51 protein-coding genes, 1 tRNA gene and 3 rRNA genes (1 of these 55 running past the window's edge) are annotated in these 57,671 nt (G+C 64.5%); 16 read left to right on the top strand and 39 right to left on the bottom strand.

Annotation, left to right across the window (positions count from 1 at the left end; all coding sequences use genetic code 11):
- Positions 1-111 precede the first annotated feature (111 nt).
- The 4 genes from HWX32_RS05350 to HWX32_RS05365 all read left to right on the top strand — a co-directional run bounded on the left by HWX32_RS05350 (position 112) and on the right by HWX32_RS05365 (position 6,251).
- On the top strand, positions 112-1,467 hold the full coding sequence (locus tag HWX32_RS05350) for an NAD(P)/FAD-dependent oxidoreductase (protein WP_175935058.1): 1,356 nt from the start codon (positions 112-114) through the stop codon (positions 1,465-1,467).
- A gap of 222 nt (positions 1,468-1,689) precedes the next feature.
- A complete protein-coding gene (gene grcA2, locus HWX32_RS05355; protein WP_254868348.1) occupies positions 1,690-4,095 on the top strand; it encodes an autonomous glycyl radical cofactor GrcA2 in 2,406 nt (801 codons plus the stop codon).
- A gap of 4 nt (positions 4,096-4,099) precedes the next feature.
- Positions 4,100-4,996 carry a pyruvate formate-lyase-activating protein gene (gene pflA / locus HWX32_RS05360; RefSeq protein WP_175935060.1) on the top strand — a complete coding sequence of 299 codons (897 nt, stop codon included), beginning with the start codon at positions 4,100-4,102 and terminating at the stop codon, positions 4,994-4,996.
- Between the two features lie 181 nt (positions 4,997-5,177).
- Complete coding sequence (locus tag HWX32_RS05365; protein WP_175935061.1) at positions 5,178-6,251, top strand: magnesium and cobalt transport protein CorA; 1,074 nt, start codon at positions 5,178-5,180, stop codon at positions 6,249-6,251.
- Between the two features lie 4 nt (positions 6,252-6,255).
- On the opposite strand, the gene HWX32_RS05370 is transcribed toward HWX32_RS05365, so the two are convergent.
- A complete protein-coding gene (locus HWX32_RS05370) occupies positions 6,256-6,693 on the bottom strand; it encodes a PaaI family thioesterase (RefSeq protein WP_175935062.1) in 438 nt (145 codons plus the stop codon).
- A 66-nt stretch (positions 6,694-6,759) separates the two neighbouring features.
- Between HWX32_RS05370 and gndA the strand changes: the two genes are divergently transcribed.
- The 6 genes from gndA to HWX32_RS05400 all read left to right on the top strand — a co-directional run bounded on the left by gndA (position 6,760) and on the right by HWX32_RS05400 (position 14,495).
- A complete protein-coding gene (gene gndA, locus HWX32_RS05375) occupies positions 6,760-8,241 on the top strand; it encodes an NADP-dependent phosphogluconate dehydrogenase (protein ID WP_175935063.1) in 1,482 nt (493 codons plus the stop codon).
- A 72-nt stretch (positions 8,242-8,313) separates the two neighbouring features.
- Positions 8,314-9,621, top strand: coding sequence for a DEAD/DEAH box helicase (locus HWX32_RS05380; protein ID WP_175935064.1), 1,308 nt, complete (start codon positions 8,314-8,316; stop codon positions 9,619-9,621).
- 19 nt (positions 9,622-9,640) lie between these two features.
- Positions 9,641-11,059: a hemolysin family protein gene (locus tag HWX32_RS05385; protein ID WP_175935065.1), complete on the top strand. Its 1,419-nt coding sequence runs from the start codon at positions 9,641-9,643 to the stop codon at positions 11,057-11,059.
- Positions 11,060-12,112, top strand: coding sequence for a hemolysin family protein (locus tag HWX32_RS05390; protein WP_175935066.1), 1,053 nt, complete (start codon positions 11,060-11,062; stop codon positions 12,110-12,112).
- Between the two features lie 11 nt (positions 12,113-12,123).
- Positions 12,124-12,987: a 3-methyladenine DNA glycosylase gene (locus HWX32_RS05395; RefSeq protein WP_175935067.1), complete on the top strand. Its 864-nt coding sequence runs from the start codon at positions 12,124-12,126 to the stop codon at positions 12,985-12,987.
- Positions 12,988-13,034: 47 nt separating this feature from the next.
- Positions 13,035-14,495, top strand: coding sequence for a vWA domain-containing protein (locus HWX32_RS05400; protein ID WP_175935068.1), 1,461 nt, complete (start codon positions 13,035-13,037; stop codon positions 14,493-14,495).
- A gap of 81 nt (positions 14,496-14,576) precedes the next feature.
- On the opposite strand, the gene HWX32_RS05405 is transcribed toward HWX32_RS05400, so the two are convergent.
- The 5 genes from HWX32_RS05405 to secA2 form a co-directional block, all read right to left on the bottom strand.
- Positions 14,577-15,146, bottom strand: coding sequence for a MerR family transcriptional regulator (locus HWX32_RS05405; protein ID WP_175935475.1), 570 nt, complete (start codon positions 15,144-15,146; stop codon positions 14,577-14,579).
- Between the two features lie 127 nt (positions 15,147-15,273).
- The gene (locus HWX32_RS05410; RefSeq protein ID WP_175935069.1) at positions 15,274-15,897 is read right to left on the bottom strand and encodes a bifunctional nuclease domain-containing protein; all 624 of its coding nucleotides are present in this window, start codon (positions 15,895-15,897) and stop codon (positions 15,274-15,276) included.
- 3 nt (positions 15,898-15,900) lie between these two features.
- Positions 15,901-16,644 carry a MerR family transcriptional regulator gene (locus HWX32_RS05415; RefSeq protein ID WP_254868350.1) on the bottom strand — a complete coding sequence of 248 codons (744 nt, stop codon included), beginning with the start codon at positions 16,642-16,644 and terminating at the stop codon, positions 15,901-15,903.
- Between the two features lie 126 nt (positions 16,645-16,770).
- Positions 16,771-17,196, bottom strand: a complete 426-nt coding sequence (gene odhI, locus HWX32_RS05420) for an oxoglutarate dehydrogenase inhibitor Odhl (protein ID WP_075468772.1) — start codon at positions 17,194-17,196, stop codon at positions 16,771-16,773.
- Positions 17,197-17,311: 115 nt separating this feature from the next.
- A complete protein-coding gene (secA2, locus tag HWX32_RS05425; RefSeq protein ID WP_175935070.1) occupies positions 17,312-19,603 on the bottom strand; it encodes an accessory Sec system translocase SecA2 in 2,292 nt (763 codons plus the stop codon).
- Between the two features lie 38 nt (positions 19,604-19,641).
- Here secA2 and HWX32_RS05430 point away from each other — a divergent pair, with 38 nt between their 5' ends.
- The 4 genes from HWX32_RS05430 (at position 19,642) to HWX32_RS05445 (ending at position 22,033) form a co-directional block, all read left to right on the top strand.
- Positions 19,642-20,868, top strand: a complete 1,227-nt coding sequence (locus HWX32_RS05430; protein WP_175935071.1) for an alpha/beta fold hydrolase — start codon at positions 19,642-19,644, stop codon at positions 20,866-20,868.
- A 12-nt stretch (positions 20,869-20,880) separates the two neighbouring features.
- On the top strand, positions 20,881-21,273 hold the full coding sequence (locus tag HWX32_RS05435; RefSeq protein WP_175935072.1) for a YchJ family protein: 393 nt from the start codon (positions 20,881-20,883) through the stop codon (positions 21,271-21,273).
- An 82-nt stretch (positions 21,274-21,355) separates the two neighbouring features.
- A tRNA-Pro gene (locus tag HWX32_RS05440) sits at positions 21,356-21,429 on the top strand.
- A gap of 388 nt (positions 21,430-21,817) precedes the next feature.
- Positions 21,818-22,033, top strand: a complete 216-nt coding sequence (locus tag HWX32_RS05445; protein ID WP_175935073.1) for a hypothetical protein — start codon at positions 21,818-21,820, stop codon at positions 22,031-22,033.
- A 94-nt stretch (positions 22,034-22,127) separates the two neighbouring features.
- Here HWX32_RS05445 and HWX32_RS05450 read toward each other — a convergent pair whose 3' ends face one another.
- From HWX32_RS05450 to HWX32_RS05460, 3 genes are read right to left on the bottom strand one after another with little or no spacing between them, the layout of a single operon-like run.
- A complete protein-coding gene (locus HWX32_RS05450; protein WP_175935074.1) occupies positions 22,128-22,670 on the bottom strand; it encodes a gamma carbonic anhydrase family protein in 543 nt (180 codons plus the stop codon).
- Positions 22,671-22,724: 54 nt separating this feature from the next.
- Positions 22,725-23,657: a diacylglycerol kinase family protein gene (locus tag HWX32_RS05455; RefSeq protein WP_175935075.1), complete on the bottom strand. Its 933-nt coding sequence runs from the start codon at positions 23,655-23,657 to the stop codon at positions 22,725-22,727.
- Between the two features lie 30 nt (positions 23,658-23,687).
- Entirely contained in the window at positions 23,688-24,617 is a 930-nt protein-coding gene (locus HWX32_RS05460) for a PHB depolymerase family esterase (protein ID WP_175935076.1), read from the bottom strand.
- A gap of 43 nt (positions 24,618-24,660) precedes the next feature.
- On the opposite strand from HWX32_RS05460, the gene HWX32_RS05465 reads away from it, so the two are divergent.
- Entirely contained in the window at positions 24,661-25,452 is a 792-nt protein-coding gene (locus tag HWX32_RS05465) for a class I SAM-dependent methyltransferase (protein WP_175935077.1), read from the top strand.
- 19 nt (positions 25,453-25,471) lie between these two features.
- Here the strand turns inward: HWX32_RS05465 and HWX32_RS05470 are convergent, their stop codons facing one another.
- The 20 genes from HWX32_RS05470 to HWX32_RS05565 all read right to left on the bottom strand — a co-directional run bounded on the left by HWX32_RS05470 (position 25,472) and on the right by HWX32_RS05565 (position 47,252).
- A complete protein-coding gene (locus HWX32_RS05470) occupies positions 25,472-26,170 on the bottom strand; it encodes a PHB depolymerase family esterase (protein WP_175935078.1) in 699 nt (232 codons plus the stop codon).
- Between the two features lie 37 nt (positions 26,171-26,207).
- Positions 26,208-27,869 (bottom strand): ribosome biogenesis GTPase Der, encoded by a 1,662-nt coding sequence (gene der / locus HWX32_RS05475; RefSeq protein WP_175935079.1) that lies wholly within the window; start codon positions 27,867-27,869, stop codon positions 26,208-26,210.
- On the bottom strand, positions 27,866-28,573 hold the full coding sequence (gene cmk / locus HWX32_RS05480; protein ID WP_254868302.1) for a (d)CMP kinase: 708 nt from the start codon (positions 28,571-28,573) through the stop codon (positions 27,866-27,868). The genes der and cmk overlap by 4 nt, the downstream gene beginning before the upstream one ends.
- Positions 28,573-29,481 carry a pseudouridine synthase gene (locus HWX32_RS05485; RefSeq protein ID WP_175935080.1) on the bottom strand — a complete coding sequence of 303 codons (909 nt, stop codon included), beginning with the start codon at positions 29,479-29,481 and terminating at the stop codon, positions 28,573-28,575. Before HWX32_RS05485 ends, cmk begins: the two co-directional genes overlap by 1 nt.
- A 53-nt stretch (positions 29,482-29,534) precedes the next feature.
- Entirely contained in the window at positions 29,535-30,089 is a 555-nt protein-coding gene (scpB, locus tag HWX32_RS05490) for an SMC-Scp complex subunit ScpB (protein WP_075468761.1), read from the bottom strand.
- Between the two features lie 18 nt (positions 30,090-30,107).
- A complete protein-coding gene (locus tag HWX32_RS05495; RefSeq protein WP_175935081.1) occupies positions 30,108-30,926 on the bottom strand; it encodes a ScpA family protein in 819 nt (272 codons plus the stop codon).
- Positions 30,923-31,795 (bottom strand): ParA family protein, encoded by an 873-nt coding sequence (locus HWX32_RS05500; RefSeq protein ID WP_075468759.1) that lies wholly within the window; start codon positions 31,793-31,795, stop codon positions 30,923-30,925. Before HWX32_RS05500 ends, HWX32_RS05495 begins: the two co-directional genes overlap by 4 nt.
- Positions 31,796-31,932: 137 nt before the next feature.
- Positions 31,933-32,874, bottom strand: a complete 942-nt coding sequence (gene xerD / locus HWX32_RS05505; protein WP_175935082.1) for a site-specific tyrosine recombinase XerD — start codon at positions 32,872-32,874, stop codon at positions 31,933-31,935.
- A 5-nt stretch (positions 32,875-32,879) separates the two neighbouring features.
- Positions 32,880-33,533, bottom strand: coding sequence for an NUDIX hydrolase (locus HWX32_RS05510; RefSeq protein ID WP_175935083.1), 654 nt, complete (start codon positions 33,531-33,533; stop codon positions 32,880-32,882).
- Positions 33,534-33,543: 10 nt separating this feature from the next.
- On the bottom strand, positions 33,544-34,359 hold the full coding sequence (locus HWX32_RS05515) for a copper transporter (protein WP_175935084.1): 816 nt from the start codon (positions 34,357-34,359) through the stop codon (positions 33,544-33,546).
- An 18-nt stretch (positions 34,360-34,377) separates the two neighbouring features.
- The gene (gene steA / locus HWX32_RS05520; protein WP_254868303.1) at positions 34,378-35,577 is read right to left on the bottom strand and encodes a putative cytokinetic ring protein SteA; all 1,200 of its coding nucleotides are present in this window, start codon (positions 35,575-35,577) and stop codon (positions 34,378-34,380) included.
- A 117-nt stretch (positions 35,578-35,694) separates the two neighbouring features.
- Entirely contained in the window at positions 35,695-37,425 is a 1,731-nt protein-coding gene (gene recN / locus HWX32_RS05525) for a DNA repair protein RecN (protein ID WP_175935086.1), read from the bottom strand.
- Positions 37,426-37,488: 63 nt separating this feature from the next.
- Positions 37,489-38,409 (bottom strand): NAD kinase, encoded by a 921-nt coding sequence (locus HWX32_RS05530; protein ID WP_175935087.1) that lies wholly within the window; start codon positions 38,407-38,409, stop codon positions 37,489-37,491.
- Between the two features lie 3 nt (positions 38,410-38,412).
- A complete protein-coding gene (locus tag HWX32_RS05535; RefSeq protein ID WP_175935088.1) occupies positions 38,413-39,237 on the bottom strand; it encodes a TlyA family RNA methyltransferase in 825 nt (274 codons plus the stop codon).
- 64 nt (positions 39,238-39,301) lie between these two features.
- Positions 39,302-39,472, bottom strand: coding sequence for a hypothetical protein (locus HWX32_RS05540; protein ID WP_175935089.1), 171 nt, complete (start codon positions 39,470-39,472; stop codon positions 39,302-39,304).
- A gap of 5 nt (positions 39,473-39,477) precedes the next feature.
- Positions 39,478-40,461, bottom strand: coding sequence for an HAD-IIA family hydrolase (locus HWX32_RS05545; protein WP_175935090.1), 984 nt, complete (start codon positions 40,459-40,461; stop codon positions 39,478-39,480).
- Positions 40,462-40,470: 9 nt separating this feature from the next.
- Positions 40,471-41,505, bottom strand: coding sequence for a hypothetical protein (locus HWX32_RS05550; protein ID WP_175935091.1), 1,035 nt, complete (start codon positions 41,503-41,505; stop codon positions 40,471-40,473).
- Between the two features lie 450 nt (positions 41,506-41,955).
- Positions 41,956-42,073, bottom strand: a 5S ribosomal RNA gene (gene rrf, locus HWX32_RS05555).
- A gap of 176 nt (positions 42,074-42,249) precedes the next feature.
- Positions 42,250-45,341: ribosomal RNA gene (locus tag HWX32_RS05560) — 23S ribosomal RNA — on the bottom strand.
- Positions 45,342-45,738: 397 nt separating this feature from the next.
- A 16S ribosomal RNA gene (locus HWX32_RS05565) occupies positions 45,739-47,252 on the bottom strand.
- Together the 16S, 23S and 5S rRNA genes form the textbook arrangement of a ribosomal RNA operon.
- A 7-nt stretch (positions 47,253-47,259) precedes the next feature.
- On the opposite strand from HWX32_RS05565, the gene HWX32_RS05570 reads away from it, so the two are divergent.
- Positions 47,260-47,622, top strand: coding sequence for a hypothetical protein (locus tag HWX32_RS05570; protein ID WP_175935092.1), 363 nt, complete (start codon positions 47,260-47,262; stop codon positions 47,620-47,622).
- Between the two features lie 258 nt (positions 47,623-47,880).
- On the opposite strand, the gene tyrS is transcribed toward HWX32_RS05570, so the two are convergent.
- From tyrS to argC, 10 genes are all read right to left on the bottom strand, one after another.
- Complete coding sequence (gene tyrS / locus HWX32_RS05575; RefSeq protein ID WP_175935093.1) at positions 47,881-49,146, bottom strand: tyrosine--tRNA ligase; 1,266 nt, start codon at positions 49,144-49,146, stop codon at positions 47,881-47,883.
- A gap of 79 nt (positions 49,147-49,225) precedes the next feature.
- Positions 49,226-49,402, bottom strand: a complete 177-nt coding sequence (locus tag HWX32_RS05580) for a Trm112 family protein (protein ID WP_175935094.1) — start codon at positions 49,400-49,402, stop codon at positions 49,226-49,228.
- Positions 49,403-49,662: 260 nt separating this feature from the next.
- Positions 49,663-51,099 (bottom strand): argininosuccinate lyase, encoded by a 1,437-nt coding sequence (gene argH / locus HWX32_RS05585; protein WP_175935095.1) that lies wholly within the window; start codon positions 51,097-51,099, stop codon positions 49,663-49,665.
- Between the two features lie 12 nt (positions 51,100-51,111).
- Positions 51,112-52,326 carry an argininosuccinate synthase gene (locus HWX32_RS05590; RefSeq protein ID WP_175935096.1) on the bottom strand — a complete coding sequence of 405 codons (1,215 nt, stop codon included), beginning with the start codon at positions 52,324-52,326 and terminating at the stop codon, positions 51,112-51,114.
- 86 nt (positions 52,327-52,412) lie between these two features.
- Complete coding sequence (locus tag HWX32_RS05595) at positions 52,413-52,910, bottom strand: arginine repressor (RefSeq protein WP_075466130.1); 498 nt, start codon at positions 52,908-52,910, stop codon at positions 52,413-52,415.
- Positions 52,911-53,849: an ornithine carbamoyltransferase gene (argF, locus tag HWX32_RS05600; RefSeq protein ID WP_175935097.1), complete on the bottom strand. Its 939-nt coding sequence runs from the start codon at positions 53,847-53,849 to the stop codon at positions 52,911-52,913.
- Between the two features lie 5 nt (positions 53,850-53,854).
- Positions 53,855-55,051 carry an acetylornithine transaminase gene (locus tag HWX32_RS05605; RefSeq protein ID WP_175935098.1) on the bottom strand — a complete coding sequence of 399 codons (1,197 nt, stop codon included), beginning with the start codon at positions 55,049-55,051 and terminating at the stop codon, positions 53,855-53,857.
- Positions 55,048-55,992 carry an acetylglutamate kinase gene (gene argB / locus HWX32_RS05610; RefSeq protein ID WP_121508999.1) on the bottom strand — a complete coding sequence of 315 codons (945 nt, stop codon included), beginning with the start codon at positions 55,990-55,992 and terminating at the stop codon, positions 55,048-55,050. Before argB ends, HWX32_RS05605 begins: the two co-directional genes overlap by 4 nt.
- A 20-nt stretch (positions 55,993-56,012) precedes the next feature.
- Positions 56,013-57,182, bottom strand: coding sequence for a bifunctional glutamate N-acetyltransferase/amino-acid acetyltransferase ArgJ (gene argJ / locus HWX32_RS05615; protein WP_175935099.1), 1,170 nt, complete (start codon positions 57,180-57,182; stop codon positions 56,013-56,015).
- Between the two features lie 46 nt (positions 57,183-57,228).
- Positions 57,229-57,671 carry the 3' end of an N-acetyl-gamma-glutamyl-phosphate reductase gene (gene argC / locus HWX32_RS05620; protein WP_175935100.1) on the bottom strand. 601 nt of this gene lie beyond the right edge of the window, so 443 of the gene's 1,044 nt are visible here — the last part of the coding sequence; its start codon lies off the right edge, out of view — the gene reads right to left on this strand; the stop codon is at positions 57,229-57,231.

The following is a 57,671-nucleotide window of genomic DNA, read 5'->3' on the forward strand; positions in this document are numbered from 1 at the left end:
GCAGCAAGGACCCCCATATCTTGTGCCACACCCCAGGGGCCTAGAAACAACCTACGCACTCCCAATCACGAAGAGCCGATTAACCGCGATACCACCGAGGAGTTTTCTCAAATGGCTGAACAGGCTATCCGCCCCGCCGGCAACCGCCACCACGTTGTGATCGTGGGTGCTGGCTTCGGCGGCGTGAATGCTGCGCAGGAGCTCGCCGACGCAGACGTCGACATCACCCTGATCAACGACACGAACCACCACCTCTTCCCGCCGCTGCTGTACCAGGTGGCGACCGGCCTGATGTCGTCTGGCGAGGTCACCGGCGACATCCGCCAGATGTTCCGCAAACAAGACAACATCCGTATCGTGCGCGGCCGCGTGGAAACCGTGGACGTGGAAGGCAAGACCGTGACCTCGGTGGAGGGCGGCAAGGAATCCACCTTCGCCTACGACTCCCTCATTGTCGCCGCAGGTGCTGGCCAGTCCTACTTCGGCAACGACCACTTCGCCGAGTTCGCGCCGGGTCTGAAGACCCTGGACCACGCCTTTGAGATCCGTGCTCGCCTGCTCGGCGCCTTTGAGCGCGCAGAGCTCGCTGAGACCCCGGAGGAGCGCGAGCGCGAGCTGACCTTCGTCATCGTTGGTGCAGGCCCGACCGGTGTGGAGCTGGCTGGCCAGGTCGCCGAAATGGCGCACCGCGCGTTTACCGGCGGCCGCTACTCCTTCTCCCCGGAGCAGGCGAAGATTTACCTCATCGACGGCATGCCGCAGGTCCTGCCGCCGTTCGGCAAGCGCCTGGGCAAGAAGGCGCAGCGCGAGCTGGAGAAGGCAGGCGTGACCGTCATCCTCAACGCGATGGTGACCAACGTGGACGAGGATTCGGTGACCTACAAGGACACCAAGACCGAGACGGAAACCACCATCGAGACCAAGACGAAGATTTGGTCCGCAGGTGTGGCCGCTTCCCCGCTGGGCAAGCAGGTCGCCGATCAGCTCGGCGTCGAGGCGGAGCGCTCCGGCAAGGTGCCGGTGAACGCGGACCTTTCCGTGGGCGACGACCCGAACGTGTTCATCATCGGCGACATGATGAGCCGCGACAAGCTGCCGGGTGTAGCACAGGTGGCGATCCAGTCCGGTTCCTACGTGGGCAAGATCATCAAGGAGCAGGTCGATCACGACGTGGCTCCGGAGGACCGCGACAAGTTCAGCTACTTCGACAAGGGCTCCATGGCCATCATCAACCGCTTCCACGGCGTGGTGAAGATGGGCAAGGTTGAGATCACCGGCTTCATCGGCTGGCTGATGTGGCTGGGCGTGCACGCCTCCTTCCTCACCGGCAACCGCAACCGCGCGGTCGCGCTGTTCGAGTGGACCATCAACGCCTGGACCCCGAAGCGCCACAACCTCGCGGTGACCGCGGGCCAGTTCTACGGCAACCAGGCCGCCTCCGAGGCTGGCGACGAAGCCGACCAGTAATCGCGCCTGATTTTTCAACCCCCGTTTCCCCTGCTTGCAGCGAATGGGAACGGGGGTTTCGTGGTGTTCGCCACAAGTACTACCAATATGTTGAAACTGCTCCGCAAGTGCTTACAATGAAACGCGTAAGGCCACGCCTTTTAAAACGGTATGGGCAGATGGGCAGGCGCGGCCGCAGACTTAATTTTCTATCGAAGAGAAGGACGGTGCGCGGTAGTGACCGTGACGCAAGAACCCACCACGAAGGAAGTAGCTTGGGAAGGCTTTGCAGCTGGCCCGTGGCAGAGCGAGATTAACGTCCGCGATTTCATCCAGCGCAACTACACGCCGTACGACGGCGACGCTGCGTTCCTCGCGGGCCCGACGGACAAGACCCTGCGTCTTTGGGACCACCTGGATAAGAACTACCTCGCCGTCGAGCGCGAGCGCCGCGTCTACGACGTGGACACCGAAACCCCGGCGGACATCGACGCGTTCGCTCCAGGGTTTATCTCCGAGGACGACGACGTGGTTGTCGGCTTGCAGACGGACGTGCCTACCAAGCGCGCCATGATGCCGAACGGCGGTTGGCGCATGGTGGAACAGGCAATCCACGAGGCCGGCAAGGACGTCAACGAGGACGTAAAGAAGGTCTTTACTCAGTACCGCAAGACGCACAATGACGCGGTGTTCGACATCTACACTCCGCGCATCCGTGCGGCACGTTCGAGCCACATCATTACCGGCCTGCCGGACGCGTACGGCCGCGGTCGCATCATCGGCGACTACCGCCGGGTGGCGCTCTACGGTGTTGATGCGTTGATTGAGGAGAAGCTGGCGGCCAAGGATGCGTCGCTAAGCAATGGCTTCTCCGAGCACTGGGCACGCTACCGCGAGGAGCACTCCGAGCAGATCAAGGCGCTGAAGAAGCTAAAGAAGATGGCGGCCGACTACGGCTTCGACATCTCCGGGCCCGCTCGCGATGCCCGCGAGGCAGTGCAGTGGACTTACTTCGGCTACCTCGCATCGGTGAAGAGCCAGGACGGCGCGGCTATGTCGATTGGCCGTCTCTCCCCCTTCTTCGACATCTACTTCGAGCGCGACCTGGCAAACGGCTCGCTCACTGAGGTCGAGGCGCAGGAGATTATCGACGCGCTGGTGATCAAGCTGCGCATCGTGCGCTTCCTGCGCACCGAGGATTACGACCAGATCTTCTCCGGCGACCCGTACTGGGCCACCTGGTCAGATGCTGGCTTCTCCGAGGACGGCCGCCACCAGGTGACCAAGACGTCGTTCCGCCTGCTGCAGACGCTGCGCAACCTGGGCCCCGCCCCGGAGCCGAACATCACGATCTTCTGGGACCCGGAACTACCGGAGGGCTACAAGGAGTTCTGCGCCGCGATCTCGATTGAGACGTCCTCGCTGCAGTACGAGTCGGACAAGCAGATCCGCGGCCAGTGGGGCGACGACGCCGCGATCGCCTGCTGCGTGTCCCCCATGAAGGTGGGCAAGCAGATGCAGTTCTTCGGCGCCCGCGTGAACGCCGCCAAGGCGCTGCTGTACGCCATCAACGGCGGCCGCGACGAGGTCAGTGGTAAGCAGGTCACCGACGGCAACCACACCCCGATTGAAGGCGATGGCCCGCTCGACTTCGACGAGGTCTGGGCAAAGTACGAGGAGATGCTCGACTGGGTCGTCGGCACATACGTCGAGGCCCTGAACATCATCCACTACTGCCACGACAAGTACGCCTACGAGTCGATCGAGATGGCGCTGCACGACTCCGACATCATCCGCACCATGGGCTGCGGCATCGCGGGCCTTTCGATCGTGGCGGACTCGCTGTCCGCGATCAAGTACGCCACCGTCACCCCAGTGCGCGATGAAACCGGGCTGATCGTCGACTACATCACCGAGGGCGACTTCCCGTTCTACGGCAACGACGACGACCGCGCGGACGAGATCGCCGCCACCGTGGTCCACACCGTGATGCAGAAGATCAAGGCGATCCCGATGTACCGCGACGCCATCCCGACGCAGTCGGTGCTCACTATCACCTCGAACGTGGTTTACGGCAAGGCCACCGGCTCGTTCCCGTCCGGCCACAAGGCTGGCACCCCGTTCGCGCCGGGCGCCAACCCGGAAAACGGTATGGATTCGCACGGCATGGTCGCCTCGATGCTGTCTGTGGGCAAGCTCGACTACAACGACGCCCTCGACGGTATCTCCCTGACCAACACCGTCACTCCCTCCGGCTTGGGCCGCAACAAGGATGAGCAGGTGTCGAACCTGGTCGGTGTGCTCGATGCCGGCTTCATCATGGAAAACGCCGACACCGCGATCCACCCCGCCTACCCCCAGCTACTTCCCCACCCCAACACGAAAGGAAACCCCAAAATGGCTACCCACACCTTCGAAGAGCGTCTCAACGACATGAAGGCCTCCCGCGCCGCGAACAACATGGAGTCCGGCCTGTACCACGCGAACATCAACGTGCTGGACGAGTCGACCCTTGAGGACGCGATGGAGCACCCGGAGAGCTACCCGAACCTCACCGTTCGCGTCTCCGGCTACGCGGTGAACTTCGTGAAGCTGACCAAGGAGCAGCAGCGCGACGTCATCTCCCGCACTTTCCACCAGGGCGCGTAGCTGTATGCCAGCTGTACGCCCCACTTCAGCTGGCGACGGCACCAGCGGCGTAGTCACCCTCGAACCGCAGCAGGGTGAACGCGTCCGCGGTGTCGCCGCTGGCCTTTCCGGTGTGTCTGACGACGGGTTGGAGATCACCCGCCACGAGCTTTTGGAGGCCCGCCACACCGGCGATATCGGCCTGATCCACTCGTGGGAGCTTGTCACCGCAGTTGACGGCCCCGGAACCCGCATGACCATGTTCCTGTCGGGCTGCCCGTTGCGCTGCAAATACTGCCACAACCCGGACACGATGGAGATGCGTGAAGGCACCCTTACCCGTGTCGAGGACGCGGCGAAGAAGGTCCTGCGCTACAAGCCAGTGTTTAGCGCCTCCGGAGGTGGGCTGACGTTGTCTGGCGGCGAGCCGCTGTTCCAGATCGAGTTCACCCGCCGGTTGCTCAGGACAGTCCACGACGCCGGAATTCATACCGCAGTGGACACCTCGGGCTTCCTCGGCTCGCGTCTCACGGACGAGGACCTGGACAATATCGACCTGTTCCTGCTCGACGTGAAATCCGGCGACCCCGACACGTACGAAGATGTCACCGCGCGCCAGCTGCAGCCCACGATTGACTTCGGCAACCGTTTGCACGCTCGCGGCAAGAAGGTCTGGGTGCGCTTCGTCGTCGTGCCGGGCCTTACGGATGCGGATGACAACGTGCGCCGTGTCGCCGAGATCGTCTCCCAGTGGGCGAGCACTGTCGAGCGCGTGGAGGTGCTCCCCTTCCACAACATGGGGGCCGATAAATGGAAAAAGATCGGCCTGGATTACGAGCTGGCGGACACAAAGCCCCCATCGGATGAAACGATGAAGCGCGTCCGCGACACGTTCCGCGCCCACGGCCTGACGGTCTTCTAGCCCGGGGTTTTAGCGCGGGCTTACCCCCGTTGAGCACCCCGTTCGCCATCGTGCGCTTTGCGCGTAATATCACCTAGGTTGCCGAGCGCGGGATTACCCCGCGCTCCTTTCCAAGCATTGGGAACGCCGCGCCCTCCGCACGTCGAATCCCCTCGCATTTCACGAAAGGGGGCTTTGCATAATGCCACCACGTATCCCCATTCCGGGCCAGAAACAGAAGAAACCGGAACCGGTCGAACGCAAAAAGCTCCCTATCCCGGTTGAGCGCTCAATCGATTTTTGCCGCATTTTCGTCGACGGCAAGTGTCAGCCGGGCAACGTACGCCTCAACCACGCGCTTGAAGTGGCGCAGCGAGAAGAGGATTCGTTTGTGTGGCTGTCTTTGCGCTCCCCGACCACGGAGCAGATGGAGAAGATCGCGGAGATCTTCGACATCGAGGACCTGGTGGTCGACGATGTCGTGGACGCCCACCAGCGCCCGAAGATTGAGCGCCACGACGAGCAGCTGTTTATCGTTGTGCGCTCAGTCAACTACCGCGACGACGAGGAGGTTGACGACGCCCGCGAGATCATTTCCACCGGCGAGGTGCAGATGATCATCGGCGAGCAGTTCGCCATCACCATCCGCCACCACACGCGCCTGCCTGATCTCACTGCGAAGATCGAGGAGGAAGAGGAGCTCGCGGTGCTCGGGCCCACGGCGGTAGCGTGGGCGGTGTCTGACTACCTGGTGGATAATTACCTGCGCGTCACGCAGCTGCTTGAGCAGGATGTGGACGAGCTGGAAAACGAGGTGTTCACACCTCGGCGCACCATCAACATCGACAAGATTTACAGCTACAAGCGTGAGATTTTGGAGATGCGCCACGCGATCGACCCGCTTGCTCCTGCGCTGCGCAACGGCTTGACTAACAACAAGGACCTTTTGCGCAAAGCCTTGCGTTCCTATTTCCGAGACGTGCAGGACAACGCCACTATCGTCTCCGATAAGTTGTCCGGTTTCGACGAGCGGCTGAGCTCGCTTCTCGACGCTTCCGTGGCCAAGGTGACCTTGCAGCAGAACTCCGACATGCGCACGATTTCCGCCGTGGTGGGTATGGCTGCTGCCCCCACCATGATCGCGGGTATTTACGGCATGAACTTCGAGTACATGCCGGAGCTGGGCTACAAGTGGGCCTACCCTGTGGTGCTGCTGCTCATGTTCGCCACGATGGCGCTGATGTTCTGGTGGTTCCGCCGCAACCACTGGTTGTAGCGGCCTACATCTCCATGATCATGAGCTTGAGGTTGGTCACGGCGACCAACTTGCCGCGCGAGGTCATGTCCACTCGCCACAGGTGTGTGCGGGTGCCGACGTGCACCGGCAGAGCCACCGCCTCAATGCGCTCGCCTTCGCGCACGCTGGCAATCAGGTCGGTGTAGTTGCTCATGCCCACCGCCGGCTGGCCCGCGGCCGCGATCGCCGCGGCGGAGCCGAGCGACTCCCCGATCGCGGCGTAGGTGCCGCCGTTAACTATCCCGGCAACCTGAAGGTGCTCTGGGCCTACGTCGACGTAGGCCTCCAGGCGATCTTTCGCGCAGTAGGTGACCTTCATGCCGATGGTTTGGGCGAGCCCGGTGTTGTACTCGTTGAGCACCGCCAGCTCTTCGTCGTCCATCGGGGGATCGATGGGTTCGCGGAACAATCTGGATTCCATAGCCGCAGATCTTATGCGTCGTTGACGCGCAACGTCGCCGCGTCGGATAGCTAGCCGGCGCGTAGGATGGTGCGCATGACTACACCCGAAGCTCAAGCTGGAGATCTCGCGCAGATTGGCGTTGTCGGCATGGCCGTGATGGGCTCCAACCTCGCCCGCAACTTCGCCTCGAAGGGCCACACTGTGGCTATCTACAACCGCTCCCCGGAAAAGACGCGGGCGGTGGCGGAGGAGTTCGGCTCCGAGGGCAACTTCATTCCCTCCGAGACGATCGAGGATTTCGTGGCGTCGTTGGAGCGCCCGCGCAAGGCCGTGATCATGGTGCAGGCGGGCGCGGCCACGGACGCGGTGATTGAGCAGTTGGTCGAGGCGATGGATGAAGGCGACATCATCATCGACGGTGGCAATTCGCTGTTCACCGACACCATCCGCCGCGAGCGCGAGGTGGCCCAGCGCGGCCGCCATTTCGTGGGCGCCGGGATCTCCGGCGGCGAGGAGGGCGCGCTGAAGGGCCCGTCGATTATGCCGGGCGGCCCGGCAGAGTCCTGGGAAACGCTGGGCCCGCTGCTGGAGGACATCTCCGCCAAGGTTGACGGCACCCCGTGCGTGACTCACATCGGCCCGGACGGCGCCGGACACTTTGTGAAGATGGTGCACAACGGCATCGAGTACGCGGACATGCAGGTCATCGGCGAGGCGTACCACCTGCTGCGTTACGCCGCGGGCATCGAGCCGGAGGAGATGGCGGGCATCTTCACGGAGTGGAACAAGGGTGACCTGGATTCCTACCTCATTGAAATTTCTGCGGAGGTGCTTCGCCAGAAGGACGCGAAGACGGGCAAGCCGTTCATCGACGTCATCGTGGACGCCGCGGGCCAGAAGGGCACGGGCCGCTGGACGGTGAAGGAGGCGCTGGATCTCGGCGTGCCCACCACCGGTATCGGCGAGGCGGTGTTCGCCCGCGCGTTGTCCTCTTCGCTCGCCCAGCGCGAGGCCGCGCAGGAGGCGGGTCTGCCGTCCGGCGAGGTGACCTCGCTCGAGGCGCTCGGCGTGGACAAAGACGCGTTCATCGAGGACGTGCGCCGCGCGCTCTACGCCTCGAAGCTGGTCGCGTACGCGCAGGGTTTCGACGAGATCAACGCGGGCAGCCAGGAGCACGGCTGGGACATCAAGCCGGGCGATCTGGCGCGCATTTGGCGCGGCGGCTGCATTATTCGGGCGAAGTTCCTCGACCGCATCACCGAGGCCTACGAGAATGACCCGGAGCTGCCGTCGCTGCTGCTCGACCCGTACTTCAAGGGTGAGTTGGAGAAGGGCCTGGTGGATTCGTGGCGTCGCGTGGTGGTTGTGGCCACGCAGCTTGGCCTGCCGGTGCCGGTGTTCGCCTCTTCGTTGTCCTACTACGATTCGCTGCGCGCGACGCGCCTGCCGGCTGCGCTCATCCAGGGCCAGCGAGACTTCTTCGGCGCGCACACCTACAAGCGCGTGGACATGGAGGGCACCTTCCACACCACGTGGTCCGGCGAGCGCGAGGAGCTGTCCTACTAGGGGCTTTTCGCTTATCGACGTTCCGCCCGGTGAGTTACCTCACCGGGCATATCCACGCGTACACTGTGCCCAATGACCACTTTCGCCGACCTCGGCCTGCCCCGCGACATCGTTTCCACCCTCGAGCGGGAGGGGATTGTAGAGCCATTCCCCATCCAGGAGGCGGCTATCCCCGATGCCCTGGCTGGCAAGGACGTGCTGGGGCGGGGTCCGACAGGCTCCGGCAAGACGTTCACCTTCGGGCTTCCCATGCTTGCCCGCCTGGCTGGCGCGCCGTCGAAGCCGGGGCAGCCACGCGGGCTGGTGCTTGCGCCAACCCGCGAGCTGGCCACCCAGATCAAGGACCGCCTGGAGGCCCCGGCCGCCGCCATGGGGCTGCGCGTTATCGACGTCGTCGGCGGCGTGAACATCAACAATCACATCCGCGCGCTCGCCTCCCCGGTCGACCTACTGGTGGCCACCCCGGGCCGCGCGGAAGACCTCATCGGCCAGCGCAAACTCTCGCTGGGCGCGGTGGAGGTCACCGCGTTGGATGAGGCGGATCAGATGGCGGACATGGGTTTTCTGCCCCAGGTGCGCAAGCTGCTCGACCGCACGCCTCAAGATGGGCAGCGGTTGTTGTTCTCGGCGACGTTGGACGGCGACGTCGAAAAGCTCATTGCCCGCTACATGCACTCCCCCGTCACCCACTCCACCGCGCCGGTGGAGGCCGCGGTGGACACGATGGAGCACCACCGACTACTTGTTGGCGACCGCGAGACAAAGAACGAGATCGTGCTGCAAATCGGCGCGCGTGACGGCAAGACCATCATGTTCATGCGCACCAAACACGGCGTGGACCGGCAGGTGAAGAAGCTGCGCCGCGTAGGTATTCACGCCCAAGGCATTCACGGTGACAAGGGCCAGGGCGCGCGCACGCGGGCACTGGAGGGCTTTTCCGACGGCTCCACCCCGGTGCTCGTGGCTACCGATATCGCCGCGCGCGGCATCGACGTCGACGACGTTTCGCTCGTCGTGCACGTGGACCCGCCCGCAGAGCACAAGGCGTACCTGCACCGCGCCGGGCGCACTGCCCGCGCCGGCGAGTCCGGCACCGTTGTAACGCTGGTGATGGATGAGCAGCGCAAGGAGGTCGCCCAGCTCATGCGCAAGGCTGGCGTGGACGCGCCGGAGGTCGACGTTGCGCCGATGAGCGAGACGTTGGTTACCATTACCGGTGCACGCGTACCGGAGGGTGCTCCCCTGCCGCCGCCGGGGCAGCCACAGCAGAAGAAAACCGCGGGCGGCGCTCCGCGCGGGCGCGCCGGGGGCAACAGCGGGAGGCGCAATGGGTCGCGGAACCGCCGCGGCAACCGCAACCGAAGGAGTAACGGGCGCTAAAGCGCGATAGACACCGACCATGGACATATTTTTATCCATCCTTTCTCTTCTAGCCTTCGTGCTGCTCACAGCGTCGACAGGCCTGTTCGTGGCCATCGAGTTCGCCATGACCGGCATGGAGCGCTCCACTGTTGAAGCGCACGTGAAGGAGCGCGGCGACAAAACGGCGAAGGCGATCTACCGCGACCACACAAACCTGTCATTCGTGCTTTCCGGCGCGCAGCTGGGCATTACGCTGACCACGCTGGCGGCGGGTTATCTCGCCGAACCGGTGCTAGGGCAGTTTTTCACCCCGGTGCTCGAGGCTGTGGGGCTCAACGCCTCCGCGTCTCGGACTGTGGCGCTGGTCCTGGCGCTGGTAGTGGCGACGTTCCTCTCCATGGTCTTCGGCGAGCTTGTGCCGAAGAACTTGGCTATCACGAATCCGCTGGCCACCGCGCGCGTGGTGGTGCCGCCGGTGCACTGGTTTAACACCGCGTTTAAGTGGTTCATTAACTTCCTCAATGCCGCTGCGAACTGGGTGGTGCGAAAGCTGGGCATTGAGCCTGCCGACGAGCTGGCGTCCGCCCGCTCCGCGCAGGAGCTGGGCGCGATGGTGCGCAGCTCCGCGGAGGCCGGCGGGCTCGATGCGGCGACGGCGGCAGTATTGGACCGCTCCCTGCGCTTCGGCGACACCACCGCGGAAGAGGTGATGACGCCGCGCTCCACCATCGAATCGCTCGACGCGGACGACACGGTGGCGGACCTCATCGCGCTGGCGCGGGAGACGGGGCACTCCCGCTTCCCGGTGCGCCGCGGCGACTTGGACGACACGCTCGGCGTGGTGCACATTAAGGACGCGTTCTCCGTGGACCGCGACGAGCGCGCAACCACGAAGCTTTCGGAGCTCGCGCGCCGCATTCCGTTCGTGCCGGGCACGCTCGACGGCGACAGCGTGCTCAACCGCGTGCGCTCCGCCGGGTCGCAGGTGGTGCTGGTGGCCGACGAGTACGGCGGCACCCAGGGCTTGGTCACCATCGAGGATTTGGTGGAGGAAATCCTCGGCGAGGTCTACGACGAGTACGACGACCGCGATTCCGAGCGCGACTTCATCCGCTACGGCACCTCCTGGGAAGTCTCCGGCCTGGTGCGCCTGGACGAGTTGGCGCAGCGCACGGGCTTCAACGCCCCCGACGGGCCGTACGAAACCCTCGGCGGGCTCATCATGGCCGCCCTGGGGCGCATTCCCGAGCTTGGCGACGAAGTCGTGCTCACCGACCAAGCCGCCACCTTCCAGGAGGAGTTCGCCTCCGGGGTGGCGGGCGACTGGCTCGCGCAGGTCTCCGAGATGGACGGGCGCCGCATCGACCGCGCCATGCTGCGCCCGATCACCCCGGAGCAGGCGCAGGACCAAACCGCCCGGGCCGAGCACGCGGCGTCCGCGGGAGGTGAGGCGTAAATGAGTATCTGGCTCGCCGCCGTGCTGATCGTGGTGCTGCTCGCCGCGAACGCGTTCTTCGTCGGCTCCGAGTTCGCTCTCGTGTCATCGCGCCGCGACAGGTTGGAGTCCCTGCTCGCGCAGGGCAAGCCCAAGGCGCAGAACGTGCTGTACGCCACCGAGCACCTTTCCATCTACCTCGCCGGCGCGCAGTTCGGCATCACCGTGGCGTCCCTTGTGCTGGGTAAGGTGGCCGAACCCGCGATCGCGTCCTACATCGAGGGGCCGTTCCTCGCGCTGGGTGTGGCGGAGGAGTTCATCAACCCGATCTCCTTCCTCATCGCCTTGGTCATCATCTCATTTTTGCACATCTTGTTCGGCGAGATGGTGCCGAAAAACATCGCGATCGCCGGCCCGGAGCAGACGGCGATGCTGCTTACGCCAGCGATGACGATGTGGATGCGCATCACCCGCCCCTTCATCGAGTTTTTGAACTGGGTGTCACGCAGGACGCTGCACGCCTTCGGCGTGGAGCAGCGCGACGAGCTGGAATCCACCGTGGACCAGGAGCAGCTGGCCACCATGATCCAAGAGTCGCGCGAGGAAGGCCTGCTCGACGCGGAGGAGACGGTGCGCCTGGCCAAGGCGCTGCGACAGGAATCGCGCCACCTCAAGGAGGTGGTCATCCCCCTTGATGCGGTAAAGACCATCCCGTACAACCCGCGCGGCATTCCCCTATCCACCATCGAGGAGGCGGTGCGCGAGACCGGTTACTCCCGCTTCCCGGTGGCGTTTGGGCGCGACACGCTGGTGGGCTACATGCACGTCAAAGACATCCTGGACCTGATGGAGTCCAACGAGGAAGATCCGCGCGTGCCCGTGAAGCGCATCCGCCCGTTGACCACGGTGGATGGGGCGCAGTCCATGGATGACGCGCTCGCGCAGCTCCACCGCCGCTCCGCCCACATGGCGGAGGTGCACGAAAACGGCGTACTGGTGGGCATCGTTGCGCTCGAGGACCTCATTGAGGAGTACGTGGGCACGGTGTCCGACTGGACGCACGAAGACGAATAGAGGACGAGTAGATGACGCTCACCCTCGCGCCCGAGGAGTACCTGCCGCGCATCGAGGCGCACGCAGCGCGCGCGGAGCGCCTCACCCGGCCTCGCCTCGAGCGCCGCGCCCGCGGCGAGTACCACCCGGTGTGGGACTTCCTCTTCGAGTACTACCCCGTACGCCCGGCGCAACTCAAGCGCTGGCACCCCGGCCACGGTGTGGCGCTCGCGGACGCGGGCGATCTACCGCAGGCAACCTGGCGCGACTACACCGCCAGCTCAGACGGCACGGTGGCGTTGGACGCCGAAAGCTTTTTGTCCCACAGGCGCGAAGACGTGGAGTGGGTGCGGGGGTTGCTGGGAGCCGTCGATAAGCGAAATGCCCACTTCGACTGCTTCGGGCTGCACGAATGGGCGATGGTCTACCGCACGGATCACCCGCGCCACGACCTGCCGCTGCGGCTTGGCGCGGAGGGCACGAACGCTGTGGTGGAATCGCACCAGATCAAATGCACGCATTTCGACGCCTACCGGTTCTTCACCCCCGCCGCACGGCCACTGAACCTCACCGTGCTCAACCGCGAGACGCAGCCGGAGTGCGATCAGGCGGGCTGCGTGCACGTGAGCATGGATCTGTACAAGTGGGCCGTCAAACTCGGGCCCCTGATCCCCGGCGAACTCTTGCTGGACTGCTTCGAGCTGGCCATGCACGCACGCCGGCTGGATATGGAGGCCTCGCCCTACGACTGCCGTGGGCTCGGCTTCTCCGTGGTGGCGATCGAGACCCCGGAGGGCAAAGCCGAATACGTCGCCCGCCAACGTGCGCTCGCGGCCGAGGCCGCGCCGTTGCGCGCACGGCTTGTCGCGGCCGTCGACGCCGCGCTTGAGGGCTAGACTGGCGGGCAGGTTTTATCACGCGTTCGAGGTAAGGGCGGATTCACATGGCTCGTCACGCAAGCGGGAAAAACAACTACCAGCTGTCTACGGGTGCCGTGGTGGTGCTGCTCGTCGCGGCGCTGATTCTCGCGGGGCTGGTGTGGTTTTTCGCGGGGCACGGGGGCGGCAGCGACACCGATGCCCAAGGCGAACAGCCGGACTGCGTGGCCGGAGAGCTTGCGTTGCCCATCGCCGCGGCGGATCAGACGGCGGGCAAGGCGCTTGTCGACGCCTACGCGGCCTCGAACCCGGTCGTACGCGACTATTGCGTCACGCCCGAGCTTGTCGGCGATATCAATGACGCGGCGGTGTACGTGGCACCGAACAGCCCGGTGACGGGCCAAAAGTTGGAGAACTCCGGGCGCACCGCGGCGGTGTCTGACCCACAGCCGGTGTTTTCGGAGACCGTCGGCGTGGTCGGTGCGTCAAAGGCCAGCCCCGCCGAGATTAACGTGGCCGACGTGCGCTTCCCCGTCGGCGAGGAACCCGCGGCTTCTGCGCTGGTGGCCTCGCTGCTGTCGGGCAACGACAACGACGCGGTGAAGGCGCTGAGCGAGCAACGCGTCGCTACGCTCGCGGACTTCGATGCTGCCGAAGGTACCTTTGCGGCCACGGTGGCAGACGCTGTCCCGGAGGGCCTGGAGTTCACTCCCCTAGACGCGGACGTAGTGTTTACCGCGATCCCGCTGAACCAGAACGATCAGGTGGACGAGAACCAAGCGCGTGCTGGCCAGGACTTCACCCGTTTCGCGGCCGAGCGCTTCGAGGGCTCGGAGCAGAACCAGCCTGTGATCGCTGAGCTGGTGTGGGCGGCCGCTCTGCCGCAAGGTGGCGAGGCGATCACAGGTGGACCCGACGGCCGTGACGGAACCGAGGAGTCCGCAGGGGCAGGTGCCGACGACGCTGCGAAGGAGCCTCCGAGCGCCGCTGGCACCATCGAGCCTGCCGACACGCTGTTCCTGCTGGATACCTCGGAGCAGATGATGCCGTACATGCAGGCCGCGGAGGAAGGTATCGCGCAAGCGGCGGAGGCCGTGGCGGCCACCGGTAACCCGGTTGCGCTGTGGAACTACTCCTCTCCCTTAAACCCGGGTGTGGTCAACGGTTTCCGCCGCAACATCGACATGACGCCGGACGGGCAGGCGGTTGCCGCCTCCGTGCGACGCTTCCTCAACGGCGGCGTGCCGCAGACCCGCGAGGCCGTACAGGCCGCGGTGGGCACGTACGCCGGTGCCGCTCCCCTCACCCGCATCGTGCTGGTGACCACCGGAACCGCGGACGCCGGCGACGACAAGGTGTTCATCGAGCAGGTGCGCGAGGCAGCCGGTGACAGCGTGGAGATCACAGTGGTGCACGTCGGCGACGCCGAGGTCGATTCCGCGCTGGATCGTCTCGCCTCGAACAAAGTTCAGGCCAGCCAGCCGGACGCGATCATCGCGGGGATCCGCGAAGCCGCCGGCGTATAACTGGCGCGCAAAGCCCCGGCGGTCGGTGCACGATACTTTGCACAGACCGCCGGGGCTTTGCCGGCATGGGAAGAGTTTCGCTTAGGAGGTCTTGCGACGGCGACGATCAGCGAGCTCGTCGAAGCCGATGACGTTGGTGTCCTCGTCCTCGGCGACGCGCTCCGACGGGAAAGAGGAGATCGTGCCGGTGAGTTCCTTCATGATCTGCGGGACGGCGATACCGAACACGCCCTGGCCGCCGCCAAGGAGGTCGATGATCTCCTCGTTGCTACGGCACTCGTAGACCGTCACGCCGTCGGAGACCAGCGTGATTTCGGCGATGTCGTTCACGCCGCGGTCGCGCAGCTTATCCACCGCGAGGCGAATGTTCTGCAGGGAGATGCCGGTGTCAAGCAGCCCCTTGACGATCTTGAGGACAAGGATGTCTTTGAAGGAGTACAGGCGCTGGGAACCGGAGCCCTTCGCACCGCGGATCGACGGGCGGACCAAGCCGGTGCGCGCCCAGTAATCCAGCTGGCGGTACGTGATGCCGGCGACTTGGCACGCGATGGGCACGCGGTAGCCGACCTCGTCGGACGGGCCGACGTCGAAAAGCGATTCCTGCACCGGTGCCTCGTTCGCGGCGAGCGTGTCGCCGTCGTGGGTATTGATGCTCACGTAATTACTCCCATGCAACTTAACTGATGGCCTAATGACTATTAAAGGCCAAGCATAGGGAAACGGTCAAGGGTAAACGGCGCAACACGCCGAACTTTAACCCTCAACTACACATTTAGGGCTAGTTTTTCCCACCAGTCACATCGTTCCCATCGTCATCATCGGCATCTGGTTTGGAGTCCTCGTCATCAGAATCCGGCTGTCCCTCTAGGGAGATATCTTCGACGCCGAGGTTGCGCATAAGCTCCTCGAAATCCCGGTCCGCCTGGGCGTCGCCGCTCGCCGAGAACCCGTCGTCCTCCCCCGGCGTGTCTATCATCGCGTCCTCTCCAAAGAAATCGCGCACGTCCTCTGGGGAAATGTAAATCGAGGCTTGGGAGGCCACCATCTCGTCGATACCAAGTTCGCACTCGATCTCGCACGCGAGGAGCAAGGCGTCGGAGGCGCGCATGTCGACCTCGTTGCCGTTCACCAGCGTCGCTGTTGCCATGAAGGTGCCATCGACGTAGGAGGAGATCTCAACCGCTTCTACCCAATTGCCGCTTTCACGAAGCGCATCGGCGAGCACCTCCGTCATCCGGGGGCGGCTGGGCGACCAGCCCTCAAGTCGCGCCGCAAGCTGCCCGCCTTCAAACGGTGGAAGCCACACCGGGATGAAACGCCCGTTGGAGGGGCGCTGCAGCAACGCACAAAGGAAGTGCTCCGGGCCGACCGGGAACACCCCGACGAGGTGAACCGATTCCATCGGCTAGCTATCCAGCTGCTTGCGCAGCTCGTTCTTCACCAGCGAGGCGTGCAGGGAGACCACCAGCGCAGACATCTGCTGACCGATCTCCTCCGCCTTCTGGCGGGCGGTAACCTTGCCGGACTTCGCCACCGGCTCGGTGACCTGGTTGATCATGTCTGCCTGGCGTGCGGCCGCGGTGCGAAGCGTCTTCAGATGGCGCGTGTCGAAGCCGAACTCCGACAGCGAAACCGCGGTGGTCACGGTACGCACATCGTCTGCGTTGAACAGGCCCGTCGCGTCCGGGGTGATGACGCCGACCTTGATCAGTTCGTCCACGGTCTCCTGCGGGGCCTGGGCCTGCTCGGCGAGGTCGGTCGCGGTGAGCTGCGTGGTGCTCGGAGCGCGGAAGTTCTCCGGCGAAACCATCGGCTCCGTGTCCGAGGCAGTAAGGATTGCGGTGACCTGACCCGTATCCATCGCCTCCAGCTGCTCACGGATCACCTTCAGCGGCAGGTAGTTATCGCGCTGCGTGACCAGAATGTAGCGCAGGCGCTCCACATCCTCTTCGGTGAAGCGGCGGTACCCGGAGGCCGTGCGCTGCGGGGTGATCAGCCCTTCCGATTCCAAAAAGCGGATCTTCGACACCGTCACATCAGGAAACTCGGTGCGCAGGCGCTCAAGCACGACGCCGATCGACATCGTCTTAGCGGGCTTGGCACTGCTGCGCGCGCCTTGCTGCGGGGCGGTTTTACGGATTGCGCTCACGTAATCGGACTTTTCTACTTCTTGCGCGCTCACGGCGCGTCATCGGATCAGGAGGGGGCGGGCCCGCGAATACGGGCAGGGTTTTGGCTCAGCTCAATGGGGCTGAAAAACCCGGGGATCCCGGGCTTAGTTCTCGCCGGTGATGAAGACCAGGCGGAACTTACCAATCTGAATCTCGTCGCCGTTGGTCAGCGTCTGCGAGTTCTGCGGCTCACGGTTGACGTAGGTGCCGTTGAGCGAACCGACATCCACAACCTCGTAGCCGCCCTCAGCGCGGCGGAACTCTGCGTGGCGGCGCGACACCGTCACGTCGTCGAGGAAGATGTCCGCCTCCGGGTGGCGCCCAGCGGTGGTGGAATCCTGGTCCAGCAGGAAGCGGGCGCCAGCGTTCGGGCCACGCTTAACGACGAGCAGTGCCGCACCCTCCGGCAGGTTTTCCGTTCCAGCCTCAGAGTCGACCGAAGCGGCCGCGCCGGACTCCATTTCCTTCAACAGGTCGGCGCGGAATACCGAAGTGGTTTCCACCTGGTTCTGCTGGGTGTTGTCGCTCATGAGTCGCTCCTGACGTAGTCGATTCTTGCCTTGAACTTCTGCCATCATAGCGCCCCGCCGCGAAAGGGTGCGCTATCTTTTCGCCAATTCCTCCGCGGCGCGGGCCTGCACTTGCCTAGCGGAAGATGTTTCCGATGCCGGTGAGCACGGAGTTTCCCGACCCCGCCAGCGGGTTGTCAGAGACCATGTAGGTCCACGTGGCGCTCGGGCGTTTCCAACCTGCGTCGGCGAGGTGGGCACCGGAGGCGTCGATAAGCACTTGCTCGAACGTCTCCACCGCCTTGTCCACCGCGCGATTCGCGAGGTCCTTGAACTCGCGCACGGCAATGCGGTGGTACTCGTCGATCGGGGTTTCGCGGGCGATGGCGCGAAGGTGGATGGACTCGCGCACGTCATCCATGAGCGCGAGGTGCTCGCTCCACTCCTCATCCAGGTGGAACAGCATGATCTCGCGGGCCGCCTGCTCGAGCACCTCCTGCGGCAAGCCGGAGAGCTCAGCGGCGCGCTGCGGGCTGCGCTCCGCCAGCTCACGCCAGGCGGTGTCGGTGTCCAGCAGTGCCGCGCGGCGCTCGTCGAGGATGTCGCGGTGGTCTGCGAGCAGCTTGTTGTACTTCCAGGTCTGCGAGTGAATCTCCAGCAGCTGACCCTCGGTGACGCGTTGGCAGTGCTCCACGAACTGCTGCGCGCGGTTACCGGTCAGGCGCCCGTCCGGCTCCGGGTGCGCGGAGAAAGATTCGTCCGCGCCTCCGGTGGCAACAATATCGTCCTCCATGGACACGAAGAACAGGCTCAGGCCCGGATCCCCCTGGCGGCCGGCGCGCCCGCGCAGCTGGTTGTCCAGGCGCGCGGAGCGGTGGCGCGAGGTGCCGATCACCGCGAGGCCCCCCAGCTGCGCCACCTTGTCGTGGTCCGCCTCGTCCGCGCCACCCAAGCGGATGTCGGTGCCGCGGCCGGCCATCTGGGTGGACACGGTGACCCGGCCGACGTCGCCGGCTTCCGCGATAATCCGGGCTTCCTCCGCGTCGTTTTTCGCGTTGAGCACGTTGACGGCGATGCCGCGCTGCTCCAGGGCAGCCGCCAGCGCTTCGGACTCCGCCACGTCGTGCGTGCCCACCAGTACCGGCTGGCCGTTGGCGTTCAGGTGCGAGATTTCCTCGATGATGGCGCGGTTCTTGTCCGCCATGGTGGCGTAGATGCGGTCCGCCTCGTCGAAACGCTTCAACTCCTTGGCCCGGTCGATCACGGAGACGTGCAGACCGTAGAACGTGCGCAACTGGTCGGTGGCCTCAACAGCCGTACCCGTCATGCCGCAGACGACCGGGTAGCGACGCATAAGCGCCTGCAGCGTGATGGAATCCAGGATGCGGCCGCCTTCGGAGACATCAAGGCCCTCCTTCGCCTCCACTGCGGCCTGCAACCCGTCGGGCCAGCGCTGGAGTTCGGCCACGCGACCACGGGAAGCGTCGACAAGCGCAACCTTGCCGTCCTCCACGATGTAGTGCACGTCGCGGATCAGCAACGCCTTAGCGTGCAGCGCCAAGTTCACGCGCACAAGCGTGGTGCCGATGTGTTCGTCGGAGTACAGCGAGTCGATGCCAAGCAGGCGCTCAACCTTCGCCGCGCCCTCGTCGGTAAGGAAGGCGTTTCGCCCCTCCGCGTCGATGGTGTAGTGCTCCTCCTCCACCAGATGCGACACGGCCTCTGTGATGCGGCCGGTGGCCTGCTGGGAACCCTCCGAACCGGCGAGCACGAGTGGCACCAAGGCTTCGTCGACAAGCACGCTGTCCGCCTCGTCCACCAGCGCCACGTCCGCAGGCACCTGCACCGTCTGGGAGCGGTCGGTGATCTGGTTGTCGCGCAGGTGGTCGAATCCGATCTCGGTCACCGGCGCGTAGATCACGTCGCTGCGGTAAGCCGCGACCCTTTCTTCGCGCGTGGAGGACTCGGTCACCGGCGCCACCGTGAGCCCGAAGAATTCCACGAGCGGGCGCATCCACTCCGCGTCGCGAGCGGCCAGGTAGTTGTTCACCGTGATCACGTGCACGCGCTTGCCGGTGAGCGCAAAACCCGTCGCCGCCATTGCACCCACCAGCGTTTTGCCCTCGCCGGTGGCCATCTGGATCACGTCGCCTTCTAAAAGACGCAGCACCGCCTGGTTCTGCACCTCGAACGGCGTCATGCCCAGCGTGCGCTGCGAAGCCACGGACAACCCGGCCAGAAAGCGCGGCTTGTCGGCGATCTCCCCGCCTGCCACTGTGGCGCGGACGGTGACGGCCAGCGCGGCATCGTCGTAAAGCTCAAGCTCCCCTAAAAGCCCGTGCGCTGCCGCGACGATGCCCTTCGACTTCTTGTTGTTGCGCTCGGAGGTCGAGCCCATCGCCTTCCAAAACCAGTCGAATCTGCCCATGGCGAACCAGCTTAACCGTCTTGGCCTATCTTTTAATCATGCTTTCAATGAATGTGACGGTGCCCTCCTCCAAAGGCCACATGATGGCCGGAACGATCGACCGCCCCGACGGACCGGCCGAGACGTACGCGATTTTCGCCCACTGCTTCGCCGGATCGCGCCACACCCCGGGTGCTTCCCGCATTTCGAAGCGGCTCACCGAACACGGTATTGCCACTCTGCGCTTCGACTTCCCAGGCCTGGGCCAGTCCGAGGGCGAGTTCCGCGACACCTCCTTCTCCGAAAACGTCGACGACATCGTCGCCGCCGCACTTTGGATGGAGGAGCACTACAAGGCCCCGCAACTGCTCATGGGCCACTCCCTGGGTGGCGCCGCGACGCTGAAGGCCGCGACCCGCCCCGAGCTGAAGAAGATGATCAAGGCCGTGGCCACCGTCGGCGCACCCTTTGACCCCGCACACTCGGTATTGCACTACGCCGACAAGATCGGCGACGCAGACCGCGACGGCTCCGTGCCCGTCATCCTGGGCGGGCGCGAACTGATCATCTCCCGCGAATTCCTGGAGGATCTCGCGGTGACCAACCCGGAAACCTACCTACCCACCCTGCGCAAGCCGCTGCTTTTGGTGCACTCGCCTATCGACGTCACCGTTGGCATCGACAACGCCCAGACAATTTTCCAGCTCGCCCGCTACCCGAAGTCCTTGATGAGCTTGGACAAGGCCGACCACCTGCTCACCCGCCAGGGCACGGCGCAGCGCGCCGCCGACATCATCGGCTCTTGGGCGAAGCAGTTCATCGAGCCCTACTTCGTGCCAGTGGAGACCACCGACACCAACGCCGTGTCTTATTCGGCGCGCGGCACGAAGTACGGCGACGTGGTGCGCACCTCCAACCGAGCGATTACCACCGACCGTTCGAAGAACACCGGCGGCAAGGGCCAGGGCGTGACCTCCACGGGCCTGTACATGTCGGCGCTCGCGGTATCGTGCTCGCAGGCCGTGCGCGAGGCGGCAAAGGGCATGAAGCTTGACGACGTCCGCGTCGAAGTCAACCACAACGGCGACGGCACATTCACCCGCACAATCACCCTGTACGGCGATCTTTCCGATGAGCAGGTGGAAACCCTGCGCGCCGCCGGCGCCGCCTCCACAGTGGACGGGTACGTGGAGAAGGGCGAGATTGCCACGGTGGCCGAGACGGCTTCGCTGGAGCGGCGCCGCCGCCAGAACAAGCTGCACCGCGCCGAGCGCCTGGGTAAGTAACCCGTGGTTGGCATGAGTGGGCTGTGGCCCGACGTTCGCGGGTTGTGCCCCTGCGGACTCGGCCTGCCCTACGAGGCCTGCTGCGGGCGCTACATCACGGGCGACGCTTCCGCCCCCACTGCGGAGGCGTTGATGCGCTCGCGCTACACCGCGTTTGTGGTGGGCGACGCTGCGTACCTTGAGCGGACGTGGGCGGCAGAAACACGCCCGGCGGAGATGCACGTGGACCCCGCCGGCGAGCCCTTCCACCGGCTGGTGATCCTGGACACCCAGGCCGGCGGCCCGTTCGACGCTGAGGGCGTAGTAGAGTTCGCGGCCTACTACCCCGGCGGCGTGCAACGCGAGCGCTCCCGCTTCACCCGCGAGGACGGGCGGTGGGTGTACCACGACGGCACCGTGGGGTGACCTGCCGGTTTCCAGCTGGCCGGTGCCGTGTTGTAACATCGACCGAGTTACAAACATTGCATATATGCAATTTGTAACTGAACGGGCTGTGGCGCAGTTTGGTAGCGCACCACACTGGGGGTGTGGGGGTCGCAGGTTCAAATCCTGTCAGTCCGACAAAGTTTTAGTTGCGGTCGGGGGATTTCATGCCAACCTTGGGTTTAGTACATCTGGGGGTATTTTATTCACATTTACCTGCACTTATTTCCGGGTTGACAGCGGGTAGTGATTTCAATGCGCTCAAAAAGAAGCTCAGGACGCGCAGATCAAGAAGCTCAATACCGAGTTCGATCTGCTCATTCTTCGTCTCAAGGAGGTCGAGACCAGGCTCAACACCGGCGTCGGCAAGTGCGTCGGCACCATTGGTGGCTCGCTGCTGGCGCTCATCCCGGCAGCTGCGCTGCAGTCCCAGCTGATTGGTGGCTCGAAGAACCCGGTCATCGATAACGCGATCCGTGACGCGCAGAAGCAGCTCGGCGTATTCAACCCGGAGCTGGCGCGCTTCGTGGACCAGAACCGTGGCGCTATCACCGCAGGCCTGGTTGGCCTTGGTGTGATCCCGCTGCTGTTCGTTCCGGAGCTGTGCGGTGACGCTTCCATCGGCGAAGCAATCACTCAGCCTCTGTCCAGCGAGATCCAGAACCGTAGCGATGCCCGCGAGCAGGAGCAGAGCGTACCGGCCGGCGATGCTTCGGACGCTGCGGAGAACGCTAACGCATAAGCACCCCGCCGCGTAGCGCGCTCACCGGCGCACACATCAACCCCGATCTCCTTTGAGGAGGTCGGGGTTTTGTGCGGGAGCTCGTCGATAAGCATTAGCTCCCTTCACACTCCGAGCGATCCACAAGCGTGTAGCTCTCCGCGGCGCGCTTGCCCAGCTCAACGTAGTACGCCGCGTGCTTCAACCGCGCTTCGTAGGTCTCGGGCTCCAGCTCGCGCTTCACCTTCGCCGGCACACCCGCGGCAAGGGAGAACGGCGGGATCTGTTGGTCCTGCAGCACCACTGCCCCACCGCCGACGATGCTGCCGCGGCCCACGCGGGCGCGGGAGAGCACCGTAGAGCTCATCCCAATCAGGCAACCGGCCTCGATGTGGCAGCCGTGCACCATGGCCTGGTGGCCCACGGTGACGTCTTCCTCCAGCACCGTGTCGTGGCCGGTTTCCACGTGCACGATGGTGCCGTCCTGGATGTTTGCGCGCGCCCCGATGCGGATGCCGCCGACGTCGCCGCGCAGCACCACGCCGGGCCAAATGTTTACGTCCTCGGCGATCTCCACGTCGCCGATGATTACGCAGCCTGGCGCGAGGAACGCCGAGGGGTGGATTTTCGGTGTCTTACCTTCAAAGCTGTAGATCATGCGCACCATTAAACCGGGTTGCGCAGCCAGTTGTCTGCCAATCGTGGGCGCGGCTTAACACACCACGCGAAGCGTGCCCGGGATGACCTCGAAGGCGGCGCGGGTGACTTTTCCTGCGGAATCGCCGTCCAGCTCGAGCGGCTCCGGGGTGGAAAACTCCAGCTCCAAGCGGCGCCCCTGCAGGTAGTCCAACGCGTGTGGGGCGCGGGCGGGCTCCAAGTTCACGGTGCGGCGCGCGGAGTCGGCCACTAGCTTCGCGCCGATTGCGCCCCAACTTGCCACATGCTGTGGGCGCATCACCACGGCGTCTAGGAGTCCATCGTCTACCTCCGCATCCGGCAACAGCGGCATGCCCGCGATGATGTCGCCGCAGTTGCCCACGATGCAGGTGTGGATCGACGCGTCGTCTGCGGGTCCGCCGTCAACGGTCATTCCCACGTCGATGCGGTTGCCGCCGCCGAGGGCGCGGAAAACTGCTGGCACGTATGCTGCGGCGCCTATACGGGCTTTCCACTGCTCGTCGGTGTAGTGGATCATGCCCGCGTCCACACCCACGCCCGCCATGACGGCGAAGCCGGAGTGGGCGGTCTCCCCGTCGGGGAACGTCAGCTCTGCACGGCACAGGTCGATGAGCCGCTTGTCGCCCTCGAAGATGCGGCGCACCGCGGCGCCCGTCGAGAGCGGAATGCCCAGGTTTCGTGCGAGCAGGTTGCCGGTGCCTCCGGGCACGATCCCCATCGCGGTCTCAGAGCCGGAGACGGCCAGCGCCACCATGCGCACCGTGCCGTCGCCGCCTGCCGCGATCACCAGGTCAGCCCCGTCCTCCACAGCCTTGTCCGCCTGGGCGAAACCCGGGTCCTCCACGTTCGTCTCGGCCCACCGCAGCGTGTCTTCGGGGCCGAGGTAGCGCTCGAGGTGGCGCGACAGCTGTTCGCGCCCGATTTTCACCGGGTTGTACACAACGGCAATGTCGCGGGAGGCATTCACCCGGCCCACCGTACAGCAGATATACGCGGGCTAGTTGTAGCCGACGCCGAAGAACTTCAGCTGGGCACGTGTGGCGAAACCGGCCGGTGCGGTGCCCGATTTGTCGCCGACCCCGCCCGGCCACGTGTGCAGCCCGCCCTCGATGCGGTAGTGCACTGTGGCGGCGTCGCAATCGTCCCAGGCGATCCTGGTGATCTCCGCGGTGACCTCAATGTCTTCTTCGCGCCCCGCGCAGTGGTTGCGTCGGGCCGTTTCCTCCAGCATCTCCTGAGTGGATTCGTACACCGATTCGTGGCGCTCGCCGCCCTGGTAAGAAATAATGCTGTCGTCGGTGCCGTGGAAGTCGATGAGCTTCATGGGAATCTGAGAGCAGCCTTCCGAGACATGCTCGTAGAACGCCGCGGACACCGTGGCCACGCCGGTGAAGTCCTGCGGGCGCTGGCACCCCAGGTAGGCCGCGAACCCGCCGCCGTTGGACATGCCGGTGGCGAACACCCGCGCCCTATCCACGGAGAACTCCCGGCTCAACTCGTCCAACACCTCGTCCACGAAGGCGAGATCCTGCTCCCCGCTCGTCTTCGCGTACGGCGCGGGCGCCCAAGCGTTGCCCACACCGGACATGTACGCCACCAGCGCGTCGGCGCGATCCAGCCGGGAGGCGCGGCGCGTTGTCTCCGGGTCCTCGCGGTAGCCGTGGAACGCGAAGATCACCGGCAAGCGGTCACGCTGGCGCGCGCCGGCGGGCAGGGAGAGCACATACTTGCGGTCCAGCCCTGCGGCCTTAATCGTGCGGCGCTCTATCCCGGGTTTCGCCCATGGCTCTACCTCGCGCACCTCGTCGCGCGGAGCCTCGGCGACGGTACTGAACGCCGGTTCCGGAAGCTCGTCTACCGCGGTGCACGAAGCAGACTGCCAGCACACGGCGGCGAGCAAAATGGCGCGGAGTTTCTTCGACCTCACGCGCGAGCTTTCCGGACAAACACGACAGGTAGATTAGCGGATTATGCACGCAAGCGAAACGCAACCAGGTCCCAGCCGCAAACCCGGACCCAGTTTCCGAGACGCCACCCACCGCACGCTTGGCGCCGGGGCGTTCGCCCGCGATGCGCGCCGCTACGATGCGGCGCGGCCGGGATACCCGGCAGGCGTCGTTAAGCTTGTGCCCAATGCCGGAGTGACGTGCGACATCGGGGCAGGCACGGGCAAGTTGACGCAATTGCTTATCGACGCCTCCGTAGCCACCTCCATCTACGCCTGCGACCCCTCCCCCGACATGGCCCGCACCTTGCGCGCGAACCTGCCCGGCGTACCCGTGTGGCGCGCCACCGCCGAAGCCACAGCACTCGCCGACCAATCTGTGGACACCCTCACCTACGCCCAAACCTGGCACTGGGTAGACGCCCACGCCGCCAGCGCGGAGGCCAACCGGGTGGTGCGTGACGGCGGCGTACTGCTGCTGTGCTGGAACACCCTCGCCGTGCACCACCCCTGGGTGCTGCGACTCAGCCGCATCATGCACTCCGGAGACGTGCAACGCGAGGGCTTCTACCCACAAGTCGACGCCCCGTGGGAACTTGCGGGCGAACTGCGCGAAGAGTGGGTGGACATGATCGAGGTGGAGCACTGCTTCGAGCTCATGGCCACGCGCTCCTACTGGCTCAAGGCGAATCCTGCGGTGCGCGAGAAGATGCGGGCGAACCTTTCCTGGTACCTCTACGAGCGCCTCGGGTTCGAGCCCGGGCAGATCATCCCGCTGCCGTACCGCACCGACGCGTTCGTCTACCGGCGCGGGTAGGCGGCGCCTGCGCTGAGAGTCACTCGGCGCGTTGGAGGCCGAAGAAGTTAGCGATCTCCTCCACCGCGTCGAGGCGCGTGCCCCGCGGCCACTCGTGGCCCATCCCCTCAGCGCGGTGGTGCAGCGCGCGGCCCTGGCCACCCGCGCGGGTGGCAACCGCCGCGGTGACCGCTTCCGCGCCGTACGTCGTGTCGTCTGCCGCCCCGCTGTACGGCGAGCGCTGCTCACCCGCGTACGGCACCACGTCGTCGTACGTGCCGTGGATATTCAAGTAATCCACCGGGTGTGCGCCGCGGCCAATCTCATCGGGCGTGATGCGTACCGCGGCCGAGACGGTCGCAGCGCCTGCGAATCGCGCGGCACGGGCGGCGAGCAGCGCAGCCAGGCCACCGCCGTTGGAGAATCCCACGAGGTAGATGCGGGCCGGATCAACGTTGTACTCGGCCTCCAGCTGATCGACGATGGCGTGGATGAGCGCCGTATCCTGCGCGAGCGTCGTGTGCGCGTACGGCGCGGGGCTCCACGCCAACCCCACCCCGGTGGGTGCAGCGACGAGCGCGCGCAGCGCGCTGAGGCCCGTCGCCTCCAGAAAGTCGCCGCCCGTGTCCCCCTTACCGTGCAGCGCCACCACCACCGGCAGCGGGCCGGCGGCATCTGCCGGGACGCTGAGGTGGTAGCTGCGGGTGTGCCCGTCGACGTCGATACTGCGCGCAAACATGCGCCCCAGGCTACCGACGACTACCGACGACGCCGCACTAGCGCCCCCGGGTGCGGCGCTCGCGCACGCGCACCGCGATGCGAATCGGAGTGCCGTGGAAGCCGAACTGCTCGCGGAACTTCCGCTCCAGGTAGCGGCGGTAGCCCGCGTCCAAAAAGCCGGTGGTAAACAGCACCATTGTCGGCGGGCGCGTGGTGGCCATGGTGGCGAACAGCAGTTTCGGCAGACGGTTGTTCTTCATCGGCGGCGGGTTCGCGGCAATCGCGTCGCGCAGCCAGTTGTTCAGCTGACCGGTGGACACGCGCGAATCCCAGCTCTCCAGCGCCTGCTTCATCGCGGGCTCCAGGCGGTGCAGGCCGCGGCCGGTCTCGGCGGAGATGTTCAGCTTGGTCACCCAGGGCAGGTGCCCCATCATCTGGTCGAATTCCCGGTCGAACTCGTAGCGCCGATCCTCATCCATCAGGTCCCACTTGTTAAAGCAGATCACCATGGCCTTGCCGGCTTCCAGCACCATCGAGATGACGCGTTGGTCCTGTTCGGTGATCTCCTGGGAAGCGTCGATAAGCACCACGCACACCTCGGCGGCTTCGATAGTGCCGCGGGTGCGCAGGGACGCGTAGTACTCGTGGCCCTGGGCATTTTTCACCTTGCGGCGCAGGCCCGCGGTGTCCACGAAGGTCCACAAGTCCTCGTCCAGCTGCACCAGCTCGTCCACCGGGTCCACAGTGGTGCCCGCGGCGTTGTCCACCACGGAACGGTTCGACTTAGTCAGCTTGTTTAGCAGGCTGGACTTGCCCACGTTCGGCCGGCCCACAATGGCCACGTGACGCGGACCTGAGGTCACCGACTCCTTTGCGCGGGGCTCCTCCGGGAACAACCGCAGGATCTCGTCGAGCACATCCGCACCGCCACGGCCGTGCAGCGCCGAGACCGGCCACGGGTCGCCCAGGCCGAGCGAGTAGTACTCGGCCACGTCGCCCCACTGGCTCTCAGACTCGAACTTGTTGGCCACCAAGATCACCGGTACCTCGGACCGCTGCAGGTTGCGCGCCATTGCGGCATCGGACTCGGTCACGCCCGTCTTGCCGTCGACCACCATCACAATCACGTCTGCGGTGCCCATGGCGGCCTCCGACTGGTGCGCGATCGCGGCGTGCACGCCCCGCGCGTCCGGATCCCAACCGCCGGTGTCCTGGACCCAGAAGCGCTTGCCGCCCCAGTCCGCCAGGTAGGACACGCGGTCGCGGGTGACACCGGGGTGGTCCTCCACCACTGCCTCGCGGCGGCCGATGAAGCGGTTGACCAGCGTGGACTTGCCCACATTCGGGCGCCCCACGATAGCCACCGTGGGCAGAAGCTCGGTGGTCACGTCCGGGCGCTGGATGCCGTACTCCTCTTCGAGCGCGGCCCACTCTTCCTCGGTCATGTCGTCGGCGTCGCCGGTGTCCGGGTCAACTTCACTGTCAGGGTCGTTGAGGTCGTCGAGCCCCACCACGTATTCGACTGCGGGGCCGAACTCGGACTCATCGAAACCGGCGCCGTCGAAGTCGTCCTCATCGAAGTCCTCGTAGTACTCCGCGTCGTTGGCGTCCACTTCGTAGAACTCGCCGTCGTCGTAGCCGGAGGCGTCGATGCCCGGCTGGATGAACTGGGTTTCCGGCTCCAGGTTCTCGCCTGCGCCGTTGTCGCGCTTCGTCATCGTGCGCTCCTTTCCACCACGGCGGTGAGCGTGGCGAGCACTTCTTCGGGGGTCATCTTGGAGGTGTCCACCACCTCCGCGTCGTCGGCCGGGCGCAGCGGCGAAGTGGCGCGGGACGAATCCGCCTCGTCGCGACGCTTTACGTCTGCGAGCACCGCGTCAAAATCTGCCTCGCGCCCCGCCGCGACGTCTTGGTCGTAGCGGCGCTTCGCGCGCACCTCAGGGCTGGCGGTCATGAACACCTTTGCCGGTGCGTCCGGCAGCACCACGGTGCCGATGTCGCGGCCCTCCACCACGGCGCGACCAGCCTCGCGGGCGAGCTTGCGCTGCAACTCCACCAGGTTCACGCGGACCTTAGGGATCGCGGACACCGCAGAGACATTGCGGGTGACCTCGGGGCCGCGGATCTCGCCGGAGACATCCTCGCCGCCCAAGAGCACCTCGGTGGAATCCGGGTCGTCCGAGACGGTCAGCGGCAAATCCGCCGTCGCCTCGATCACCGCTTGGGTGTCCGCCGGGTCCACCCCAGCGCGCAGTACCGCGAGCGTGGCCACGCGGTACATCGCGCCGGTGTCCACATATTTGGCGTCCAGGCGCTTCGCCAGCGCCCGGCACATCGTCGATTTGCCGGTGCCCGACGGCCCATCCACCGCGAGCACCAGCCCGCCGTTCTCCAGGTTGGACAGCGTCATCTCATCTGCCATTACATCCCCACCTCCTTGAACAGCGAGGCCAGCTCGGAGGCGTTGAGCGCGCGCATGCGCCCGGGCTTGAGCTCGCCGAGCTGCACCGTGTGCACCTTCGTGCGCACCAGGCGCTGCACCGGGAAGCCGGAGGCCTTCAGCAGGCGGCGCACGATGTGCTTGCGACCCTCGTGCAGCTCCACGCGGATCAGGGATTGGCCGTTGTACACGTCGACGATCTGTGCGAAGTCGACCTTCGCCGGGCCGTCGTCAAGCTCGATGCCCTGCTTCAACTCGCGCACGAGCTTGTTGTCCGCCTCACCCAACACGGTTGCCAGGTAGGTCTTGGACACCTCGTAGCTCGGGTGGGTCAGGCGGTTCGCCAGCTCGCCGTCGTTGGTAAGCAGCAGCAGGCCCTCCGTGTCGGCGTCGAGGCGGCCGACGTGGAACAGGCGCTGGCCCGACGCGGTGCGCTCCGACAGGTACGAGCCGACGGAGGTGCGGTCCATCTCGTCGCTCATCGTGGTGTGCACCCCGCGCGGCTTGTTAAAGGCGAAGTACTCCAGTTCTTCGTTGACATTGATGCGGGCGCCGTCGACACGGATGATGTCCACGTTCGGGTTCACGCGCATGCCCTGGACGTTCACAGTCTTGCCGTTGACTTCAACGCGGCCCTGGTCGATCATGGCCTCGGCGTGGCGGCGGGAGCCAACCCCGGCCTGGGCAAGCACCTTTTGCAGACGCACCCCGTCGTTCTTCTCCGGCGCGTCGTCCCACCAGTTATCGTCCAGCGGGTTCGGTTCGGCGTTTTCGCGCCGCTCGTTCAGGTGAACATTCTGCTTCTTCGCCGGTTTCGCGTACGAGGGGTAGAACGGCTCATCCCTCTCAGGCGTGTCCGGTGTGCCGTCTCGGCGAGCGGGTGGAGTCATAGCAATGAATCCTTTTCCTTCAAGTTCGTATTAGGTTTTGTGCGCGCCCGAGCCTACCAGGCGTCTTCGATGGAATCGATGTCCGGCAAAAGCGGCGCGAGCTCCGGCAGCCGCTCCAGCGAATCGATACCCAAGAGCTCCAAGAACAGCTCGGTGGTCACGTACCGGTGTGCGCCTGAGGCGTCGTCCGGGTCCACTTCCGCGATCAGCCCGCGCAGCGCGAGCGTGCGCATCACGCCGTCCACGTTCACCCCGCGCACGCCAGCCACCTGGGCGCGGGTGACGGGCTGGCGGTAGGCCACCACGGCAAGCGTTTCCATGGCGGCGCGCGAGAGCTTCTTCTGTGTGCCGTCGAGCAGGAACGCCTCCACGGCCTCCGAGTTTTCGGGGCGGGTGTACAAACGCCAGCCCTCGTTCGTCTCGCGCAGGTCGATGCCGCTGCCGCGCGCGTCGAGTTCCTCGGCCCACGCCTTGAGCTCTGCCGCCACGTCGCCGGGTGCCGCGTCGAGCACCTCACCCAGCTGTTCCGCGGCAACCGGGGAGTCCACCACCAGCAGCACGGATTCCAGGCGCGAGCGTAGTTGCGAGACCATCGGCAAAGCTTCCATGGCGAAGAAGTGTAAGCGCTAGTCCCAGTTCGCCGCCGCCACCACCGCGGGATCCACATCCGCCCCGGTCCACGCGACGTCGAGACGCCCCAGCGCCTCTTCTTGCTCCGCCTCCACGGCCCGGGCCTTGAACAGCTCTAACAGCGCGAGGAAGCGGCCCACGACCTCCATCGAGCGGGTGCAGTCGCGGGTGAGCGCGGCGAAGGTCAGCCAGCGCCCCGCCCCGGCAACCTTCAGCGTGTCCAGCATCTTGCCCGCCTGCTCCGGCACAGAAACCGCGACGGCGTGCAGGTGGTCCGTGCGCACCTCCTCCGGTGGCTTCGGGCGAAACACGCTGGCGGCAAGCGCTGCGAACGACGCCGGAGTGTGGCCGAGTTCCACCGGCGGCAGCAAGTCCACAAACTGCGCCTCGACAGGCACGGCGCGCGGGTAGCGCCGGGCTGCGCCCGACTGCCACCGGGCGAACTGGTCCGCCACCTGCTGGTACGCGCGGTACTGCAGTAGGCGCGCGAAGAGCAGGTCGCGCGATTCCAGAAGCTCCAGGTCTTCCTCGGAGTCCATTTCGCCGCGCGGCAGCAGGCGTGCTGCCTTCAAGTCGAGAAGCGTCGAGGCGACGAGGAGGAACTCCGTGACCTCGTCCAGCGCCGCCGTCTCGCCGAGTGCGCGGGTGTACTCGATGAACTCGTCCGTCACCTCAGCCAGCGCCACCTCGGTCACGTCGAGCTTTCTGGAGTGGATGAGGTTGAGCAGCAGATCGAACGGTCCCTCGAAGTTGTTCAGCACGAGGGTGAATCCGGTGATCTCCGGCTGCTCGTACGGCTGGTGTGCCTGCGTCACTGGCTGGTGCGCTCCAGCACCTCGAGCGCCAGGTTGCGGTATTGCTCCGCGCCCTGCGAGCTCGGCGCCCAGGTGATAATCGGCTCGCCCGCCACCGACGTCTCCGGGAAACGCACGGTACGGGTGATCACGGTGTCGAAGACGCGCTCGCCGAAGACCTCCACCACCCGATCCATCACCTCGCGGGCATGGGTGGTGCGCCTGTCGAACATGGTGACCAGGATGCCCACGATGTCCAGGTCGAAGTTGATGCGGTCGCGCACCTTCTCCACCGTGTCGGTGAGCAGGGCAAGGCCGCGCAGCGAGAAGTATTCGCACTCCATCGGGATGATCACGCCGTGCGAGCACGCGAGCGCGTTGACGGTGAGCAGGCCGAGCGAGGGCCCGCAGTCCAGCAGAATGAAGTCGTACTCGCCGCGCACCGGGCGTAGCGCGCGCGCGAGGGTCTGCTCGCGCCCCACCTCGTTGACCAGCTGGATCTCTGCGGCGGAGAGGTCGATGTTCGCTGGCACCAGGTCAAGGCCGGAAACGTTTGTGTGGTTGATCGCCGCGTGGATGCTCGCGGTGTTGTCGAACAGCAGGTCGTAGACGGTGACCTGGTCTTCCTCGTACGCCACGCCCAGGCCTGCGGAGAGCGCGCCCTGCGGGTCGAGGTCCACCAGCAGCACCTTGCGCCCCTGCTCAGCCAGGCACGCGCCGAGGTTGATGGTGGTGGTGGTCTTTCCCACCCCGCCCTTCTGGTTGATCATGGAGATCACCGTGGCGGGGCCGTGCTTGTCCAGCTCCTTCGGCTCTGCGAACTCGCGCCACGGCCGCCCGGTGAGAAACGTCTTCTGCTCGTCCGCGTCAAACAGCGCGCCGTCCGCCATGGCCGAACCTCCCTTTGCACAATCACGTCCCAATCCTTGACTAGCTTACATCGTTGTGATTATTGCTGGCCAGGCTGCAGGGGCAATTGCTTATCGACGCCTCCGGGGTCAAGCCATACCCCTTGATTCAGGCCGTGCTACGCCCGGGGGTGCGCGCTGCGCCAGACTTCACGGAGGCTGTCGGCGGTGACGTGCGTGTAGATCTGCGTGGTGGTCACCGAGGCGTGACCGAGTAGTTCTTGCACCGCGCGCACGTCCGCCCCGCCCTCGAGTAGGTGGGTGGCAAACGAGTGGCGCAGCGTGTGCGGCGAGATGTCCTTTTCTATCCCCGCCCGCTGCGCCGCCTGCTTGATCACGCTCCACGCACTTTGCCGCGACAGTGCCCCTCCGCGCGTATTGAGCAGCAGCGCGTGGGAGGAACCGTTGGAAAACGCGGGCCGCGCCCGCACCAGGTACGCCTCTATGGCGTCTCGCGCGTGGCTACCCAGCGGCACCAGGCGCTGCTTGTTGCCCTTGCCCGTCACCGCGAGTACCCCGGTCGCTTCCCCGCCGCCGGCTCCCACGGCCGCGGAGACGTCGTCGACGCTCAGCGCCAACACCTCCGACACGCGAGCGCCGGTGGCATAAAGCGTCTCCAACAGCGCCTTGTCGCGCAGGCCGATCGGAGTATCAGTCGGGCACGCGTCGAGAAGCTGCGCCACCTCTTCAACGCTCAGCGTGTCCGGCAGCTTCTCCCCGGGGTTCGGGGGCGAGACCTCGGCCGCCGCATCTGCGGGCAGCACGCCTTCCTCCACCCCGAACTTGTGCAGACCGCGCGCCACCGTAAGTGCCCGGGCTGTCGAGGACGCCGCGAGTGGCTTCGCCCCGTCCACCCCCCGGCGCAGGTCCGCCACGTACGCCTCGATGTCCTGTGGGGTGACCGCAGCTAAATCCGTCTTGCCCGCCGCACGCAGCCAACTGGTGTAGCGATTGAGGTCACGCGCGTAGTTGCTCACGGTATTCGGCGAAGCACCACGCTCCACCGCGAGGTGGTCCAGCCAGCGCTTCGCGAGCTTCTCTGCGTCTAAACGCTTGCCCAAACCCTCTAGCCCTTCACGCGCTTCATATCGGGTACAACGCCCTGTTCACCGCGGCGCTTCGCCATCGATTCGGGGCGGAACTCGAACGGCTCCTCCACCCCGCGCGGCTGGAAGTTACCGGCTTCCACCTCACGCGCGGCGAGGATGCCGGAGACCGCAATCGAATTCACAATCTCGCCGCGCAGCACCATCGCCGCCGCCTCGTCGAGAGCCACCCAGCGCAGCTGCATATCAGCTTCCTCATCTTCGGCCTCGGGCTGCTCCACCTCACGGATGCCGCGGGCCAGGAAGACGCGTACCGCTTCCTCGGCAAACCCCGGCGAGGTCACCAGGTCCACCAGCACCTCCCAGGAATCCGCCTCAAGGCCAGCTTCCTCAACCAGTTCGCGCTTCGCGCATCCGAGGGCCTCCTCGCCGTGAATGTCCAGCAAACCCGCGGGCAGCTCCCACAGCCTGGCGCCCACACTGTGGCGGTACTGTTCCACCAGCGCCACACGCCCCGCAGCGTCGAGGGCAACCACAGCCACCGCCCCGAAGTGCTCCACGATCTCCCGCTTCGCGCTGCCGCCCCCGGGCATGGTGACGGTGTCGCGGCGGACGGCGAGAATCGGAGCGTCGATAAGCAACTGCGAATCAGTGACGGTGAACTCGTGCGTCATGGCACCCACCCTACTTCGCAGCGGCCAGCACAGCCCCGATGCGCCCGGACTCCAAATCCACCATGCCCACCGTGGCCGCCCCGGCAATCTGCTCCGGATCGGCATCCTGGGTGGCAAACACCGCGGTGCCCGACTGGCCCAACGCCTCGGCGAAATCGCCGAGCATCTGCTCGCCGAACCCGCCGCCGGCAGTCTCGGACGCGCCGTGCACCACAACTACCGCGCCCGCCGGAACCACCGAGCCGGCGTAGCGAATGAAGCCCGCCTGCTGCAGGGTCTCCAGCACGAGCGCCCGGTCCGCCGCCTGGGCCGCCGCCGCACCCGTATCTGGGTCGGCGAACAGTACCGCCCCCAGCGACTCGCCCGCATGGCGGCCCGGTGCACGGTCGTTTACCGAAAGCTGAGCACCGGAAGGCAACGTGTTGGCAACGATGCTGGAAAGCTCGTCCGCCGAAGACTGGCTGGTGAACTTCTCCTGCAGCTCCACCAGCCCCGAGTCCGAGGCGCCGGCTGCGTTGAGCAACCAGCGCACCGACTCCACGTCGTCGTCCGCCGCGGATGGGGTGCGGATGATGGTCACCGGCACATCGGTCAGCGCGCCGTGGACGATGGACACCGATTCCTGCGCGAGCAAATCGTTCGCCGCCTCCGAGCGCTGCTCGGCTAACGCCGACTGCGCATCCGCAGCACCGGCACCAGCCCCTGCCCCGGCCGAGTCCCTCGGCACCGCAGGCGCAAGCAACACCGCGCCGAGCACGATGCCAAGCGCGACCCCCCAGCCCAAACCGGCTGCGATCAGTCCGCCTTTTCCTGGAGTCTGAGACATCTCTTAGCTACCCCTTTCCTACTGGAACCAGCCCTGCACGGTACGCGCCACCGAGTTCCAGGTATCCACCAGGTTGTCGGCGAACGCCCCGTCGCCGCCGATGCCCGCGATCAAAATCACGGCAGCCGCCGCGACGAGCAGGCCCAAAATCGCCCACGCCCAGGCGACACCGTTGCCGCCCTCGACGGCGTACAGGTTCTCGATCACGGTCGAATCCACCAGCTTGCGGCCAGCTTTAAGCCGGGTGAGCAACGCCGCTGGGTCAGCTCCCTGGCCATCCGTCGCGTCGACGAAGATGCGGTCTAGCTCCACCGGCTCGCCGACGGTGACAATCATCTCCGCGTCGTGGAACACGGCAAGCAAGATCGCCAGATCAGTCGATGACTCGGTCGCGGCCGGGAACGTCATCGCCCCCACGCCCAGATCCTGGATCCGCTCCAAGCCCGGTGCGTAGCCGTCCGGCTCCGCCGGCAGGATCACGCGCGCCTCGCTGCGCAGGTTCTCCGCCGCCACGTCCGTCGGGTTCCCCACAATGAAATCCGGGTGGTAGCCCATATCCGCCAGGGTGTCTGCAGCGTGCCCCACGCCGATGACCACCGGGGTGAACTCGCGCATGAAGTTCTCAATGCCCGCCAGTCGCTCGCGGGTATCCGGCGCGTCGGAGACCACCACAACCTTCCTATCGGCCATCACGTCGCCCAATTCGGGCGCGCCGACTCCGTCGATAAGCAATGGCGCCTCGGTGTGGATGAATTCGATGGCGTTGCCGAAGTAGGCCTCCATGTGCTCCACCAGCCCGCGTTGCGCGCTCGCGAACGTGGCGTCGACCTCCTCACGGGTGACCGGCTGCGCGACTCCGACCACCTTCTTGCCCACGGTGATCTCGCCCGTCGTGGTCACAGCCGCCTTCTTGCCGTCGCGGATGAGCTCGCGCATGCCCGTGCCGACCGCTTCGAACAGCGGCACGTCGGCGTCAAGAAGCAGGTGCGGGCCGAAGGTGGGCACGGCACCCGTGGAAAACGGCGCGAGGTTCACCACCGCTGCCGGCTCGTGCGCAATGAGCAGCTCCGCGAGCCTGCGCTGCATGTCGGGCGCGTCAACGAACACGATCTCGCCCTCGCCCATCCGGCCGAGACCCTTGCCCTGCGGGGTGCAGTCGCGCAACGTGCCGCGCAGCACGCCGGCGGTCGATTCCGCGGTGGTGGATGCATCAGTCATGCGCACCATTGTGCAACGATGACCTGCCTGAACCGGGTAGGCGCGCGGGCAAAGCGCGAGTGAACTGCCGGCGAAGCTCCGGTGAAGCTCCGGTGAAGCTCGGTCGTAGCCGGTGCGCTATGCGCGCAAATCAGCCACCTCGCGCTGCGCACGGTCGAACAGCTCCGCCGCGTGCGCCCGGCCAGTATCCGAATCGTCCAGGCCCGCCATCATCCGGGCGAGCTCCTCGATGCGCTCCTCGCCGTCCAGCGTGGCCACACCCGAGGTCACCGCCGCGTCCCCGACGTCCTTCGCCACGTGCAGGTGCGTGTCCGCATATGCAGCGACCTGGGGCAGGTGCGTGACGACGATAACCTGGTTGCGCGCAGCCAACCTCGCAAGACGCCTGCCGATCTCCACCGCGGCGCGCCCGCCCACACCGGCGTCCACCTCGTCGAAGACCAGCGTGGCGCCGGACGAGGACTCGGACAAAATGACCTCCAGCGCCAACATCACTCGCGAGAGCTCGCCGCCGGACGCGCTAGTGGCCAACGGCTTCGCGTCGAGCGCGGCGTTAGGCGCAAGCAAGATCTCCACTGCGTCCGCGCCGTCGCGCCCGTGCTTCGCTTCGTGCACCGCGACGGTGAGCTGCGCCTTGGGCATCGCCAACCCGTGCAGCTCCTCCGTGACGGCCTCGCCCAGCCGGCCCGCGGCCGCCTTCCGCGCATTCGTCAACGCGTTCGCCTTGGACACCATCAGCTTCTCAAGTTCCGCCACACGCGCACGCAGCTTATCGACGGCCTCTTCCGACGTATCAATCTTCGCCAACCGCCTCGCCGCTTTCTCACGCCACGCCACCACGCCCTGAGCGTCCGGCGCGTACTTCCGGGTCAGCGTTTTCAGCTCCTGCTGCCGCTGCAGCAGGCGGTCGAGCTCGCCGGGATCCGTGGGCAGGGCCGCGGTGAAGCTCCCCAGCTCCGCGGAAATGTCGGACAGCGCACTCGCCACCTCTCCAAGGCGGCCGCCTACAGACTGCAGCTCCTCGTCGCTCGACTGGGAAAGCGCCGCCTGCGCCTGGCCCACCAGGTCGGAGGCCGCGGCCTCATCGTCGCCAGCCCCGAACCCGAGCGCCTCCGCACCGTCGATGGCCACCAGCGCGGTCTCGGCCGCCTCGCGCAGCGCGTCCACATCCTGGAGGCGGTTGATCGTGGCGGAAAGCTCCTCGTCCTCTCCGGCGACCGGCGCAACCGCGTCGATCTCGTCGAGCGCGAACTGCAGCCGGTCTACCTCCTGGGCAAGCTCAAGGCGCTTTTCGGTGCGCTCCTTGAGGTCCTTCGCCGCGGCCCGCCATTCGGAATACGCCTCGCGGTAGGCGGCAAGTTTCGGCGCGATCTTCGGGTCGAAACGGTCCAGCGCGGCAAGCTGCTGCTCCGGCGCCATCAACCGCAGCTGGTCGTTCTGCCCGTGGATGGTAAGCAGATGGCCGGAGAACTCCGCCAGCGTTGCGGCCGGAACCTTGCGCCCCGACAGGTGCGCGCTTGAACGGCCCGACGCCTTCACCACGCGCGTCACGGGAAACTCCCCGTTCTCATCCACCCCAGCGCCAGCCTCCTCAGCCAGCGCCGCCACCTCGGCCGCTGCTTCCTCGGGCAAGCCCGCAGTGTGGAACGCGCCCTCCACCACCGCTTCCGCGCTGCCGGTGCGCACCCTAGAGGCGTCGGCCCGCCCGCCCGTAAGCAACCGCAGACCGGTGACCACCATGGTCTTACCCGCGCCGGTTTCACCCGTGAGCACGGTCAACCCCGGCGCAAGCTCCGCGGACGCGCGCGGGATCACGCCAAGGTTAGAAATGGAAATTTCGGCGAGCATCCTCGCGCCACCTACCTTTCTCGTGCTGCTGGGGTTGCTGGGGTTGCTGGGGTTGCTTGCGGGTTACTGGTGCTGCGGGCCGCGCCAACCGGACACCGGAAGTTGAAACTTGTCCACCAGCCGGTCGGTGAACGGCCTATCGTCCAGCCGCACCCAGCGCACCGGACGCAATCCCCGGATCACCTCAACGCGTGAGCCCGGCGGCATCGGGATAGTACGCACACCGTCAAAAACTGCCACCGCCTCGCTAGTATCCGGCTCCGACTCCACAGCGACGGTGGAGCGCGGCGAGACCACCAGCGGCTTCGCAAACAAAGCGTGCGCGTTGTTCGGCACCACCAACATCGCGTCCAACGCAGGCCACATCACCGGCCCGCCCGCGGAAAACGCGTAAGCCGTCGAACCGGTAGGGGTAGAAACCAGCACGCCGTCGCAGCCGAACGTGGACACGGGGCGGAAATCCACCTCCAGCGTGGCATCCAGCACGCGGGTGCGGTCCACGTTCTCCACGGAGCACTCGTTGAGCGCCCAGCTGCGGCCCAGCTCGTTGCCGTCCGCGTCCGTCACCGCTGCGTCGATAGTCATGCGCTCCGTGACCCGGTAGGACTTCTCAATCACGTGGCGCACCACCGACTCCAAGCTTTCCGCTTCCCCCTCCGCCAGGAAGCCGACGTGGCCCAAGTTGATACCCAAAACTGGGATGTCCTGCGCCCGCGCGTACCCGGCGGCGCGCAGAAACGTGCCGTCGCCGCCGAGCACCAACACCAGCTCGCAGCCGCGCGCCGCGTTATCGTCCGCCGGCACCCACTCCAGCTCGCGCAGCACCGGGTCCGATTCCATCGCCTTCATCTGCGCCTGCTCAAGCAACCGCACCGTAATGCCGGCACCCTGCAGCATCCGCGCTGCGTGCGCCGCCGAATCGATATTGTTCGAGCGGAACAGGTGCGGCACGAGCAGAATCTCGCGTTGCGTCGCGTCAGCCATCAGTTATTGGGGTCCTTCCTGCACAGCTTTGGCCACAAGGGCGGCCAGGGCATCGTCGTCAAGCATCTGCTCCCCCTTGTCGTTGACCAACCACAAAAAGTATTCCACGTTGCCGCTCGGCCCGGGAAGCGGCGATGCCACAACGCCGCGCACGCTCAAACCCAGCGACTGCGCGAAACGAGCGACATCCAGCGTGACTTCCTCACGCAACTCGCTCGAGCGCACCACGCCGCCGGAGCCGAGACGATCCTTGCCAACCTCGAACTGCGGCTTGACCATCGGCAGCATGTCCGCGCCGTCGGCCATGCACTCCACCAGCGCGGGCAGCACCAGCCGCAGCGAAATGAACGACAGGTCACCCACCATCAAATCCGCAGGCCCGCCCATCATCTCCGGGGTGAGGTTACGGATGTTCGTACGATCCAGAACCGTCACCCGCTCATCGTTCTGCAGCCGCCACACCAACTGGCCGTAACCGACGTCCACCGCAACAACCTCGCGCGCCCCGTGCGCCAGCAGCACATCGGTAAACCCCCCAGTCGAAGCACCGGCGTCAAGAGCACGTCGCTTATCGACGACGAGCCCGTGAGCACCAAACTCCTCCAACGCACCCAACAACTTGTGCGCGCCACGCGACGCCCACTGATCCACGTCCTCCAAATTCACCCTGATGGAGGCCTCCGGCTCCACAACCGTCGCCGGCTTCTTCGCAATGAAACCTGCGACCTCCACCCGGCCTTCCTTAATCCACGTCTGCGCCTGCTCCCGCGAACGCGCGATTTTGCGGCGCACGAGCTCAGCGTCGAGGCGAGTGCGCTTCGGTGCCATGAGAGCTCCTTTACGGTGTTTGCTGTGGTGGGGTTGCGTGGCTTCTGAAGCGGGTTCAGGCGGGCTAGGGGTTGCGCTGCAGCGCCTCAGCGAGCACCGCGTGCGCGCGCGTGAGCACGTCAGCTTCGTCAGCGATTGTCTCCGCTGGCTCCTCGAGCACCGCCTCGAACTGCTCAGTAATCTCGGCTGCGGTGCGCTGCGGCTGGCGCGGGTCGTGTGGCTTCGGGGCTGTCATTTGGCCTACCACCAACCGGCAGTCGCGGCTTCAGCGGCCTCCGAGTTCGGGCGCACCAGCTCCGGCTCGCGATCCATGTGCCACGCGACCTGAAGCACGGTGCGCAGCGCCTGAATACTGCTGGCTCCTGGATCGCCGTAGCTCAAGATGATGTCGTCCCCGTCCACCCGCGCGGCGAAGCCACCTTGGGGGCCGGGAACAAGCTGCGACGGGTCCGCATCGAGCCCGCGCATGTCGTCTGCGATGTAGGTGGGACGCTGCTCCTTTGGTGCTTCAAGGAGCGCAAGCGGACCGGAGACCCCCGTGAGCACGTGCAAAGTGGGAACACCTGCCGCAACGCCGCCCGCGATGTCTGTATTCAAACGGTCCCCCACCGCAAGCGGCTTGCTCGCGCCGAGCGCCGAGGCCGCCTGGAGGAACATTGCTGGCTCTGGCTTACCCGCTGCTCTGGGAGTGACCCCAGTTGCCGAAGTCACCGCAGCGACCATGGAGCCGTTGCCCACCATGAGGCCTCGCCCCATCGGCAGCGTGGTGTCCAAGTTCGACGCGAGATAAACCGCACCGCGCTGGATCGCTAAAGCGGCCTCGGAAAGCTCCTTCCACCCCGTCTCCGGGTTGTGGCCGTGCAACACCGCCTTCGGGTTGTCGTCCGCGCTGGTAACCGGGCGGTAGCCAGCGGCGCCGACGAGCTCCCGGAAGGAATCCGCACCGACCACGAGCACCGCGTCGCCGGGCTCAAGGTGGTCTTCGGCAATCCCAAGCGCGGCTTGCGCGGAAGTAAGCACGTCGCCTGCTGCCGCGTCGAGGCCGATCTCGCGCAACATGCGCGCGACCTCATCGGCTCCGCGGGACGCGTTGTTGGTGATGTACACGGCAGGCACGCCGGCGCCGTTAATAGCCTCCACTGCGTACGGGATGGCGGAGCCACCGGACCACACAGTGCCGTCGAGATCCAGCAGCAACGCATCATGGTTGTCCTTGAGTGCCATAGCGCTACCCTAGCCCAGCTCTGCGACGCGATCGCGCGCGTCGGTGACGCCCTCGGCATCAACCTCCGCGACGTGTGCGAACCATTCCTTCGCCTCGTCCTTGCGGTCGAGTGCCAAAAGGGCCTCCGCGTAGGCGTACGCCAAACGGGCACCGGTTGCGTCCGAGGCTTCCAAGGACGGGTTCATCTTCTGCAACGTAGCCAGCGCGGATTCGTGCTGCCCAAGATCGTGGCGCGCGCCAGCAAGCACGATCGCGAGCTCTACCTTGCCGGCAGCATCCAGCTCGCGTGCCTCCGGGCTGCGGCCGAGCTCCAGTGCCTTCTCGGGCCGGCCCATACCCCGCTCCGCGTCAGCCATCACCGCGAGAAGCCCCGGGCCGCCGGAGATGCGCCGCGCGGCGCGTAGTTCCGACAGGGCCTCTTTCCACTCGCCAGCGTTGTAGGCGACGACACCGGCGGTCTCGCGCACCACGCCGACACGCCCGGCACGGTTCTTTGCCGCGCGAGCGTGCGCGAGTGCGAGCTGCGGGTCGTCCTCCATGAGGTCAACCGCCATAATCATGTGCTTGGCTACGCGGTTGGCGTTCTCTTTGGAAAGTACGCGAAGATCCTGCAGGACGGACGGATCGAGATCGTTGATCGTCATGTCCTTGGGCAGATCTGGCTCGGCTTCCTTTTGCGCCATGCGCTCCTCGCGGTAGCCCTCCCGGTACGGGTTCGAACGATCGTGGCGGATGCCCCCGCGGGCGCGGAAATCACCTTTGCCGCCACGGTTAGTGCGGCTGCCGCGGGCGCCGTTATCTTTACGCTCACCGCGGTCGTCGTTGCGGTGGCCCCGGTAGCCTTCACGCTCGCCCTTATTGTCAGCGTCGCGCCAGTTGCGTTCATCCCGCTGACCGCCGGGCCGGCGACCACGTCCGGAGCCCTGGCCGGCACCACGCTCTTCTCGGCCGTAGCGCTTGTTACCGCGTGAGTCGCCGCGGCGAGAACCTTCCTCGCGGTCGCTACCGCGATGAGCACCGTCTGTTCGCTCAGCGTCTGCCATGGAAAACCTCCGTTTCGTATCTTGCACAGTATAGAGAACGTCTCACCGCCACTTGAGGCCGGTGGGCCTTCCGTTGACGGCGCCCGCGAGAGCACGAGGGCGCAAAAGGCTGCGGCGATAAAGTTCGACGCTGAAGCGACGTCGGGCAGGTACCTCGATTCTGTGAGAACAACCTGACACACTCGCGATTTCGAATTCGGTAAATAATTTCTAGATTGATCCTAAGCCGAACAGAAATCCGATCCACACCGCCGTAACCTGCACGTTTACGGCGAGAGCTGCTGAAGTGGAGGCGCTGAATTCCGGAAACTATTTTCCTAGCACTCGGACGCGGTACATAACTGCTCGCTCTCGAGGGTGTACCGACACCGCAGGCTCAGAATGTGAGCGGTCCAAAATAGCGAAAACGCCCACCGGTGTGGTGGGCGTTTTTGTGTGTTGAAGTTGTTGGGTCGGCGGTAACCTACTCTCCCACTCCCTCCCGGGAGCAGTACCATCGGCGCGGGCGGGCTTAGCTTCCGGGTTCGGAATGGGACCGGGCGTTTCCCCGCCGCCATCAACCACCGACACACTTATTGGGGCAATGAGTGTGCCACGCGTTGGGCGTAACTGTTCATTTATGGTGCAGCCACCCGGTTTGGGGTGGGTGTGTTGTGTCAGATACTGCACAGTGGACGCGAACACGACTGGTTCTCTTTGTTTTGCGTGTTTTGTTGTTGGTGTTTTGCAACACTTCTTTGTTGGTGTTGGTTGTCAATCGGTGTATTAGTACCGGTCGTCTCAGCACCTTACGGTGGGTACAACTCCGGCCTATCAACCCAGTAGTCTGCTGGGAACCTCAATCGAAACCTCATCTTAAAACAGGCTTCCCGCTTAGATGCTTTCAGCGGTTATCCCTTCCGTACGTAGCCAACCAGCGATGCCCCTGGCGGAACAACTGGCACACTAGAGGTACGTCCGTCCCGGTCCTCTCGTACTAGGGACAGCCTTCTTCAAGTTTCACACGCGCGCGGCGGATAGAGACCGAACTGTCTCACGACGTTCTGAACCCAGCTCGCGTGCCGCTTTAATGGGCGAACAGCCCAACCCTTGGGACCTACTCCAGCCCCAGGATGCGACGAGCCGACATCGAGGTGCCAAACCATCCCGTCGATATGGACTCTTGGGGAAGATCAGCCTGTTATCCCCGGGGTACCTTTTATCCGTTGAGCGACACCACATCCACAAGTAGGTGCCGGATCACTAGTCCCGACTTTCGTCCCTGCTCGACTTGTAAGTCTCACAGTCAAGCTCCCTTGTGCACTTACACTCTACACACCTGATTGCCAACCAGGCTGAGGGAACCTTTGGGCGCCTCCGTTACATTTTGGGAGGCAACCGCCCCAGTTAAACTACCCACCAGGCACTGTCCCCAACCCAGATCATGGGCCAAGGTTAGATATCCACTACGGTCAGAGTGGTATTTCAACAACGACTCCACAACCACTAGCGTGGCCGCTTCATAGTCTCCCACCTATCCTACACAAACCGCACCGAATGCCAATACCAAGCTATAGTGAAGGTCCCGGGGTCTTTTCGTCCTGCCGCGCGTAACGAGCATCTTTACTCGTAATGCAATTTCACCGGGCCTGTGGTTGAGACAGCAGAGGAGTCGTTACGCCATTCGTGCAGGTCGGAACTTACCCGACAAGGAATTTCGCTACCTTAGGATGGTTATAGTTACCACCGCCGTTTACTGGGGCTTAAATTCTCCGCTTCGGACAAAAAATGTCCTAACAGGTCCTCTTAACCTTCCAGCACCGGGCAGGCGTCAGTCCGTATACATCAACTTAACCGTCTTCGCACGGACCTGTGTTTTTGATAAACAGTCGCTCCCCTCTCTTCTCTGCGACCCACACCAGCTACCACACGATACGTGTGTCACCAGTGCAGGTCCCCCTTCTCCCGAAGTTACGGGGGCATTTTGCCGAATTCCTTAACCACAGTTCACCCGAGCGCCTTAGTATTCTCTACCTGACTACCTGTGTCGGTTTCGGGTACGGGCCGTACATGCACATCGCTAGAGGCTTTTCTCGGCAGTACAGGATCACCAACTTCACCCAAAAGGGCTTACGCATCACGCCTCACACTATTGACACCCGCATTTGACCATGGTGTCGTGCCACACGCTTGCACCGCAATCCAATAAGCGGCATTGGCTACCAACCTGCGTCACCCCATCACTTTGCTACAACAGATCAGGCCCCACGCATCACCACCAACCACACAACCAAAGGTCGTGTTTGGCCGGCGGGTCAGGGTGGTTAGTATCACCGCTTCACAATTTGTCGCGCACACACGGGTACGGGAATATCAACCCGTTGACCATCGACTACGCCTGTCGGCCTCGCCTTAGGACCCGACTCACCCTGGGAAGACGAACTTGACCCAGGAACCCTTAGTCATCCGGCGGGCAAGATTCTCACTTGCCATTCGTTACTCATGCCTGCATTCTCACTCGCATGCAGTCCACCGCTCCTTACGATACGGCTTCACCCCACACACGACGCTCCCCTACCCAACACAAAACAAGTGTTGCCGCGGCTTCGGCGGTGTGCTTGAGCCCCACTGAATTGTCGGCGCAGAACCACTCGACCAGTGAGCTATTACGCACTCTTTCAAGGATGGCTGCTTCTAAGCCAACCTCCTGGCTGTCTTCGCGATCCCACATCCTTTTCCACTTAGCACACCCTTAGGGGCCTTAACCGGCGATCTGGGCTGTTTCCCTCTCGACTATGAAGCTTATCCCCCACAGTCTCACTGCAATGCAACACTATAACCGGCATTCGGAGTTTGGCTGACGTCGCTAAGATGATAGTCCCGCTCAACCAACCAGTAGCTCTACCTCCGGCAAGCTCACATCACGCTGCACCTAAATGCATTTCGGGGAGAACCAGCTATCACGGAGTTTGATTGGCCTTTCACCCCTACCCACAACTCATCCCCTCAGTTTTCAACCTAAGTGGGTTCGCGCCTCCACAACCTCTTACAGCTGCTTCACACTGGCCATGGGTAGATCACCCCGCTTCGGGTCCAGGACATGCCACTAAAAAAACACCCCATTAGGATTCGCTTTCGCTACGACTACCCCACATACGGGTTAACCTCGCGACATGCCGCTGACTCGCAGGCTCATTCTTCAAAAGGCACGCCATCACACCACAAAACGGTGCTCTGACGGATTGTAAGCGCATGGTTTCAGGAACTCTTTCACTCCCCTCCCGGGGTACTTTTCACCATTCCCTCACGGTACTATCCACTATCGGTCACACTGAGTATTCAGGCTTACCGGGTGGTCCCGGCAGATTCACAGCAGATTCCACGAGCCCGCTGCTACTCGGGGATTACGGGTAACACATCTTGCGGTGCCTACACGTACGGGGCTCATCACCCACTCCGGCGTGCCATCCCAGACACTTCCGCTCACACCGCAACACATGCGCACAGCTGGTAGACCATACACACCCGCACCCCACAACACCGCATGCGCAACCCCTACCAAGTATCACACACACACGGTTTAGCCATCATCCGCTTTCGCTCGCCACTACACACGGAATCACAATTGTTTTCTTCTCCTGCGGGTACTGAGATGTTTCACTTCCCCGCGTACACCCCCACACCGGCTATGTATTCACCAGCAGGTAACCGCACACAACCACGGCTAGGTTTCCCCATTCGGACACCCTCGGATCAACGCTTTGTTGACAACTCCCCGAGGCTTAACGCAGTCTCACACGTCCTTCATCGGCTCAGCATGCCAAGGCATCCACCATACGCCCGTAACACACAACCATCACAGACAAAAACAGGTACAAAACACCAAAACACAAACAAAAAATAAAAAGAAAGATGCTCGCGTCCACTCTACAGTTCTCACACAACACACCCCCACACACCACACACGCATGCAACACACACGCATGCAGCACATGGAAGCCACAAGGAACAAAACACATCACGTGCTGCCCCAGACACCCAACAGCGCACCAACACACACTTGCTTGCAGGAAAGCTCAACGCGCACACCACAAAAGCAACCAACCCATGGCCGCCGGCGTGTGTCCACCCGGACAATTTTTCCAAAACAAAAAAGGCGGCAGCCATTCGTTCGACGACTCAACCACCAACCCACACCACAAAACGTGTGGGCACACCCGCAACTGCGGGCACAAAAACAAATAAGCTCCTTAGAAAGGAGGTGATCCAGCCGCACCTTCCGGTACGGCTACCTTGTTACGACTTCGTCCCAATCGCCGATCCCACCTTCGACAGCTCCCATTACAGGCCACTGGCTTCGGGTGTTACCAACTTTCATGACGTGACGGGCGGTGTGTACAAGGCCCGGGAACGTATTCACCGCAGCGTTGCTGATCTGCGATTACTAGCGACTCCGACTTCATGGGGTCGAGTTGCAGACCCCAATCCGAACTACGACCGGCTTTCAGCGATTCGCTCACCCTCACAGGCTCGCCGCGCGTTGTACCGACCATTGTAGCATGTGTGAAGCCCTGGACATAAGGGGCATGATGATTTGACGTCATCCCCACCTTCCTCCGAGTTAACCCCGGCAGTCTCTCATGAGTCCCCAACCAAATGCTGGCAACACAAGACAAGGGTTGCGCTCGTTGCGGGACTTAACCCAACATCTCACGACACGAGCTGACGACAACCATGCACCACCTGTACACCAGCCACAAAGGGAAACTACATCTCTGCAGCGATCTGGTGTATGTCAAGCCCAGGTAAGGTTCTTCGCGTTGCATCGAATTAATCCACATGCTCCGCCGCTTGTGCGGGCCCCCGTCAATTCCTTTGAGTTTTAGCCTTGCGGCCGTACTCCCCAGGCGGGGCGCTTAATGCGTTAGCTACGGCACGAACCCCGTGGAAGGGACTCACACCTAGCGCCCACCGTTTACGGCATGGACTACCAGGGTATCTAATCCTGTTCGCTCCCCATGCTTTCGCTCCTCAGCGTCAGTTACTGCCCAGAGACCTGCCTTCGCCATCGGTGTTCCTCCTGATATCTGCGCATTCCACCGCTACACCAGGAATTCCAGTCTCCCCTACAGCACTCAAGTTATGCCCGTATCGCCTGCAGTCCCGCAGTTAAGCTACGGACTTACACAAACGACGCGACAAACCACCTACGAGCTCTTTACGCCCAGTAATTCCGGACAACGCTCGCACCCTACGTATTACCGCGGCTGCTGGCACGTAGTTAGCCGGTGCTTCTTCTCCAAGTACCGTCACAAAAAGCTTCGTCCTTGGCGAAAGGAGTTTACAACCCGAAGGCCGTCATCCCCCACGCGGCGTCGCTGCATCAGGCTTGCGCCCATTGTGCAATATTCCCCACTGCTGCCTCCCGTAGGAGTCTGGGCCGTATCTCAGTCCCAATGTGGCCGTACACCCTCTCAGGCCGGCTACCCGTCGACGCCTTGGTAGGCCATTACCCCACCAACAAGCTGATAGGCCGCGAGCTCATCCCACACCGAAAAAACTTTCCACCACAACCTCCAAGAAGTGGTCCTATCCGGTATTAGACCCAGTTTCCCAGGCTTATCCCGAAGTGCAGGGCAGATCACCCACGTGTTACTCACCCGTTCGCCACTCGAGCACCCCAGCAAGCTAGGGCCTTTCCGTTCGACTTGCATGTGTTAAGCACGCCGCCAGCGTTCATCCTGAGCCAGGATCAAACTCTCCACAAAAAAGGCCGTGAAAAGCCCAACCAAACTGGCAAAAAACAAACCAACCAACACCCAAAACAAGATGCCGGACTGGCAATCCTCAAATTACTGCTGCAAAAAATCACAACACATGGCACCTGCGCATCCGACGAGGAAAAACCACAAGCACCACAAACATGAATCAGTTCACGATCCACCAGAAACAATCATTGCCATCAAAGGTTCACAACAACTGCAACCGGCACACACCAACCACACCAAAACGATGCAGCACAGCGCACACGCAACCAACCCACAAACAAAAAATATGCATTGGCACACTATCGAGTTCTCAAACAACACCAGCACACTTTTCCGAACCAAGTTAGGTTCAGTCCGTCTGAGCGGCTGAGGTACAAGATTACAACCTACGTAACTGGAAGTCAAATTCCGTTCAAACTCGAATTTAACGCCTGTTTACATCGATGTAACTTCTCTTCTGTTATTTCGTCACTCTCTGCGGTTGTTTCCAACCGGCTATCCGAGCGACGGGCAGTAATATAACCACACACCGAGAAGTGCTCGCAAACATACAGGTCACTGTGTAAAAATGAGAAAGCGCCGCCGTGCAGATTCACTGCAAGGCGGCGAATGCGATCCAACCAGCGTGCTAGACGCGCTTGGCGCCAGCGAAGTTCTTCTTGCCTCGGCGCAGCACCAGCCACGATCCATGGAGCAGATCCTCGTCCGCCGGTGTCCACGCCTCGTCGCTGACGCGCTCGTTGTTCACGTACACCCCGCCCTCCTTGATGGAGCGGCGTGCCGCACCCTTGGAGTCGGCGAGTCCGGCACCGACGAGCAGGTCCACGATGTTCGTGTCAGTGCCGCGAGCAAATTCGAAGACGTCGGTTTCACTCACTGCGGCAGCGAGGGTGGCTTCGTCGAGGTCACCAAGCTCCGCGCGCCCGAACAGCGCCTGCGATGCCAGCTCTACCGCTTCGCGGGCTTCAACACCGTGCACCAGGTCAGTCATTTCCTGGGCAAGTCGGCGCTGGGCTTCGCGCTTGAAGGGGCGTTCGGCAACTTCACCTTCAAGACGCTCCAGCTCAGCCTGGTCCAGGAAGGTGAACCAGCGTAGGTAGCGGATCACGTCCGCGTCGGCAGTGTTCACAAAGTACTGGTACCAGGTGTACGGGCTTGTCATCTCCGGGTCCAGCCAAAGGGAGCCGCCGCCAGTGGACTTGCCGAACTTCTTGCCTTCAGAATCGGTGACCAAGGGAACCGTCAGGGCGTGCACCTGCTCGCCGTCCATGCGGCGGTTCAGGTCGACGCCGGCGATGAGGTTGCCCCACTGGTCGCCGCCGCCAATCTGCAGCACGCAATCGTGCTCGCGCCGAAGCTGCACGAAATCGTTGGCCTGCAGGAGCATGTACGAAAATTCGGTGTAGGAAATGCCGTCGTTTTCCAGCCGACGCTTCACCGTCTCGCGCCCGAGCATGGTGGCAACGGAGAAGTGCTTACCAATGTCGCGCAAGAACGAGATCACCGACAGGTCCTCGGTCCACTCCCGGTTGTTCACCAGGCGGGCGGCATTGTCGCCGTCGAAGTGCACGAATCGCTTCAGCTGGCCAGAGATGCGCTCTGCCCAGTCTTTGACGGTGTCCTCGGAGTTCATGGTGCGCTCACCGACGTCGCGCGGGTCGCCGATCATGCCCGTCGCCCCACCTGCCAGCACGATCGGGGTGTGCCCCGCCTCCTGGAAGCGCCGCAGCATGAGCAGCGGCACGAGGTGACCGGCGTGCAGCGACGGACCCGTCGGGTCGAAGCCGCAGTAGAGCACAATCGGCTCCTTCGTCGCTTCGCGCAGGTTATCCAAGTCGGTGGACTGGTTGATCAGCCCGCGCCAGGACAGTTCGTCGATGATGTTGTTTGCCATGATCGCTTTCTATGTTCGCCGGGTGTGAGTGGCCGTGGGATAGTGCCGTGGGATCGCGCCGTGGTCCGCGCGTAGAGGACTAGTTGCTGGGGTACGGCTGCGCTTCGTCGATAAGCAGCACCGGAATGTCGCCGTCGATGCGGTAGGCAACGCCGAGGCGCTCGTTGACCAGCAGCTGCTCGTCTTCCTTATACGTCAACGGGCCCTTGTCCTTGGGGCAGACCAGGATGTCCAGGAGCTTCGGATCGAGACTCATGGCTCGTTATCGTACCCGCCGCGTTAGTTTGCCTGTGCTTCGGTGTTGGCTAGAGGTGGTCCCAGTGATCCGGCGCGAAGCGCACCTCCTTTTCAAGCTTTTCCAGCTCGCGAGCGTGGTGCAGCACCGCACCCGGCGGGCCAGCCATGCGCCACCCCAACCGCCACGGCGCAACACGATCGCGGCGATTACCACCAACACCAATAGCAACACCAAGCGCGACGGAACACCCCCGTCCACCACGCTTGGTGTTGATGTGGTTAATTCGCCCGAACCGGACGCGCCGCCCATTCGCGCGCCCTGGCGTTGGCTTCGCGCACGCGTTCGCGCTGCTCCTCCACCCTCGGCTTGGCGGTGCCGCCGCGGGTATCACGGGAGGCCACTGCGCCGTCGACAGTGAGCACTTCGCGCACTTCAGGGAGCAGTCGCTTATCGACGCTTGCCAGTTCCTCATCCGTCAACTCCACGAGATCCACCCCGCGGGATTCCGCTATGCGCACGCACGCACCGGACGCCTCGTGCGCTTCGCGGAACGGCACGCCCTGGCGCACCATCCACTCCGCGAGGTCGGTGGCCAGCGTGTAGCCGGCCGGGGCGAGCTCGCGCATGCGGTCCTCGTGGAACACCAGGGTGGACACGAGGCCCGTGAACGCCGGCAGCAGGATGGACAGCTGCGTGACCGAGTCAATCACCGGCTCCTTGTCCTCCTGCAGGTCCCGGTTGTACGCAAGCGGCATCGCCTTCAACGTGGCCAGCAAACCGGACAGGTTGCCGATCAAACGCCCAGCTTTGCCGCGGGCCAGCTCCGGCACGTCCGGGTTCTTCTTCTGCGGCATGATCGACGAACCTGTGGACCACGCATCGTGCAGCGTGACGTAGCCGAACTCCGGGGTGGACCAGGCGATGATCTCCTCGGCGAAGCGGGAGACGTCGATAGCAATCTGGGCGAGCACGTACGCCGCCTCCGCCGCGAAGTCGCGCGAGGCCGTGCCGTCGAGCGAGTTGTCAGCGGCCGAGTCGAAGCCGAGCTCCTCAGCGATGGCCTCCGGGTCCAAGTGCAGCGAGGATCCGGCCAGCGCGCCCGAGCCGTACGGCGAGACAGCCAAACGCTTATCCGCGTCCTGAATGCGCTCGAGGTCGCGCAACAGTGGCTGCGCGTGCGCGAGCAGGGAGTGCGCGAGCAGGATCGGCTGAGCCGCCTGGAAGTGGGTCTTGCCCGGCATGATGGCGTCCGGGTGCGCCTCGGCCTGTGCGACGATGGCGTCGATCAGGTCGTTGACGTCCTGCGCGACGCCGCGCAGCGCATCTCGCAGCCACATGCGGAACATGGCGGCAACCTGGTCGTTGCGCGAGCGGCCTGCGCGCAGGCGGCCGCCGATCTCCGGGCCGACACGCTCGATCAGGCCGCGCTCCATGGCGCCGTGCACGTCCTCGTCCGTCGGCGCCGGTGTGAAGGTGCCGTCGGCTACGTCGCGGCCGAGTTGGTCGAGGCCGTCGAGCATGGTTGCCAACGAAGCGTCGTCAAGCAGCCCTGCCCTATTCAGCACCTTCGCGTGCGCCTTGCTGGCGAGCACGTCGTAAGGCGCGAGCACCCAGTCGAAGTGGGTGGAGACGGAAAGCGCGAACATGGCCTCCGACGGTCCGCCGGAGAAGCGACCGCCCCACAGCGCGCCCTCGTTGGTCTTGTGCTGCTCCATCGGTTGCTGCTCCTACTTGTCCTGGGCCGTGCCAGCCTCGCGGTCGCGCTTGTTGGCGATCTGCGAAGACAGGCCGTGCAGGCGCACGAAGCCCTTCGCCAGGGTCTGGTCGAACGTGTCGCCGGTGTCGTAGGTAGCCAGGTTGAAGTCGTACAGCGAGTGGTTCGAGCGGCGGCCGTTAACGGTGATCTTGCCGGCGTGCAGCTCCATGCGGATGTCGCCGGTGACGTGCTCCTGGGTGGACTCAATGAACGCGTCCAAGGAGCGCTTCAGCGGGCCGAACCAGAGGCCGTCGTAGACCTCCTCGGACCAGCGGGCGTCGATAAGGCGCTTGTAGCGGGCCAGCTCGCGCTCGACCGTGACGTCCTCAAGAGCCTTGTGGGCGGTGATCAGAGTCATCGCACCCGGCGCCTCGTACACCTCGCGGGACTTGATGCCCACCAGGCGGTCCTCCACCATGTCGATGCGGCCGATGCCCTGCGCGCCGGCGCGGCGGTTGAGCTCCTCGATGGCCTCCAGCACGGTCACCTTGCGGCCGTCGATAGCCACCGGCTTACCTGCCTCGAAGGAGATGATCACCTCGTCCGGGGCGTTACCCAGTGCCGGGTCCTCGGTGTAGGCGTAAAGATCCTTGGTCGGCGGGTTCCACAGGTCCTCCAGGAAGCCCGTCTCCACAGCGCGGCCCCACACGTTCTGGTCGATGGAGAACGGAGACGCTGCGGACTGCTCGATCGGCAGGTCCTTGCCCTCGGCGTACTCGATGGCCTTGTCGCGGGTCCAGGCGTAATCGCGGGCCGGGGCGATGATCTCCAGGTCCGGATCCTGGTTGAGGAAGCCGACCTCGAAACGCACCTGGTCGTTGCCCTTACCGGTGCAGCCGTGAGCGACGTGGGTGCCGCCGAACTGGTGGCCAGCCTCCACGAGGTTCTTCACGATGAGCGGGCGCGAGATAGCGGACACGAGCGGGTACTCGTTCATGTACATGCCGTTCGCCTTGATGGTGGGCAGGCAGTACTCCTCGGCGAACTCGTCCTTCGCGTCCACCACGATCGACTCCACGGCGCCACAATCGAGCGCGCGCTGGCGCACTGACTCCATGTCCTCGCCGCCCTGGCCGAGGTCGAGCGAGACGGCGATAACTTCACCGTTGGTCATCTCTGCGAGGTACGGGATGGCGACGGAGGTATCGAGGCCGCCCGAGTACGCGAGCACAACGCGGTTGGTCATAGTGAAACGTTTCTCCTTCAGTGGGAACGATGAGATATGTGAAAAACGGATATCGGGATGAAAGGGTACCCGGCGACTGTGCGGGCCTACTCTCGGCCCCGGCTCTGCACTCCGAAGAGCTGGCGCGCCAGGTCCTCGCCGGTGAGCGGTTCGCGGGCCAGGACAAAGATCGTGTCGTCGCCCGCGATCGAGCCGACAACCTGTTCCAGGCCGACGCGGTCGATGTAGCTGGCCAGGTACTGAGCGGCGCCGGGCGGGGTGCGCAGCACCGCGATGTTGCCGCTGTGATCTGCGGAAACCACCAGCTCCTCGATCATGCGACGGAGCTTGTCGCGCGGGCCTGAGTGCGTGGATTCGAAAGAATCCCCGTCGCCGTTGACGGTGTAGTAAGACCTGCCCCCGCCGGCGGGACGCACCTTCTTCGCGCCGAGCTCATCCAGGTCACGCGACAGTGTCGCCTGGGTGATGTCGATGCCCTCGTCCAGCAGCAGCTCGGACAGCTGCACCTGGGAGGACACACGGGTTTGGTCCAGCAGTTCGAGAATCCTCGCCTGCCGGGCGGTGCGGGATACGGGTTGGGTCATTTACTGATGCTCCAGAAGCCAGGCCAGCAGCGCCTTTTGAGCGTGCAGGCGGTTTTCCGCCTCGTCGAAGACGCGGGACTGAGGCCCATCGATGACCTCGGCTGCGACCTCGTTCCCGCGGTATGCGGGGAGACAGTGCAAGAATATTGCGTTTTCTTCGGCCGCGTGCATGATTTCCGGCGTGACTTGGTAGGGCAAGAACGGGGTGCGGCGGTCCTTTCCGTCCTCCTCCATGCCCATGGAAACCCAAGTATCGGTAATCACCACGTGCGCGCCATCTACCGCGGCGACGTCATCGGTCACCGCAACGATCGCGCCGGTTTCTTCGCCGCGGCGGCGCGCCCTGTCCACAAACTCCGCCTGCGGCTGGAACCCGCGCGGCGCGATCACGGTGATGTCCATGCCGGCGGTGGCGAAGCCGATGAGGTAGGAGTTGGCCATGTTGTTGTCGCCGTCGCCAAGGTAGACGGCCTTGAGACCCTTCAGACCCGCCGGGCCCTCCTCCGGGCAAAAATTCTCCACCACCGTCTGCAGGTCGGCCAAGATCTGGCACGGGTGCAGGTCGTCGGACAGTGCGTTGACGATCGGCACGGTGGCGGTCTCCGCCATATCCACCAGATTTTGGTGGGCGTAGGTGCGCCACACGATCGCCTCGACGAAGCGCGACAGCACCGCGCCGGTGTCCTGGTAGGTTTCGCCCTTACCCATCTGCGAATTGCCGGTCTCGGTGACAATGGCGTGGCCCCCGAGCTGGGCGATGCCCGCGTCGAAGGAGAAGCGGGTGCGGGTGGAGGTCTTGTCGAACAGCACGGCGACGGACAGCGGGCCCTCCAGCGGGCGCTTCGACAGCGGGGCCTTCTTCAACTCTGCCGCGAGCTGGAGCACTTCGGCCTGTTCGGCTGGTGTGAGGTCGTCGTCTGCGAGGAAATGGCGTGCCATGAGTCCTAACTCCTTTCTTCGGCGGCGTCGCCGCCGGTTACATCTGCGTAGGTGGCCGCGAAACGCTCCACAGCATCGCGCAGCTCTTGGTCGTCGATGGTCAGTGGCGGGGTCAAGCGGATCACCGTCTCACTCGGAGCGTTGAGCACCACGCCGTGCTCGAGCCCGCGGGCGACCATTTCCTTCGCCACCGGCTCTTTGAGCACAACGCCGAGCATGAGGCCACGCCCGCGCACCTCGGCAACCCCGGGCAGAGGCGTGAGCTCGTCGATAAGCAACTGCCCCTTTCGCTTGACCTCGGCGAGGAAGGCGTCGTCCACGATGCCGAGCACCGCACGCGCCGCGGCGCAGCACACCGGGTTACCGCCGAACGTCGTGCCGTGTGAGCCCGGCGTGAACAGGCGCGCTGCTGGCCCCCGCGCGATAGTCGCGCCGATGGGCAGACCCCCACCGAGGCCCTTTGCCATGGTGATCACGTCCGGAATTACGCCTTCGTGTTGGAACGCGAAGAAGTCCCCGGTGCGCCCGACGCCCGTTTGGACCTCGTCGACGATCATGAGAATGCCGTAGGTGTCGCACAGCTCGCGCACGGCGCGCAAGAACCCCTCCGGTGCCGGGATCACGCCGGTTTCGCCCTGGATCGGCTCCAAGATGATCGCCGCGGTATCTTCCGGGTCCTGCTCCACCATTGCAGTGAGCGCGTCGACGTCGCCGTAGGGGTAAAACTCCACGCCGGCCGGCAGCGGCTCGAACGGGGCGCGCTTACTGGGCTGGCCCGTCAGTGCGAGCGACCCCATCGTGCGACCGTGGAAACCGTGCTCCGCCGCGAGCACCCGACGACGCTTAGTCAAGCGGGCAAGCTTGAACGCGGCCTCGTTCGCCTCGGCGCCCGAGTTGCAGAAGAAAACGCGGGCCTCGTCGTCGCCCACTCGCTTACGCAACTCGAGCGCGACGTCCACAACCGGCTGCGACGCGAACAAGTTCGACACGTGGCCCAGGCGGTTCATCTGCGTGTGCACCGCCTCCACCACGTCCGGGTGGCCGTGACCAAGCGCATTTACGGCGATGCCGGCGAGCATGTCGATGTGGTGGTTACCGGAGGCGTCGATAAGCATCGCCCCCTTGCCCTGAACAAACTCCACCGGCGGCACCGGGTACGTGTCAAGCAGTGCCTCCTGCCAGTGCTCGGTTGCCTCGCTCATTCGTCATCCTTCCTAAACACTGTGCCCTCCGGGTAATGCGCCCTGTCGTAATCGTCCGGCAGCACCATCGTGCCCACACCACCCATAGTGAGCAGCTCCAACAGCACCGAGTGCGCCACACGGCCATCGATCACGTGTGCTGCCTTCACGCCGCCCTTCACCGCGGCTAAGCAGGCGCCCATCTTCGGGATCATCCCCGAATCCAGCTCCGGCATCATACGCTCCAGCTGCTCAACCTCAATCTTGGACAGCAGCGAGTCCTTATTCGGCCAATCGGTGTACAACCCCTCGACGTTGGTGAGCACCACGAGTCGCTCCGCGCCGATCGCCGCCGCAAGCGCGCCCGCGGCCTCGTCGGCGTTGATGTTGTACACGTTGCCGTCTTTGCCGGGCGCGATGCCGGAGACCACCGGGATGCGGCCCGCCTCGATGATGTCCATCACCGCCGACGGGTTCACATCCGTGATCGTGCCCACCAGGCCGATATCCTGCGGCTCACCGTCCACCTCGACGTAGCGCTTACGGGCGGTGAACAGCCCCGCGTCCTCGCCCGAGGTGCCCACAGCGTAGGGACCGTGCGAGTTGATCTTGCCCAAAAGATCGCGGCCCACCTGGCCGAAAAGCACCATGCGCACCACATCCAGGATCTCCGGAGTAGTCACGCGGAACCCGCCGACGAACTCGCCGCCGTCCAGCTGCAGGCGTTTGAGCATGGCCGAGATCTGCGGGCCGCCGCCATGCACAACCACGGGTTTCGCGCCCACGGTGCGCAGGAACACCATGTCCGCTGCGAAAGCGGCCTTCAAATCTTCGTCGATCATGGCGTTGCCACCGTACTTCACCACGACAATCTTGTCGCGGTAGTGCTGTAGCCACGGCAGTGCCTCCGCCAGCACGGTGGCGCGCTGCTCATTGGTCAGGTTCGGCATCATGGTGCGCAGGGTCTCCTTTCTGGGCGGGTCTAAGTGCTGTACGCGGAGTTGATCTCCACGTACTCGTGGGACAGGTCGGTGGTGCGCACCGTCGCGCGGCCTGCGCCGCCGGTGCCCAGGTCCACCTCCACGTCAATGACCGGACCGCTTAAATCTACGTCTCGCGAGTCTGTCGTGCCGGTGGTTTCGGTGCACACCGTGTGGCCGTTGAATCGCACCGAGATATTGTCTGGGTCCATCTCCGCCTCGGCCATGCCCACGGCTGCCACCACGCGGCCCCAGTTCGGGTCGGAGCCCGTCATGGCGCACTTAAACAGGGTGTCGCGGCCGATGGTGCGCGCGGCGGCGAACGCCTGATCATCGTCCCCTGTGCCGGTGACGGTGATGTTGACCCGCTTGGTCACGCCCTCCGCGTCGTCCTGCATGAGCGCGGCCAGCTCGTCGCAGACCTTCAGCACCGCCGCGTTGAGCTCCTCCTGCGCCGGAGTGACGCCTGACGCGCCGGATGCCATCGCAATGACGGTGTCGTTGGTGGAGGTGGAACCGTCGATGTCAAGCGCGTTGAACGTTTTGTCCGCGGCGGCCTCGAGCGCTTCCTGCAGCGCCGCGTTGCCTACCTGTGCGTCGGTGGTGATACACACCAGCATCGTGGCCAAAGACGGCGCCATCATGCCCACGCCCTTGCCCATCGCGCCGACGGTCCAGCCGTCGCCTTCGTACACGGCCTCTTTGGGTTTCGTGTCGGTGGTCATGATGGCCTCTGCTGCCTTCGCGGCCACCGCGGCGTCGCTACCAAGCCCCTCGCACAGGGCCGGGATGGCCGCTTCGATGACATCCATCGGCATCGGTTCGCCAATGATGCCCGTGGAGCACACACCGATGTCGGTGGGCTGCGCTCCAAGCGCCTCAGCTACAAGCCCCTGCACGCGGGCTGCGTCCCGGTCACCCTGCGTTCCGTTGCACGCGTTGGCGTTGCCGGAGTTGTACACCACGGCACGCAGCGCTCCCCCGCCGACGACGGAGCGCGTGAGTTTCACCGGGGAAGCGACCACCTTGTTTCGCGTGAATACCGCCGCCGCCGCGAACTCTGGCCCGTTGTTTACCACCAGCGCCATATCCGGCTTGCCCGACGGCTTGATGCCCGCCGTGGTCGCCGAGGCTGTGAAGCCTTCCGGGGCGGTGACTCCGTTGTTGCTCATTGCATTGTCCTTTCACATTGCTTATCGACGGCTCCGCTCGACACCATCACGGCGCCACCGCCGCCTGCGGCAATCCGGCGGTTTCTTCCCACCCAAGCGCGATATTCATGCACTGCACCGCGGCGCCGCCCGTGCCCTTAGTCAGGTTGTCGATGGCGCTGGTGACCAAAAGCTTGCCCGCCTGCGTATCAACCTCCACCTGCACGTGGCACATGTTCGAGCCCACCACGTTCTGCGTCTGCGGCTGCTGGCCTTCCGGTAACACGTACACGAACGGCTCGCCGGCGTAGGCCTCCTCGTAGGCGGCCCGGGCCTGTGCTTCACTGACGTCGCCGGCCAGCGGGGCACTCACCGTGGTGAGGATCCCGCGCGGCAGCGGCGCCAGCACCGGCGTAAAGCTCACGGTGACGTCCTTGTCAGTGCACTCCGCGATGTTCTGGCGGATCTCCGGGGTGTGGCGGTGCTTGCCCGCGGTGTTGTAGGCCTTCA

This window comes from Corynebacterium sp. Marseille-P4321 (assembly GCF_903645305.1).
In the GTDB taxonomy this organism is placed as follows: domain Bacteria; phylum Actinomycetota; class Actinomycetes; order Mycobacteriales; family Mycobacteriaceae; genus Corynebacterium.

What these genes read in the sequence shown, in the direction of transcription:
- gndA (WP_175935063.1), top strand. Translation starts at nt 6,760, where the DNA reads ATGGTGCGCATGACTACACCCGAAGCTCAAGCTGGAGATCTCGCGCAG.
- HWX32_RS05545 (WP_175935090.1), bottom strand. Translation starts at nt 40,461, where the DNA reads ATGGCACTCAAGGACAACCATGATGCGTTGCTGCTGGATCTCGACGGC.
- HWX32_RS05590 (WP_175935096.1), bottom strand. Translation starts at nt 52,326, where the DNA reads ATGACCAACCGCGTTGTGCTCGCGTACTCGGGCGGCCTCGATACCTCC.
- HWX32_RS05390 (WP_175935066.1), top strand. Translation starts at nt 11,060, where the DNA reads ATGAGTATCTGGCTCGCCGCCGTGCTGATCGTGGTGCTGCTCGCCGCG.
- HWX32_RS05430 (WP_175935071.1), top strand. Translation starts at nt 19,642, where the DNA reads ATGCTTTCAATGAATGTGACGGTGCCCTCCTCCAAAGGCCACATGATG.
- scpB (WP_075468761.1), bottom strand. Translation starts at nt 30,089, where the DNA reads ATGGAAGCTTTGCCGATGGTCTCGCAACTACGCTCGCGCCTGGAATCC.
- HWX32_RS05580 (WP_175935094.1), bottom strand. Translation starts at nt 49,402, where the DNA reads ATGAGTCTCGATCCGAAGCTCCTGGACATCCTGGTCTGCCCCAAGGAC.
- HWX32_RS05530 (WP_175935087.1), bottom strand. Translation starts at nt 38,409, where the DNA reads ATGGCTGACGCGACGCAACGCGAGATTCTGCTCGTGCCGCACCTGTTC.
- HWX32_RS05595 (WP_075466130.1), bottom strand. Translation starts at nt 52,910, where the DNA reads ATGACCCAACCCGTATCCCGCACCGCCCGGCAGGCGAGGATTCTCGAA.
- HWX32_RS05540 (WP_175935089.1), bottom strand. Translation starts at nt 39,472, where the DNA reads ATGACAGCCCCGAAGCCACACGACCCGCGCCAGCCGCAGCGCACCGCA.
- HWX32_RS05395 (WP_175935067.1), top strand. Translation starts at nt 12,124, where the DNA reads ATGACGCTCACCCTCGCGCCCGAGGAGTACCTGCCGCGCATCGAGGCG.
- argF (WP_175935097.1), bottom strand. Translation starts at nt 53,849, where the DNA reads ATGGCACGCCATTTCCTCGCAGACGACGACCTCACACCAGCCGAACAG.
- HWX32_RS05410 (WP_175935069.1), bottom strand. Translation starts at nt 15,897, where the DNA reads ATGGAATCGGTTCACCTCGTCGGGGTGTTCCCGGTCGGCCCGGAGCAC.
- HWX32_RS05370 (WP_175935062.1), bottom strand. Translation starts at nt 6,693, where the DNA reads ATGGAATCCAGATTGTTCCGCGAACCCATCGATCCCCCGATGGACGAC.
- HWX32_RS05350 (WP_175935058.1), top strand. Translation starts at nt 112, where the DNA reads ATGGCTGAACAGGCTATCCGCCCCGCCGGCAACCGCCACCACGTTGTG.
- HWX32_RS05435 (WP_175935072.1), top strand. Translation starts at nt 20,881, where the DNA reads ATGAGTGGGCTGTGGCCCGACGTTCGCGGGTTGTGCCCCTGCGGACTC.
- cmk (WP_254868302.1), bottom strand. Translation starts at nt 28,573, where the DNA reads ATGGCAGATGAGATGACGCTGTCCAACCTGGAGAACGGCGGGCTGGTG.
- HWX32_RS05485 (WP_175935080.1), bottom strand. Translation starts at nt 29,481, where the DNA reads ATGACTCCACCCGCTCGCCGAGACGGCACACCGGACACGCCTGAGAGG.
- HWX32_RS05365 (WP_175935061.1), top strand. Translation starts at nt 5,178, where the DNA reads ATGCCACCACGTATCCCCATTCCGGGCCAGAAACAGAAGAAACCGGAA.
- HWX32_RS05515 (WP_175935084.1), bottom strand. Translation starts at nt 34,359, where the DNA reads ATGTCTCAGACTCCAGGAAAAGGCGGACTGATCGCAGCCGGTTTGGGC.
- argJ (WP_175935099.1), bottom strand. Translation starts at nt 57,182, where the DNA reads ATGAGCAACAACGGAGTCACCGCCCCGGAAGGCTTCACAGCCTCGGCG.
- recN (WP_175935086.1), bottom strand. Translation starts at nt 37,425, where the DNA reads ATGCTCGCCGAAATTTCCATTTCTAACCTTGGCGTGATCCCGCGCGCG.
- argH (WP_175935095.1), bottom strand. Translation starts at nt 51,099, where the DNA reads ATGGAGCAGCACAAGACCAACGAGGGCGCGCTGTGGGGCGGTCGCTTC.
- HWX32_RS05550 (WP_175935091.1), bottom strand. Translation starts at nt 41,505, where the DNA reads ATGGCAGACGCTGAGCGAACAGACGGTGCTCATCGCGGTAGCGACCGC.
- HWX32_RS05450 (WP_175935074.1), bottom strand. Translation starts at nt 22,670, where the DNA reads ATGATCTACAGCTTTGAAGGTAAGACACCGAAAATCCACCCCTCGGCG.
- HWX32_RS05385 (WP_175935065.1), top strand. Translation starts at nt 9,641, where the DNA reads ATGGACATATTTTTATCCATCCTTTCTCTTCTAGCCTTCGTGCTGCTC.
- tyrS (WP_175935093.1), bottom strand. Translation starts at nt 49,146, where the DNA reads ATGGCAAACAACATCATCGACGAACTGTCCTGGCGCGGGCTGATCAAC.
- HWX32_RS05605 (WP_175935098.1), bottom strand. Translation starts at nt 55,051, where the DNA reads ATGAGCGAGGCAACCGAGCACTGGCAGGAGGCACTGCTTGACACGTAC.
- HWX32_RS05465 (WP_175935077.1), top strand. Translation starts at nt 24,661, where the DNA reads ATGCACGCAAGCGAAACGCAACCAGGTCCCAGCCGCAAACCCGGACCC.
- HWX32_RS05400 (WP_175935068.1), top strand. Translation starts at nt 13,035, where the DNA reads ATGGCTCGTCACGCAAGCGGGAAAAACAACTACCAGCTGTCTACGGGT.
- HWX32_RS05500 (WP_075468759.1), bottom strand. Translation starts at nt 31,795, where the DNA reads ATGGCGGACGGCGCGCTGTTTGACGCGGACGAGCAGAAGACGTTTCTC.
- HWX32_RS05535 (WP_175935088.1), bottom strand. Translation starts at nt 39,237, where the DNA reads ATGGCACCGAAGCGCACTCGCCTCGACGCTGAGCTCGTGCGCCGCAAA.
- HWX32_RS05470 (WP_175935078.1), bottom strand. Translation starts at nt 26,170, where the DNA reads ATGTTTGCGCGCAGTATCGACGTCGACGGGCACACCCGCAGCTACCAC.
- odhI (WP_075468772.1), bottom strand. Translation starts at nt 17,196, where the DNA reads ATGAGCGACAACACCCAGCAGAACCAGGTGGAAACCACTTCGGTATTC.
- der (WP_175935079.1), bottom strand. Translation starts at nt 27,869, where the DNA reads ATGACGAAGCGCGACAACGGCGCAGGCGAGAACCTGGAGCCGGAAACC.
- HWX32_RS05510 (WP_175935083.1), bottom strand. Translation starts at nt 33,533, where the DNA reads ATGACGCACGAGTTCACCGTCACTGATTCGCAGTTGCTTATCGACGCT.
- HWX32_RS05380 (WP_175935064.1), top strand. Translation starts at nt 8,314, where the DNA reads ATGACCACTTTCGCCGACCTCGGCCTGCCCCGCGACATCGTTTCCACC.
- pflA (WP_175935060.1), top strand. Translation starts at nt 4,100, where the DNA reads ATGCCAGCTGTACGCCCCACTTCAGCTGGCGACGGCACCAGCGGCGTA.
- steA (WP_254868303.1), bottom strand. Translation starts at nt 35,577, where the DNA reads ATGACTGATGCATCCACCACCGCGGAATCGACCGCCGGCGTGCTGCGC.
- secA2 (WP_175935070.1), bottom strand. Translation starts at nt 19,603, where the DNA reads ATGGGCAGATTCGACTGGTTTTGGAAGGCGATGGGCTCGACCTCCGAG.